General features: G+C 68.6%; 43 protein-coding genes and 1 pseudogene. 17 read left to right on the forward strand and 27 right to left on the reverse strand.

The window, feature by feature from the left end:
• Nucleotides 1–479: pseudogene (locus tag ADL01_RS32105) on the reverse strand (helix-turn-helix domain-containing protein); the annotation flags it as partial.
• 345 nt (nt 480–824) lie between these two features.
• Here ADL01_RS32105 and ADL01_RS32110 point away from each other — a divergent pair.
• The gene (locus ADL01_RS32110) at nt 825–1,124 is read left to right on the forward strand and encodes an NIPSNAP family protein (protein ID WP_053745544.1); all 300 of its coding nucleotides are present in this window, start codon (nt 825–827) and stop codon (nt 1,122–1,124) included.
• 8 nt (nt 1,125–1,132) lie between these two features.
• Here the strand turns inward: ADL01_RS32110 and ADL01_RS32115 are convergent, their stop codons facing one another.
• Both ADL01_RS32115 and ADL01_RS32120 read right to left on the reverse strand, forming a co-directional pair.
• Nucleotides 1,133–4,687 (reverse strand): eIF2A-related protein, encoded by a 3,555-nt coding sequence (locus ADL01_RS32115; protein WP_053745545.1) that lies wholly within the window; start codon nt 4,685–4,687, stop codon nt 1,133–1,135.
• A gap of 237 nt (nt 4,688–4,924) precedes the next feature.
• Nucleotides 4,925–5,386 (reverse strand): ATP-binding protein, encoded by a 462-nt coding sequence (locus ADL01_RS32120; protein ID WP_053745546.1) that lies wholly within the window; start codon nt 5,384–5,386, stop codon nt 4,925–4,927.
• Between the two features lie 156 nt (nt 5,387–5,542).
• Here ADL01_RS32120 and ADL01_RS32125 point away from each other — a divergent pair, with 156 nt between their 5' ends.
• The 3 genes from ADL01_RS32125 to ADL01_RS32135 are packed head-to-tail and all read left to right on the forward strand — an operon-like array spanning nt 5,543 to nt 7,209.
• Complete coding sequence (locus ADL01_RS32125) at nt 5,543–6,418, forward strand: helix-turn-helix domain-containing protein (RefSeq protein WP_053745547.1); 876 nt, start codon at nt 5,543–5,545, stop codon at nt 6,416–6,418.
• Nucleotides 6,415–6,660 (forward strand): DUF397 domain-containing protein, encoded by a 246-nt coding sequence (locus ADL01_RS32130; RefSeq protein ID WP_053745548.1) that lies wholly within the window; start codon nt 6,415–6,417, stop codon nt 6,658–6,660. The genes ADL01_RS32125 and ADL01_RS32130 overlap by 4 nt, the downstream gene beginning before the upstream one ends.
• 60 nt (nt 6,661–6,720) lie before the next feature.
• Entirely contained in the window at nt 6,721–7,209 is a 489-nt protein-coding gene (locus ADL01_RS32135) for a hypothetical protein (RefSeq protein ID WP_159049701.1), read from the forward strand.
• Nucleotides 7,210–7,285: 76 nt separating this feature from the next.
• On the opposite strand, the gene ADL01_RS32140 is transcribed toward ADL01_RS32135, so the two are convergent.
• The 7 genes from ADL01_RS32140 to ADL01_RS47325 all read right to left on the reverse strand — a co-directional run bounded on the left by ADL01_RS32140 (nt 7,286) and on the right by ADL01_RS47325 (nt 12,728).
• Complete coding sequence (locus tag ADL01_RS32140; protein WP_053745550.1) at nt 7,286–8,029, reverse strand: hypothetical protein; 744 nt, start codon at nt 8,027–8,029, stop codon at nt 7,286–7,288.
• Nucleotides 8,030–8,073: 44 nt separating this feature from the next.
• On the reverse strand, nt 8,074–9,048 hold the full coding sequence (locus tag ADL01_RS45540; protein ID WP_234354863.1) for a hypothetical protein: 975 nt from the start codon (nt 9,046–9,048) through the stop codon (nt 8,074–8,076).
• Nucleotides 9,049–9,070: 22 nt separating this feature from the next.
• Nucleotides 9,071–10,345, reverse strand: coding sequence for a WXG100 family type VII secretion target (locus ADL01_RS32150; RefSeq protein WP_053745552.1), 1,275 nt, complete (start codon nt 10,343–10,345; stop codon nt 9,071–9,073).
• A gap of 1 nt (nt 10,346) precedes the next feature.
• Nucleotides 10,347–10,655: a hypothetical protein gene (locus ADL01_RS32155; RefSeq protein ID WP_053745553.1), complete on the reverse strand. Its 309-nt coding sequence runs from the start codon at nt 10,653–10,655 to the stop codon at nt 10,347–10,349.
• Nucleotides 10,656–10,716: 61 nt separating this feature from the next.
• Nucleotides 10,717–11,727, reverse strand: a complete 1,011-nt coding sequence (locus tag ADL01_RS32160) for a hypothetical protein (RefSeq protein ID WP_234354864.1) — start codon at nt 11,725–11,727, stop codon at nt 10,717–10,719.
• A 20-nt stretch (nt 11,728–11,747) separates the two neighbouring features.
• Complete coding sequence (locus ADL01_RS32165; protein WP_053745579.1) at nt 11,748–12,398, reverse strand: hypothetical protein; 651 nt, start codon at nt 12,396–12,398, stop codon at nt 11,748–11,750.
• Nucleotides 12,399–12,593: 195 nt separating this feature from the next.
• Nucleotides 12,594–12,728, reverse strand: a complete 135-nt coding sequence (locus tag ADL01_RS47325; protein WP_267889951.1) for a hypothetical protein — start codon at nt 12,726–12,728, stop codon at nt 12,594–12,596.
• On the opposite strand from ADL01_RS47325, the gene ADL01_RS32170 reads away from it, so the two are divergent.
• A complete protein-coding gene (locus ADL01_RS32170) occupies nt 12,722–12,943 on the forward strand; it encodes a hypothetical protein (protein WP_159049703.1) in 222 nt (73 codons plus the stop codon). The genes ADL01_RS47325 and ADL01_RS32170 overlap by 7 nt on opposite strands.
• 108 nt (nt 12,944–13,051) lie before the next feature.
• Here the strand turns inward: ADL01_RS32170 and ADL01_RS32175 are convergent, their stop codons facing one another.
• Complete coding sequence (locus ADL01_RS32175) at nt 13,052–13,246, reverse strand: hypothetical protein (RefSeq protein WP_053745556.1); 195 nt, start codon at nt 13,244–13,246, stop codon at nt 13,052–13,054.
• 177 nt (nt 13,247–13,423) lie between these two features.
• Here ADL01_RS32175 and ADL01_RS32180 point away from each other — a divergent pair, with 177 nt between their 5' ends.
• The 6 genes from ADL01_RS32180 (at nt 13,424) to ADL01_RS32205 (ending at nt 21,773) form a co-directional block, all read left to right on the forward strand.
• Nucleotides 13,424–15,580 (forward strand): S9 family peptidase, encoded by a 2,157-nt coding sequence (locus tag ADL01_RS32180; protein ID WP_053745557.1) that lies wholly within the window; start codon nt 13,424–13,426, stop codon nt 15,578–15,580.
• Between the two features lie 442 nt (nt 15,581–16,022).
• The gene (locus ADL01_RS32185; protein ID WP_405772852.1) at nt 16,023–17,051 is read left to right on the forward strand and encodes an ABC transporter permease; all 1,029 of its coding nucleotides are present in this window, start codon (nt 16,023–16,025) and stop codon (nt 17,049–17,051) included.
• Nucleotides 17,052–17,146: 95 nt separating this feature from the next.
• Nucleotides 17,147–18,934: an ABC transporter substrate-binding protein gene (locus ADL01_RS32190; protein WP_053745559.1), complete on the forward strand. Its 1,788-nt coding sequence runs from the start codon at nt 17,147–17,149 to the stop codon at nt 18,932–18,934.
• 163 nt (nt 18,935–19,097) lie between these two features.
• Nucleotides 19,098–20,081: an ABC transporter permease gene (locus ADL01_RS32195; protein ID WP_053745560.1), complete on the forward strand. Its 984-nt coding sequence runs from the start codon at nt 19,098–19,100 to the stop codon at nt 20,079–20,081.
• A 9-nt stretch (nt 20,082–20,090) separates the two neighbouring features.
• On the forward strand, nt 20,091–21,158 hold the full coding sequence (locus ADL01_RS32200; RefSeq protein ID WP_234354865.1) for an ABC transporter ATP-binding protein: 1,068 nt from the start codon (nt 20,091–20,093) through the stop codon (nt 21,156–21,158).
• Nucleotides 21,159–21,188: 30 nt separating this feature from the next.
• The gene (locus ADL01_RS32205; protein ID WP_053745561.1) at nt 21,189–21,773 is read left to right on the forward strand and encodes a Uma2 family endonuclease; all 585 of its coding nucleotides are present in this window, start codon (nt 21,189–21,191) and stop codon (nt 21,771–21,773) included.
• Nucleotides 21,774–21,786: 13 nt separating this feature from the next.
• On the opposite strand, the gene ADL01_RS32210 is transcribed toward ADL01_RS32205, so the two are convergent.
• The 8 genes from ADL01_RS32210 to ADL01_RS32245 form a co-directional block, all read right to left on the reverse strand.
• Entirely contained in the window at nt 21,787–22,164 is a 378-nt protein-coding gene (locus ADL01_RS32210) for a VOC family protein (RefSeq protein ID WP_053745562.1), read from the reverse strand.
• A gap of 137 nt (nt 22,165–22,301) precedes the next feature.
• A complete protein-coding gene (locus ADL01_RS32215; protein ID WP_053745563.1) occupies nt 22,302–23,420 on the reverse strand; it encodes an ABC transporter ATP-binding protein in 1,119 nt (372 codons plus the stop codon).
• A gap of 13 nt (nt 23,421–23,433) precedes the next feature.
• Nucleotides 23,434–24,495, reverse strand: coding sequence for an ABC transporter ATP-binding protein (locus tag ADL01_RS32220; protein WP_053745564.1), 1,062 nt, complete (start codon nt 24,493–24,495; stop codon nt 23,434–23,436).
• Between the two features lie 15 nt (nt 24,496–24,510).
• On the reverse strand, nt 24,511–25,488 hold the full coding sequence (locus ADL01_RS32225; protein ID WP_053745565.1) for an ABC transporter permease: 978 nt from the start codon (nt 25,486–25,488) through the stop codon (nt 24,511–24,513).
• A gap of 111 nt (nt 25,489–25,599) precedes the next feature.
• Nucleotides 25,600–27,393 carry an ABC transporter substrate-binding protein gene (locus ADL01_RS32230; protein ID WP_053745566.1) on the reverse strand — a complete coding sequence of 598 codons (1,794 nt, stop codon included), beginning with the start codon at nt 27,391–27,393 and terminating at the stop codon, nt 25,600–25,602.
• 99 nt (nt 27,394–27,492) lie between these two features.
• Complete coding sequence (locus ADL01_RS32235; RefSeq protein ID WP_053745567.1) at nt 27,493–28,539, reverse strand: ABC transporter permease; 1,047 nt, start codon at nt 28,537–28,539, stop codon at nt 27,493–27,495.
• Nucleotides 28,540–28,946: 407 nt separating this feature from the next.
• On the reverse strand, nt 28,947–30,854 hold the full coding sequence (gene typA / locus ADL01_RS32240; protein WP_053745568.1) for a translational GTPase TypA: 1,908 nt from the start codon (nt 30,852–30,854) through the stop codon (nt 28,947–28,949).
• Nucleotides 30,855–31,001: 147 nt separating this feature from the next.
• Nucleotides 31,002–33,218, reverse strand: a complete 2,217-nt coding sequence (locus tag ADL01_RS32245; RefSeq protein WP_053745569.1) for an ABC transporter family substrate-binding protein — start codon at nt 33,216–33,218, stop codon at nt 31,002–31,004.
• 285 nt (nt 33,219–33,503) lie between these two features.
• Between ADL01_RS32245 and ADL01_RS32250 the strand changes: the two genes are divergently transcribed.
• From ADL01_RS32250 to ADL01_RS32265, 4 genes are read left to right on the forward strand one after another with little or no spacing between them, the layout of a single operon-like run.
• The gene (locus ADL01_RS32250) at nt 33,504–33,794 is read left to right on the forward strand and encodes a hypothetical protein (RefSeq protein WP_053745570.1); all 291 of its coding nucleotides are present in this window, start codon (nt 33,504–33,506) and stop codon (nt 33,792–33,794) included.
• A 21-nt stretch (nt 33,795–33,815) separates the two neighbouring features.
• The gene (locus ADL01_RS32255; RefSeq protein WP_053745571.1) at nt 33,816–34,652 is read left to right on the forward strand and encodes a hypothetical protein; all 837 of its coding nucleotides are present in this window, start codon (nt 33,816–33,818) and stop codon (nt 34,650–34,652) included.
• A gap of 20 nt (nt 34,653–34,672) precedes the next feature.
• The gene (locus tag ADL01_RS32260; protein WP_053745572.1) at nt 34,673–36,637 is read left to right on the forward strand and encodes a fumarate reductase/succinate dehydrogenase flavoprotein subunit; all 1,965 of its coding nucleotides are present in this window, start codon (nt 34,673–34,675) and stop codon (nt 36,635–36,637) included.
• Complete coding sequence (locus ADL01_RS32265; RefSeq protein ID WP_199834989.1) at nt 36,634–37,425, forward strand: succinate dehydrogenase/fumarate reductase iron-sulfur subunit; 792 nt, start codon at nt 36,634–36,636, stop codon at nt 37,423–37,425. The genes ADL01_RS32260 and ADL01_RS32265 overlap by 4 nt, the downstream gene beginning before the upstream one ends.
• Here ADL01_RS32265 and ADL01_RS47330 read toward each other — a convergent pair.
• Both ADL01_RS47330 and ADL01_RS32270 read right to left on the reverse strand, forming a co-directional pair.
• Nucleotides 37,400–37,528: a hypothetical protein gene (locus ADL01_RS47330; RefSeq protein WP_267889952.1), complete on the reverse strand. Its 129-nt coding sequence runs from the start codon at nt 37,526–37,528 to the stop codon at nt 37,400–37,402. The two genes, ADL01_RS32265 and ADL01_RS47330, sit on opposite strands and share 26 nt — an antisense overlap.
• Nucleotides 37,525–37,830 (reverse strand): hypothetical protein, encoded by a 306-nt coding sequence (locus tag ADL01_RS32270; protein WP_053745573.1) that lies wholly within the window; start codon nt 37,828–37,830, stop codon nt 37,525–37,527. Before ADL01_RS32270 ends, ADL01_RS47330 begins: the two co-directional genes overlap by 4 nt.
• A gap of 169 nt (nt 37,831–37,999) precedes the next feature.
• Here ADL01_RS32270 and ADL01_RS32275 point away from each other — a divergent pair, with 169 nt between their 5' ends.
• Nucleotides 38,000–39,523 carry a hypothetical protein gene (locus ADL01_RS32275; protein WP_234354866.1) on the forward strand — a complete coding sequence of 508 codons (1,524 nt, stop codon included), beginning with the start codon at nt 38,000–38,002 and terminating at the stop codon, nt 39,521–39,523.
• Nucleotides 39,524–39,593: 70 nt separating this feature from the next.
• On the opposite strand, the gene ADL01_RS32280 is transcribed toward ADL01_RS32275, so the two are convergent.
• The 4 genes from ADL01_RS32280 to ADL01_RS32295 all read right to left on the reverse strand — a co-directional run bounded on the left by ADL01_RS32280 (nt 39,594) and on the right by ADL01_RS32295 (nt 43,975).
• A complete protein-coding gene (locus tag ADL01_RS32280; RefSeq protein ID WP_053745574.1) occupies nt 39,594–42,332 on the reverse strand; it encodes a SpoIIE family protein phosphatase in 2,739 nt (912 codons plus the stop codon).
• Between the two features lie 319 nt (nt 42,333–42,651).
• Nucleotides 42,652–43,095, reverse strand: a complete 444-nt coding sequence (locus tag ADL01_RS32285) for an ATP-binding protein (RefSeq protein WP_199834990.1) — start codon at nt 43,093–43,095, stop codon at nt 42,652–42,654.
• 154 nt (nt 43,096–43,249) lie between these two features.
• Entirely contained in the window at nt 43,250–43,648 is a 399-nt protein-coding gene (locus ADL01_RS32290) for a (deoxy)nucleoside triphosphate pyrophosphohydrolase (protein ID WP_053745584.1), read from the reverse strand.
• Between the two features lie 144 nt (nt 43,649–43,792).
• Nucleotides 43,793–43,975, reverse strand: coding sequence for a hypothetical protein (locus ADL01_RS32295; RefSeq protein ID WP_053745575.1), 183 nt, complete (start codon nt 43,973–43,975; stop codon nt 43,793–43,795).
• 496 nt (nt 43,976–44,471) lie between these two features.
• Here ADL01_RS32295 and ADL01_RS32300 point away from each other — a divergent pair, with 496 nt between their 5' ends.
• Nucleotides 44,472–44,990, forward strand: a complete 519-nt coding sequence (locus tag ADL01_RS32300; protein WP_053745576.1) for a GNAT family N-acetyltransferase — start codon at nt 44,472–44,474, stop codon at nt 44,988–44,990.
• A gap of 64 nt (nt 44,991–45,054) precedes the next feature.
• Here ADL01_RS32300 and ADL01_RS32305 read toward each other — a convergent pair whose 3' ends face one another.
• Both ADL01_RS32305 and ADL01_RS32310 read right to left on the reverse strand, forming a co-directional pair.
• Entirely contained in the window at nt 45,055–45,807 is a 753-nt protein-coding gene (locus ADL01_RS32305) for a GntR family transcriptional regulator (protein WP_053745577.1), read from the reverse strand.
• A 192-nt stretch (nt 45,808–45,999) separates the two neighbouring features.
• Nucleotides 46,000–47,095 (reverse strand): DUF4190 domain-containing protein (locus ADL01_RS32310; RefSeq protein ID WP_053745578.1); only part of this gene is annotated, 1,096 nt, incomplete at its 5' end.

The raw sequence follows: 47,095 nt of genomic DNA on the forward strand, positions 1-47,095 counted from the left end.
GGCTGGGGCTGGGGCTGGGGCTGGGGCTGGGGCTCGGTACGGCGATCAGCGTCGCCCTCGGTGCGGCGATCAGCGTGGCCCTCGGCATGACGTCCGGGCTGGTTGCAGGAGACCGTGCGGGTGACGATGTGGCCGCTGGGGGCGCGTTCGCGGGGACGGCGCAGGTAGCCGTGGGTTTCCAGTTCGCGCAGGGCGGCGGCGATACGGTCCGGGCCCTCCGGGAACTTCCTGGCGAGGGTCTTGATGTCGACGCGGGCACCCGTGGGCAGCGACTGGATGTGCACGGCGAGGCCGATGGCGAGCAGCGACAGCTCGGGGTGCTGGGCGAGGTGGTTGCCGATCACCGTGAAGCGGGTGGTGTGGCGGGTGTTGTCGTGGATGACGCCGGAGACGCCGGAATTGGGGCGCTGGCGGGGGTGATTCTTGCCTGCGATACGGGCTTGGGCGTGCGAGGGCACGCTAAGGTTTTTCGTATCCATCAGGAAGTTGCCTCTTCCTCGGTGGTCAGGCCCTCGCCTTGGGATTGCCTTCCCGGCGAGGGCCGTCGCATGTCTACGGTTGTTTGTGGTGATGGTGCTGCGCTGAGCGTAGGGCAGGCAACCAGTCCCGAATCCAGCCGTGTTGCCGATGTTCACTCGCCCGAGTGAGTTTGCGCGGCGGCGGCAGCGAGGGCCGCGGTGGCCGTCCCAGCGGGCGGGAGGGGTGGGGCTTGGTTGGGTTTCTTTCTCTCCAGATGTTCCTTTGAAAAGAGCGCCGGTCACGCCGGAACCCACGCAGCCAGGATCCGGAGCGGGATCACCTTTCGGTAGGAGACGATGTCTGGCATGCCGAAGACCACACAGTTGCGTACGTACACCGTCCGGGACGGCCGACTCGACGAGTGGGTGGAGCGGTGGCGGAAGGAAATCGTGCCGCTGCGACTGGAGTTGGGATTCACGATCGGAGGGGCCTGGGTGGACCGGGAGCACAACCAGTTCTTCTGGCTGATCTCGTACGAGGGCCCGGAGACCTTCGCTGAGCGCAACGCGCTGTACTGGTCGTCGCCCGAGCGCAAAGCCATGAGCCTGGACCCGGACGACTACCTTGTCCGCACCGAAGAGCGCACGGTCGAACCGTCCTACTGATCACCCGGTCACCCTGGGTCGAGCGGCAGCAGATGATGCCGCCGTTCCTCGCGGGTGAGGGTACGGAAGACCCTTCCACGGGCGACCGCCTCCAGCCGGTCGTAGTCCGGCTCCGCCCGCCACACGCGCGCCGTCCCGTCGGCCGATCCCGTGAGCAGCCTCGTGCCGTCCGGGGACCAGGCCACGGAGGTCACCTTGCCCTGGTGCACACCGACGACAGCGATCTCCTCGAAGGTGGCAGCGGACCAGACCCGTACGGTGCGGTCGTCGCCCCCCGTGGCGATGTGTCGGCCGTCGGGTGACCAGGCAACGGCACGAAGCCGTCCCTCATGTCCCTTCAGCACCTCGATACGCCGCCCGGTGACGACGTCCCACACGGCGGCCGTCCAGTCGCCGGAAGCGGTGGCGATCCTCGTCTCGTCCGGGGACCAGGCCGCGTCCTCAACGTAGTTGTCGTGGCCGCGCAGAACGGTGAACTGCTGCCCCTCCCCGATGTCCCACAGTCGGCACGTACGGTCGTCGGAACAGCTGGCGAGCAGACGTCCGCTCGGCGACCAGGCCACCCGACCCACCCAGTCCTGGTGTTCCGTCAGTTTCAGCAGCTCGGTCCCGTCCTGCGCGGACAGGACACGCACGGCACCGTCGTGGCCCCCTGTGGCGATCCGTCCGCCGTCCGGAGACCAGGCGCACCCCTCGACGACCTCACCGTGTCGTTCGAACAGCGTGCCGCCGCGCCCGTCAGTGATCCGGAACAGGCCATCGTTGGTGCTGAACGCAAGCCGTTCCCCGTGCGGGGCCCAGGCGACGGCCCAGACCCGGTCCTCCAACTCCGTCACCGGTCCGGCCGGAGCACCGGTGGCCGCATCCCACACCCGTACGGTGCCGTCGTCCGAGGCCGTGGCGAAGCGGGCACCGTCCCCGGACCACGCGGCCTGGTTGACCGGGTCGCGGTGCCCGTCGGCCAGTACGGCCTCGGCGCCACGAGGCCGCAGATCCCACACCATGCCGGTGCCGTCGGTGGAGCTGGTGGCGAGCATGGTCCCGCAGGGTGACCAAGTGACGCCCCACACAGTGTCGGCGTGGCCGCGCAGGACGGCCAGGACCTTGGCGTCCTCGGTTCCGACGATGCGCACGGTGCGGTCGGAGGAGGCACTGGCCAGCATCCGCCCGTCCGGCGACCAGGCCAGGTTCCACACGTAGTCGGTGTGTCCTCGCAGCAGAAGGCGCAGGTCGCCGGTCTCGGCGTCCCAGATACGGGCGGTGTGGTCCCCGGAGCCGGTGGCGATCTGCCGCCCGTCCGGCGACCAGGCGATGCCTTCGACGAAGTCGGAGTGCCCGGTGAGTGTGACGGCCGCTCGTCCGGTCGTCAGGTCCCACACGATCGCGGTCTGGTCGTGTGCGGCGGAGGCGAGGCGGTTACCGTCCGGGGACCAGGCCACACCCCATACGTCCTCGCCGTGCCCGTTCAGCTCCTGCACGAGCCGCCCGGTATCGGCCTCCCAGACCCGTACGATCCGGTCCTTGGAGCCCGCAGCGACATGCTGCCCGTTCGGCGACCAGGCCACCTGTCGGTTGATGTCTCGGGCGCCGGTGAGCAGCCGAACGGGCTCCCCCGAGGTGGCGTCCCAGATGCGTACGACACGGTCACGGCCGGCGGTTGCCACTCTCATCGAGTCCGGTGACCAGGTGACGGACTCGACCATGACCCGGTCGCAGGGCAGCACCAGCAAGCTGCGTCCGGACCGCGCGTCGTGAACACGGGCAGTGCCGTCCCTGGATGCCGTGGCCAGCATGCGCCCGTCGGGCGACCACGCGATGTGCCGAACAGTGTCGGTGTGCCCGTCGAGCCGGGAGCGGAGGTGACTCGCCGCCAGCGCCGCCATCAGCCCGCGCCGGGCTGATGGCGTGGGCGTGCACTCGCCGAGCGCGGCGAGCGAGAGCAGCAGGGAGCGCTCCGGCTCGCTCTCCGCGCTGAGAAGGACCTGGCGGCCGATACTTTCGGAGACCCGGCTCACGAAGGTCAGGTCGCGGCGCTGTGAGGACTCGACGAGAGCGCGGGTGGGCGCGGACGCCTGCCCGGACTCCTCCAGTGCTTCGAGCCAGCGCCGGGCCACCGTGAGGCGCTCCCCGGTGAGGAGATAGTCGTCGCTGCGTCCGGCCCGCTCCCAGTCGGCCGCCCACCGCTCCAGTTCGGCACGCTCGCGAAGTCGTTCGGCCCGCGCCTCGACCTCCTGCCGCAGCGGCGCCCACTGGCGGAACAAGGCTTCGTGTGTCACCTGCGCATAGGGCTCCCTAACGGTTGCGGAGCCGTCGCCTGCGACGTCGGTGCGCAGCAGCCGCGCCTCGACGAAGGCATCGACGACATGGCGGTCCCGTTCATCGAGTTCGGACAGCGGCACATGGCGGCGAGCCACGTCCTGGCCCTCGACGGTGACGAATCTGAGCAGGACGCGGAGGACTGAGTCGATACCCACGCCCGCGCCAAGCCCGGTCACGGTGTTGTCCGCCTGGCGCGCCAGCGCGCCAGGTACTCCGCCGAGCCGCCGGTACAACTCCTCGGTGACAGTCCCGCCAGGGCCGGAGGCGAAGTACAACTCCTGGAGGAGGTAGGCGAGCAGCGGTAGTGCGTCGTCCGTCCCGGTCTCACTCACGATGGAGTCGACGACTCCGGGTTCAAAGTTGAGGCCGACGAGGGCGCCAGGTCTCTCCACGACGTCGGCGAGCTGTGTTCTGCCCAATGTGCCGATGGCGACGGGATGTTGGAGGAGTTCCGCGTGTCCGGTGCCAAGGAGCCGACCGAGGAGGTCCACCCGGAGAGTGACCAGTACGCGGACCGCCGAGTCCTGTTCCACGCAGATGCGCAGCGCTTCGAGGAACTGGGCACGTTCACGCTCGCCCGCCAGGGTGACGATTTCCTCGAACTGGTCGACGACGAGGAGTATCCGCCGGAACCGGCCGCCACGCAGCCGCGACAGCTCGGCACGCAGCGCATCCGGCCCCTGGCGCAGCCTGCGCAGTACGGCGCTCGCCGGTTCCTGCCCGTCGGCGACGGCCGCCAGCGCACCCGCGAGGGAACCCAGCGGGTTGGGACCGGGGGCGAAGGCCGGTACGACGGTCCAGCGGCGTTCCCGAAGCCGGGGCATCACCCCGGCCCTGACCAGCGAGGACTTTCCGCTCCCGGACGCCCCGACCAGCACCAGGAACCGCTCCCCGGGGCGGGTCGCGGTGGCGTTCAGCCTTCGTGCCAGCTCGGCGGCCTGCGCCTCCCGGCCGAAGTAGACGGCTGCCTCGTCCTCGTCGAATGCGTCGAGACCCGGGTACGGAACCCGCTGACGCGGCCACTCGGTCCGGGGCGGCGCGGGATTCTCCAGCCGGTAGACGACGACCTGCCCAACCACCAGCGCCACGATCAGCAGCCCGATAGCCGGAACGGAGAACCGCTGAATCGCCTCCAGCGCCCAGGGAACCTCATCGGTGCTGGTCGCGTAGTTGGTAGCGATTCCCAGGAGGCAGGCGATGAGTGCCAGCATGATCTGGAGCGCGACCTGCAAGCGGTTCCTCATCCGGCACCGCTCATGGCCGTGTCGCTACCCGCCAGCACCGCTCAGCCCCCGTTTCACCGACACCGAACCAGCCGGCACCGCGTCAGCGGCCCGCTCACCCTTGGACCGGCAGGGCAGGGCGCTCATGACCATCTTCAGGGGCATCGCAGGTGCGTTCAACAGTGCGTACGGGTTTCGGCCAGGCAGGCTGCGGTGCTCCCGATCCAGCGTGAACCGGGAAACGCCACAGGGCGCGTCCTATGTCAGGGGTTCACTCTTCGGGACCAGTGCATCCGATGGAAGTACAACATCGGCCCACACCGTTTTGCGTGGGCGCAACCCCGGACTCCACCCCCACCGGTCGGCAAGCGCCTCCACCAGGGCGAGGCCTCGCCCGAACTCCGCGTCGGCGGACGGCGGACGAGGGGTGGGCGGACGGTCGCCGCAAGTATCGGTCACCTCGATGCGCAGGGTGTCGGCGATGACGTACACCGTGAGCCGGAAGTCGCGGCCCGGGACGCGTCCGTGAGTGACGGCGTTGGCCGCCAACTCGGCCACGATCTGACGTGCCGGGTCCACCGGCAGTCCCCAGGAGCGGAGTTGCTCGGCGGTGAGCAGCCGGGCCAGGCGGGCACCTCGGGGCGTGGGAGACAACCGCACGCTGAAGTTACGGAAGAAGTGTTCGAGTTGGGCCTCGGGGGCGGAGGTTTCTTGATTCACGTCACTCAGAGTGGCCGCACATGCCTACCGTGAGCAGTGACTCCGCCGTTGCGTACGGTGACTGTCCGGAGCTTGTCCGATCGTGTCCGGGCTGTCGGGACGGGGCGTACGGGTAGGGGCGGGACAGTACAGCGCGGTACGACGGAGGGGCGCGACATGAGCGTGGACAGTGACGCGGGACAGCTCAAGAGCGAGGCGGACGAGCCGGGTTGGGAGGTGGATCCCGACGACGAGTGGGGTGTGGCGGTCGTGGAGACCGTCGGGCGGCAACTGAAACTGCGGCGGGAGGCGGTGGGGATGAGCGCCGCCGACTTCGGCCGGGCCCTCGGGTACGGCGAGGACCTCGTTTACAAGATCGAGGGCGGGAAGCGGATCGCTCGGCCCGAGTACCTGGTGAAGGCGGACAAGGTGCTGAGGGCGGATGGGCTGATCTCCGCCATGAACGAGGACTTGGAGAAGGTCCAGTACCCGAAGAAGGTTCGGGCCATCGCGAATATGGAAGCAAAGGCGGTGGAGGTCGGGGTGTACGAGTGCATCAACATCGTCGGCCTGTTGCAGACGCCCGAGCACGCGCGAGCCTTGTTCGACGTGTGGCAACCGTCGTACTCGAAAGGGGAGATGGAACGTCGCGTGTCGGCTCGCATGGCCCGCCAGTCGATCTTCGACCGTGACCCCGCGCCCGCACTCAGCTTCGTGCAGGAAGAGGCAACGCTCCGACGCCGAGTCGGAGGCACAATGGAGCGGCGACAGCAGTTCGAACGTCTGCTGGAAGTGGGACGATTGCGCAACGTCACACTTCAGGTGATGCCGATGGACAGTGCGCCCCATCCCGGCATGGGTGGCAGGATTGAGCTGCTGAAGTTCGCTGACGGCAGCGCCATCGGGCGCTCCGACGGTGCGTTCAACGGCCGCCCGATTTCCGAACCGAAGCAGCTGAGGGTCCTTGAGCTGCGATTTGGCACAGTCCGGGCACTGGCTCTTCCACCGAGGGAGTCGCTGGCTCTCATCGAACAACTGCTGGGAGAAACATGATCCGCAAGACCTCCGCCGGGGACGCCTCCGAACTGGCCTGGTTCAAGAGCAGCTACAGCAGCGGCCCCGACGGCGACTCCTGCGTCGAGGTCGCCACAACTCCCGGCGCCATCCACGTGCGCGATTCCAAGAACATAGAGACAGGCCCCCGTCTGGCCTTCACCCCCGCCACCTGGGCCGAGTTCGTGCCGTACTCGACCGAACTGGGTGACACGATGGCCGAAACGTTGCACTGGGCGTGAATGATGGCTAGTGAGCCCGACAGAGGCTTCAGGACTTGGGAAGGCTTCGCACTTGCCGGGATGGTGATCACCCTCGGTGGTTCGGTGGTCATGGCGCTCAGCTTGTGGAAGTGGTTCGCCCGGACGACAGCGCCGGTGGCGCTCAACTGGCCCGGTGGATCATGGGCGTTCGGGGTTGCCGCCGGAGTGGTCGTGGCCCTCGGCTTTCTCGGCGCCTCGTGGCTCTCTGGACTGGCCGTCAGGGGGTCGCGGCTGCGGCAGGTAGGCCATGGGGTCGGCACGGCGGTCTGCGGGGGAACGGCATTCGCCATATTGATGTACGTTCTCGCCTCCCTGCCCGGCAAGAACTGCCCGTCATACAGGGACGGTTGCCAATACATCCCCGGAACGGGAAGCGCCCTCATCACCTGCCTGGCCACCTCAGCACTTCTGGGATGGGGCGTGTATCGCATCCAGAAAGCTCGGGCCGAGAAGCGCCAGACTCGTGAGCGTGAGCGAATACGGAAGCTGCGCAAGAAGGGCAAAGGGAAGACCCGCAAGGCCCGGTAGTTCACGCCTTGCGGACCGGCTCGCCGCGTGAACACGACGGTCAGGCGATAGCGGAACCCGGCGGCTGAAGTGCGGTTCAGCCGGCTATCACAGGCAAAGCATCCGTGCCTGCGAGCGGTTCGGCAAAGGAGACGGTCTGGAGGATGGCCGCCATCATGTCGCAGAACTCGGCCCAATACTCCGTGGATGCCGTGTAGAGGGTGAAGATCGCGGTGAACGGGCCAGTGGGGAAAGGGACATGGACCTGGATCTGCCCGGCAAGGAGGTCCGTGGCCTCACCACTCGCCGTCACGTCTGGCGACAACTTGAGCTTGCGCATGGTTACGCAGAACACCGCCGGCCCGCATGGCAGGTCGAGCCAGCGAGCGTCGTTGTACGGATCCCTGGAGAGCGTCGCGAGGATTCCCTGGGCCACGATGTCCGTGTCGGCAGCGGCTTGGTCCGTCGGTATGGCAGCCACGGTGAACGCGCACTGGGCGGCACCGTCGGAAAGGCTGTGCCTGGCAACATCTCCGCTTTCGTCTCCGTCTCCTTCGTCGTCCGCCGTGGAGAACAGGCCCATCGCGGCGTACGAGACTCCGGTGCCGGCCATGAGTTCGGCTATGGCTGCGTAGTAGGGGGCGGCGGGCTCCCAAATGGTGTCGTCGCCGCCGGAGTAGAGCGCTCGTACGAAGGTCTGGGCGCGCTCGGCACGCTCTTCGGGAGTAGCGGCGAGAGGGAGAGCGAAGAATCCCTCCGGGACGTTGAACGAGAGGGGCGGGGGCTCCGCAGCAGCCGGGGTGGGCAGGAGCGCGCTCGTCGAGTCGGTAGGGGCTGTCATGGCGGTGGGGTCGTCCTTGGAGGGTTCAGAGGCAGAGCCGGAGTTCAGAAGTCGTCTGGGTGGTAGTCCGCGATCTCGACCTCAGCCCCTTGTGCATCCATGAGCATGCTGTTTTCGGAAATACCGAAAAATGAATCGACTTTGCTCGGCACCACGACTTCGATCCGGTAATGACCGCAGGGATGGTGACTCACCACCGGAAACGCCGAGTTCGGTACGTCAGATTCTCTAAGGAAGTTCTCGACAGTACTGCGTTGCTCCGGCGTAAGCGCATCCAGGCGGATGAGTTCATGAGGGAGGAGGTACCTGGTGAACTTCCGTCGCGCGGGGGAGCGCAGTCTGCACCACGAGCCGTCACTGAAGACGATCTCGGCGTCGGTCCCGGTTTTGTAGCGCCTTGGCTTTACCTGGCTGATCTTGTCCAGGGGGATCTCCCAGAGGACTACGTCCTCGATGAGCTTGTCGTTCTTCTTGGAGTACGGAAAGCCGACAATAACCAGCCGACGGTCCGTGACGATCGCATGTGTGCGGTAGTGCTTCTCGGGGGAGCGTGCGGGATCCAGCTGCCAGGGCAGGGTGCGGGCGATAGTGCCGGGCGCGGCCCACATGACAGGGAAGTCCAGTACCTCGTTGTCCCGGTCGTCCGGGGTGGCAGAGCCGGACTTCATGTAGTTGTTGCCGCCGCCGCTTGTGACGTTGGCTCCGCCGAAACTGAGCGCGGCCAGGAAACCGAGGCCCAGAGCGATGGCCGCGCCTTTGACGGTGTTGCGTCCGGCCACACCGCCCGTCGAACGTGCCGTGTACACGGGCCCCTCAGGCCAGCCCGGCAGCTCGTGCTGGATGTCGTTGCGCTCTGTGTCGCGGAACCACCGCATGCCGCTGACGCGTGGGGCGGCGCCGGTGGCGAAGGTGACGAGCGCGCGGGCAAGAAGCGTCTCGCCCCGTTCGGGCTGCCAGATGTCCATGGCCGTATGCATCTCCTGGGCGGCGGATCCGGGTACTTTGCTCTGCGCGTTCACTCTGCCATTGCGCACCGTCGGTTCAGTTGCCAGTGGCCGACTTCTCGAACTGGTCTCCTGGGAAGAGCGCCTCTCCCACGTGCTGGTGGATACTCGTGATCTTGGGGAAGATCTTGAGCCCGGCATCCATGGCGATACCGGCTCCCAAGGGGTTGATGTTCACGCCCGGAATGAGATTAGCCCCCTTGGAACCCACCAACTGGCCCGCGTGATAGCCCTGGTTGACTATGCCTCCCATGCGTGACAGCACGCTGCTGGTCCCATGAGCGACCTCGTACACGTCGTCAGCCACCCCGCCGAGCACTACCTTGCCGGGCAACAGTGGAACCCCGCCTTTGACAAACCCGGCCGTATCGCCGGTGGCCAGGAACACCCGCGAGGCGGCAGCCTTCGTTGCCGTAAACCCCTCGCCGAGCGCAGCGGCTTTGGCGAGCCCAGCCGTCCTGGCCAGCGCCGAGGTTTCGCCAACCACCTTGACTCCCTTGCTGAATGCCCCGATCCCCGGCACCAGCCCCACCGCGTCGAGCCCGATCTGCATCCAGCTCACATCCGCGCCGGCCGCCTTGGCAATGCCATGGGCCGCCAGCGCGAGCCCGCTGGTGACGATCGCGGCCGTGGCGAAGATCGCCGACAAGGGCGGGAACGGCAGCGTGACGATGGTCAGCAGGGCCAGGATCGCGGTCAGGTCGCTCAGCAAGTCGCCGATCAGTTTGATCTGGTCGGCATGTTCCTTGATCCAGTCGCCGGTGGCGTCCCAGGCGTCCGCGACTCCCTTGGTCAGCTTGTCCCAAAAGCCGGGCTCGTCGGGCGCGATGTCGGCGGCCTTGTCGAGCTCCTTGCTGATCTTCGCGGCGGCCAGACTGTAGCGGTCCTCAAGGTCATGGAGCTTGCTGATGACCCCGTCCACGTCACCGGAAGCCTTGCCGTACTCCTCGGTGCCTTCCTTCGCCTTCGCCTTGGCGTCGATCTTCTCCCCGGCAGTCCTCTCCAGCCGGGCCGTCTCCTCCTGGAAGTCCTGGAGTTCGCCCGCCCAGCGATGCAACGCGCGCGAGGCCTTGTCGAAGGAGTCGTGGCTCTTGCGTATGAGCGGGGTGACGTCCTCGCCGATGTACTCGGTGAAGGCAATCGCGGTCTTGCCCTTCCACTCCCCGGCCTCGATCTGCTCCAGCTCCCGCAGGGACGTGCCCAGCTCGCCGGCCAGTTTGCCTAGTTGCCTGGCCAGATCGCGGGTGTCCTCGACGCTGCCGGGGGTGGGGTCCCGGCCGATGTTCGGCAAGGACGAAAGACGGTCCTTCACGTCACTTGCCTTTCTTCTTCGCCCTGGCGGACTTGAGCGACTCGGCGAGGTCCAGGTCGAGTTTGCTGAACGTCCCGTCGATGTGGTCGATCATCTTGACCGCACCCTGGGTGTGCTTGCCGAGCTGCTTGATGCCATAGCCCCAGTCGTCGGCGAAGTCCCGCAGGTCCTCGACGAGTTTGCTCTCGCCGAGGACCGAGGCATCGGTGGCCCGCAGGCTGCGGCGAGCCGACTCCATACGATCGCTGATGGTGGAGAAGGTCTTCTTCAGATCCTCGAAGATCGTGTCTTCGAGGCGCAGGTCACTCATGTCGTGTTCCGGTCTCTGCGGGGGCGCTGGCAGGCTAGGACGGGTACGGGATCTTCGCCGGTCAGCGGTTGACGGCTTGGATTTCCTGGACGGTGATCGCCTGTTGACCGCCGAACGTGCCGTCCGGCAGGTCTCCGCCCGCGCCGCCGGTTCCGGTCCAGGCGATGTCCCAGGTGATGGTCGCCCGGAGGTTGAACGTGCCGTTGCCCGAGGAGCAGAGGTACTTGAGTCCGCACGGAGGGGTCAGGTTGGACTTGCCCTGTGCGTAGGGTTCGCCGATGGAGCCGTCGGCGTTGATGACGCACTCCCCTGAGGCCGGGTACGTCTCGGCGTCCTGGGTGCCCGGCTCCAGCTTGAGGGACACCGGCTTCGCGGTGGCCGTCGCCTGGATGTTGAGGCCGGCAACGTTCAGGGCCGCCGTCACGGAAACATCTTTGAACGTGGCCTTATCGAGCCAGGCCCACGTGGAAAGGTTGACCTTGGTTACGTTCTCGGGCGCGAGGGTGACCTTGGTGCCGGGGAGCTGGATCGCGTTGTAGGCGGCCTCGGCCAGCACCTGGGGGGTGACTGCTTGAGGGACACCCGGGTTGGCGTTGTTCTCCACCCAGAAGGGAGCCTTGCTGCACTCCCAGCTGGCGGGGTCGTCCTCACGGTCAGGGTTTTGGACAGCGACCCACCAGTTGCCCTCGTCGGCCTCCTTCTCGTTGTAGTCCTTGTACTCGCCGTCCTTGTAGATGTCCCGGAACTGACCGACCGCAGCCTTGGCGTAGTTGGCTTGGCCAGGAGTGTTGATCGTCTCCTCGTAGAACGCCTCGACATACGTTCTGAACTCGTCGACGGAACGGGGTTCGTACCAACATGCGGGCGGCGTCCAGTCGGTGACTGGTTGGGCAGCGGCGCCTCTGCCCCTCGGCCGTACGGAACCGGAATAGGTCACCCTGGAGACCAGCGTGCCGGCGTTGGAGCTTGCGGTCTGCTCGGTGTTGCCCTGGGTGCCCTTGCTCGGCGGCCAGTCCGCGACCGCTGTTCCCGGCACTGCGACGGCGAGGGCTCCCGCAAGAAGGCCTGCCACGGCGAATCGGCTGCGCGATGTCACGGCGTGCACGACTTGTGGCCCCTCTGCGAAGTCAGCTTGGTTGTCTGCCACACGCCCTGCTTGTTCTTCTCCACGCGCGACGTGTAGAGCACGTACGACTTGTCCGTCACCTCGGTCTTGTAGACCTTCTTGGACGTCCGGTCCTTCGCGTACGCCTTGCCTTGGTCCTCGCAGTAGACGACACCCGCCGACGATGAATCGAAGACATCGATCTTGGCGTTGTAGTACCGGTTCTCGCCGGTGATGGTGTACCCGTCCTTCACGATGGACTCGACCCAGTCCTTGGCATCGGCCAGGGCACTACCGCTGTAGTAGAAGCTGAGCGCCGGCACATCGGTATTGCCCTGCGTGATGGCGTAGTTGGTTGCGTCGATCCGCTGGGCGACGTCCCCGAGAATCGTGTCCTCGGTCGTGACTCCGGTCTTCCAGCTTTCGAACGTGTCGGTGAGGTCGCTCGGCAGTGCGATCTCGGGACGGCCGACCGTGTCGCTCGGGCTCGGTGAAGCTGATGTCTTCGTGTCGCCGACGTCGGCTCCGGCAATCTTGTCGTTGTCGCTGGTCTTCTCGTCCCCGCTGCCGCAGGCCGTCAGCAGAAGAGCTGCGGTCGTGGTGAGCGCGGCAGCAACGGGCAAAGAGCGGCGCTTCAAGATGAGCTCCCCGTGAGACAGATGTTCAGTCAAGACGACCGACGGTATCGGTGAGGTTCCCAGTTTCGCCAGAGCGAACTTCCCTGAGAACATGGCTAATTCAGGACGCATGGGGAGCTTGAAGGAGCGCTCCGTTTCCTGATCGTGTTCAACGGGCGACGGCCCCGGGCTCCCGGTGTGCCAACCGGGGTTCGTTCACCGCAGAGCGACTGCGGCCTTGGCCTGCCGGAAGGCGGCCACCGGAGTGCTCACATCGGCGATGGGCCGCTCGACCTCGCTCATCATGCGGGCCTGCCGAGGGAGGCGCTCGATGGCGACGAGTGTTGCCACTTCTCCAGGAACAGCCGCACTGGCGTGGCGGACACGAGCTGGATGGCCTGGTCGGAGGCCTCACCGAGGTCACGGTCGAACTCGGGAAGCCGGGCGAGCGCGATCTGCCTGGCGGCTTCGCGCAGGGCATCGCGAGGGGTCAGCAGATGCGGGATGAGCGGCGGCCGTGTGTCTACCTCGCGGACGCGGCGAAGAAACGGGACGCATCCGACTGAGCTGAGCCCGGCTCCGGCCACTCACCCTCCGGAGCCCACCCGGACCCGCCAGAGCCCGCCGGCAGCCCACCCACCGGCGCTGCCCAGCGGACCCGGGCGGACCCGGTGTCAGAACTTCAGGTCGCCGATCATGCCCGCGATGCTCGTCGTCAGGTCTTTGATCGTCGGGGCGAAGGTTGATGAGGCCATATAGAACCCCAGGAGCATGCACACCACCGCATGTCCTCCCTTGAGCCCGGACTTCTTGATCAACAAGAAGACGATGATCGCCAGCAGCACGACCGCCGAAATCGAAAGTGCCACGGCGGCTCACCTCCAAGGGGCCCAGGGACGCGGGGGAGTCGGACTATGGGGGCAGTAGATCCATACAGTGGCCAGCAGGTTCATACCCACTTGCCGCCAGTGATCATAACTATTCGCACGCGCGCATCGGTCGGCGCACTGCCGCACAAGGGGGCGCATGGCCAATATGGTCGGGGCATGACCACCGAGCCTGTCTCCTTCCCCCGTCGGCACGCCCGCACCCAGCGCTTCACGCTCGGCGCGCCCCGCGCGTTCACCGTGGCGCCCGACGGTTCACGCGTCGCCTATCTGCGGTCCTCCTCAGGTACCGACCGGGCCAACAAGCTGTGGGTGCTGGACCTCCCGGACGGCGGCGAGCGAAGCGAGATGGGGGTCCCCCCGGCCGAAGGCTGGGGGAGCGTCGTCGCCGACCCGTTCACGCTCCTCGGCGGGGCCGACGAGAAGCTGTCCGCCGAGGAGCGGGCGCGCCGGGAACGCAGCCGTGAGGGCAGCGCCGGGATCGTCGGCTACGCCACCGACTGGGCCGTCGAACTGGCCGCCTTCGCCTTGTCCGGGCGGCTTTTCGTGGCCGAACTGCAGGCCGGGACCGTGCGCGAGATCGCCACCCTGGGGCCCGTCATCGACCCGCGCCCCTCCCCCGACGGTCGGCTCGTCGCGTACGTCGCGGACGGCGCCCTGTGCCTCACCGACCTGGCCGGCGAGCAGTCCCTCGCGATCGCGGAGCCCGAGTCGGGGACGGTGACGTACGGGCTGGCCGAGTTCATCGCGGCCGAGGAGATGTCCCGTTCACGCGGCTTCTGGTGGTCCCCGGACTCCGACCGGCTGCTGGTCGCGCGGGCCGACGACGCGCCAGTGGACCGCTGGTGGATCGCCGATCCGGCGCATCCGGAACGTGAGCCGCAGCGGGTCGCGTATCCGGCGGCGGGCACCCTGAACGCGGAGGTGCGGCTCTTCGTACTCACCCTCGAGGGCGTGCGCACCGAAGTTGTCTGGGATCGGGCGCGGTACCCGTATCTGGCGCGTGTGCACTGGTCAGGGGCGGGTGCGCCGCTGATTCTGGTGCAGTCGCGGGACCAGCGCGGGCAGCTTTTCCTGGCCGTCGACCCGGACACGGGGGCGACTCGGATGGTGCACGCGGAGGAAGATCCACATTGGCTTGATCTTTTCCCCGGCGTGCCCTGCTGGAGCCCCTCCGGACAGCTTGTGCGCATCTCCGACGAGGGCGGCGCCAGGGTACTGGCGGTCGGCGAACGCCCACTGACCGGGGCCCAGTTGCATGTCCGGGCGGTGCTGGACGTCTCTGCCGACGACGTGCTTGTGTCGGCCTCGGCAGGTGAGGCGGCGGACGGCACCGAGATCGGTGAAGTGCACGTCTATCGAGTGAACGAGCTCGGGCTGGAGCGCGTCTCGCAAGAGCCCGGCGTGCACTCGGCAGTTCGCGCCGGGGGCGTGACCGTGCTCATGTCGGCGGTGCCGGACCGGCCGGGGACCCAGGTGCAGGTGCTGCGCGACGGGAAGAGGGCGGCGACCGTCACCTCGTACGCCGAAGACCCCGGTTTGTCCCCGCGCATGACCCTCACCCAGGGGGGCGCACGCCGAATTCCATGCGCCCTGCTTATGCCGACCGACTACGACGGTGTCACTCCCCTCCCTGTCCTCATGGACCCCTACGGCGGTCCGCACGGTCCCCGCGTGGTCGCCGCGCACAACGCGCATCTGACCTCGCAGTGGTTCGCCGACCAGGGTTTCGCGGTGGTCGTCGCGGACGGCCGGGGCACCCCGGGACGCTCGCCGGCCTGGGAGAAGGCGGTCGACGGGGACTTCACGGTCTCCCTCGACGACCAGATCGAGGCTCTGCACGGCCTCGCCGAACACCACCCGCTCGACCTCTCCCGGGTGGCGATCCGGGGCTGGTCCTACGGTGGCTGGCTCGCCGGGCTGGCGGTGCTGCGGCGCCCGGACGTCTTCCACGCGGGCATCGCGGGGGCCCCGGTGACGGACTGGCGGCTGTACGACACGCACTACACGGAGCGGTACCTGGGCGACCCGGCCACCGCACCGGAGGCGTACGCGAACAGCTCATTGGTGACGGAGGCCGGGCTGTCGTCGCCCGCCGAGCCGCACCGACCGCTGATGGTCGTGCACGGCACCGCCGACGACAACGTGGTCTTGGCGCACACCCTGCGACTGTCCTCGGCACTGCTGGCAGCGGGCCGCCCGCACGAGGTGCTTCCCCTGTCCGGCGTCACCCACATGACCCCACAGGAACAGGTCGCGGAGAATTTGCTGCTGCTCCAGGTGGACTTCCTGCGGCGTGCGCTCCATCTCGGCTGAGCAGCGACATTCCACGGAGCACCGCAACCCTCAATTGAGGAACCACGACGAAAGCCCGGCCAGGTCCGCGAGAGCGGCGCCGGCTTAGGCGCAAAAAGCAGCAACGGGCCGGGGCTACATGGCGAGCCCCGGCCCGTTTACGGCACCCGCACGGCCGTACGTTTCTCAGAGTGGACTGTCCGTATATCGAGACCGGGTCGGCCAAGTTGCCTGCGTGTAAACGCGATTCATGTGTGTTTGTACTGTTTTCTCGACCCGTCAGCAAGATCGTCCCGGATTCCGGAATCCCTTGCCCCCGACAGGCCCTCTCTCCCTTTTTGGTCACGTCCGTCCAAAGCTGAACCAAGTAGCGGGCCACCCTTGGGTCAAAGGGCAAAAGTCCAGATCAAAGGCGTCAACAAAACATTGACGGCGGCTGAAGCAGCATTGAAAAGTCGCCAAGGTGACCTCGTCTATACCTTCCGCCACCGCCCCCCAGGTGACGGCCGACCCCGGTACCGCACCGCCGACGCCCACCGCGCCGGCTCGCGGCGGCACCGGCCGCTCGCCGGGGCGGATCGCCTGGCTGCGCTTCAGACGCGACCGGACCGGCGTCGTCTCGGCCGTCGTCGTCGTGGTGTTCTTCGTGGCGGGCATCGCCGCCCCGCTGATCGCCAAGCTCTACGGCAAGGACCCGTACACGACGTACGGCCAGAACGGCACCGGCCTGCTCAACGAGTTCGGTTTCCCGATCCTGCCCAACGGCGGTATCAGCGGCGACTTCTGGTTCGGGATCGAGCCGCAGCTCGGCCGGGACGTCCTGACCCTGCTGCTCTACGGCATCCGCAACTCGCTGCTCATCGCCACCGTGACGACCGTGCTGGTCACCCTGCTCGGCATCGTCGTCGGTCTCACCGCCGGCTATCTGGGCGGGCGGATCGACAGCTTCGTGGGCCGGGTCATCGACATCCTGCTGGCGTTCCCCTCGACCCTGTTCTTCATCGCCCTCTGGCCGGTGATGATCTCCGTCTTCGTGTCGCCGGAGGAGAACACGCCGACCTGGCTGACCGTCGTCAGCCTCGTCTCCGTGATGACCGCGTTCGGCTGGGCGCCCATCGCCCGGCTGCTGCGCGGTGAGGTACTCGCCCTGCGCGAGCGGGAGTTCGTGGAGTCCGCGCGGGTGACCGGTGCTTCCCCGGCCCGGATCATCTTCAAGGAGCTGCTGCCCAACCTGTGGACCCCGATCCTCATCCAGGCGACCCTCGCGCTGCCCATGTACGTCACCACCGAGGCGGCGCTCGCCTTCCTCGGGGTCGGGCTCAGTGACCCCACGCCCGACTGGGGCGTGATGATCCAGCGCGGGGCGCAGGTCTACCAGAACGACATCACGTACATGCTCTTCCCGGGCCTGTCGATGGTCGTCTTCGTGATCGCCTTCAACCTCCTCGGCGACTCCGTGCGCGACGCACTGGACCCGAAGACCAGGCGCTGAACAGCAGCGTCGTACACCGCCACCCCCGCCCGCATCCCCCGCACCACCACCGGAACCACCGGGCCCCCCTTCTCCCTGATTCAGGCAGGCAACCCATGTCTCTCTCCCGCAGAAACTTCGTCATCGCCACCTCGGTAGCCGCCGGCGGCTCCATGGTCCTGTCCGCGTGCAGCAGCGGTGGGGGAGGCGGTGGCGGTACGTCGGGGGGCGGTGGCGCGGCCGGGACCGACAAGTTCGCGTCGGTCAGCATCGGCACCGCGAAGGACTCCACGGGGCCCGCGCCGGAGATCCCGGGGGCGAAGAAGGGCGGCACGATCCGGCCGATCGGCCCGCAGGACTTCTCGCACCTCGACCCGCAGCGCATCTACTACTCGTGGAACTCCGAGCTGGGCAACCTCTACATCCGCTGCCTGACCGGCTACCGGATCGACGGCGGCGCGATGAAGCTCGTCGGCGACCTCGCCACCGACACCGGCACCATGTCGGACGGCGGCAAGACCTGGACCTTCACCCTGAAGGACGGGCTGAAGTGGGAGGACGGCAGCGAGCTGACCGTCGAGGACGTACGGCACGGCATCGAGCGCGGCTTCGCCGGCTTCACCACCGAGGGCGCCACCTACCTCCAGGCCGCGCTGACCGGCACCAACGACTTCCGCTCGGTCTACAAGGGCCCGTACGACGGCAAGCACCTCGACTCGGTCGTCACGGACGCCGCGAAGAAGACGATCACCTTCCACCTCAAGACGGCCCGCCCGGACCTCAACTGGACTCTGGCGATGCAGTCGTACGGAGCGGTGTCCGCCAAGCACGACACCAAGGAGAAGTACGACAAGGACCCGTTCTCCTGCGGCCCGTACCGGCTCAAGGCGCACTCCGTCGACAAGTCGCTGACGATGGTCCGCAACCCCCACTGGGACCCGGCGACCGACCCGATCCGCAACGCGTACCCGGACACGTTCACCTTCGAGTTCGGCCCCGAGGCGCTGCAGAGCACCGACCGGCTGATCGCGGACTCGGGGACCGACCAGTACGCGGTGATGGCGTACAGCGGGGTGCCGGCGGAGCGTATCCAGAAGGTGCTGTCGACGCCCGCGCTGAAGAGCCGGACCATCGACGGACTGCTGACCGGCCTGTACTACTACGCCATCAACTGTCGGCGGATCACCGATGTGAGGGTCCGTCAGGCGCTCAACTACGCCTGGCCGTTGCAGCAGATCCGGACCATCTACGGCGGCCCTTCCGCCGGTGACTACGCGACCACGGTCCTCGGCCCGGACATGGCGGGCCGGGTGAAGTTCGACATCTACGGCAAGCTGACGAAGCCGCAGGGCGACACGGCGAAGGCCAAGGCGCTGCTGAAGGAGGCCGGCAAGCTCGGCCAGAAGATCGTCTACACGTACCCGCAGGGTGGCAACGACGCCTACGAGAAGACGAAGGTCGTCATCGCGGGCGCCCTCAAGGAGGCGGGCTTCGACCCGGTGATCAAGCCGGTGGAGTCGACCAGCTACTACGACCAGGTCCAGCAGATCGACAACTCCTTCGACGTGATGTGGTTCGGCTGGTCCCCCGACTGGCCCACCGGCTACACCATGCTCCAGCCCCTCTTCGACGGCCGGACGATCGCCAACGGCTCCAACAACGTCTCGCAGCTGAAGGCGAGCTGGGTCGACGCCGCGATCGACAAGGCCGCCGCCCTCACCGACCCGACGCGGGCGAACGCGGCGTGGGCGGCCCTGGACAAGGAGCTCATGGAGAAGGAGGCGCCGATCATTCCCGAGACGTATCAGCGGCGCTTCTATCTGTACGGCAGCAAGGTCGGTGGGACCGAGTACGACCCCCTGAACTCGTCGTTCGTTCTCTACAAGCTGTACGCCAAGGCGTAGGCGGTTCTTTGCTGCGGCCCGTGGGGGCTGGTCGCGCAGTTCCCCGCGCCCCTGAGGGGGCGCCCCCAGCGGGGCGCCCCAGTCCGCCCACCCGACCACCCCCGGCGCCGGTCCAGCCCACCACGGACCGGTGCCGGGGGTTCCGCCAGGGAATCCGATCGCCATGTTCCGCTTCATCCTCCGCCGGACGCTCAGCGCGCTGATGATCCTCCTCGTCATCAGCGCCATCACGTTCGTCCTCTTCTACGTCGCCCCGCGCGACCCGGCCCGCAGCGCCTGCGGCAAGCTCTGCACCCCGGAGACGCTCGCGCTCGTCCGGCGCAACCTGGGCATCGACGACCCGCTGCCGGTGCAGTACTGGCACTGGCTGGCGGGGGTGTTCGCGGGCCGCGACTACGCCGGCCTCGGCCACTGCGCGGCGCCCTGCCTCGGCTACTCCTTCACCAACCACGAGCCGGTCCTCGGCCTGATCACCAACCGCTTCCCCACCACCCTGTCCCTCACGCTGGGCAGCACGGTGGTGTTCGTGGTGCTCGGTGTCGGTACGGGCATGCTGGCGGCGGTGAAGCAGGGCCGGGCCCTGGACAAGATCGCGTCGTCGGTCTCGCTGATCGGGTCGTCCCTGCAGATCTACATCGTCGGTGTGGTGGCCATGTACTACCTCTCCGACCAGTGGGGCATCCTCCCCCGCCCCCAGGACAGCGTCGGCTTCAGCCAGGACCCGGTGGCCTGGTTCAAGGGCCTGCTGCTGCCCTGGTTCGTCCTCGCGATCATCTTCACCGCCAACTACACCCGGATGACCCGCTCCCAGCTCGTGGAGACCCTCGCCGAGGACTACGTCCGTACGGCCCGCGCCAAGGGCCTGTCCCGGCGCACGGTGTTCTTCCGGTTCGCCTGGCGGGGCGCGATGGGCCCGATCGTCACGATCCTGGGCCTCGACATCGGCTATCTGCTCGGCGGCGCGATCATCACGGAGGAGACCTTCGGCCTGCACGGCATCGGCGCCCTGTCCATCAAGGCGGTACGGGACAACGACCTGCCGCTGCTGCTGGGGGTGGTCCTGGTGGCCGCGGCGGCGATCGTCGTGGCGAACATCGTGGTGGACGCGGTGTACGCGCTGATTGACCCGCGGATCAGGCTGGCGTAGGAAAACCCGGTGACCTCATTGGCAGAGCCGCCTGAGCCGAGCACCACTGCCCCCTTCCTCCCCTTCCTCTCCGTACGGGACCTGAAGGTGCACTTCGCCACCGACGACGGCGTGGTGAGAGCGGTGGACGGCCTGTCCTTCGACGTGGGGCGCGGCCGGACCCTGGGCATCGTCGGCGAGTCCGGCTCCGGCAAGTCGGTGACGAACCTGGCGATCCTGGGCCTGCACGACCGCGGGCGCACCACGCTGGCCGGGGAAATCGTCCTGGACGGCAAGGAGTTGCTGACGGCGCGGGAACGCGAGCTGGAGCGGCTGCGCGGCAACAGGATGGCGATGATCTTCCAGGACGCGCTGGCGTCCCTGTCGCCGTACCACACGGTGGGCCGCCAGATCGCGGAGACGTACGCCAAGCACACGGGCGCGTCCCGGAGGGAGTCCAGGGCCCGTGCGGTGGAGATGCTCAGGCGCGTGGGCATCCCGCAGCCGGCGCTCCGGGCCGACGACTACCCGCACCAGTTCTCGGGCGGTATGCGCCAACGGGTGATGATCGCCATGGCGTTGGTCTGCGACCCGGAACTCCTCATCGCCGACGAACCGACGACAGCCCTGGACGTCACGGTGCAGGCCCAGATCATGGACCTCCTGAAGGACCTCCAGCAGGAGTGCGGCACGTCGATCGTCTTCATCACGCACGACTTGGGCGTCATCTCCCGTATGGCGGACGACATCCTGGTGATGTACGCGGGCCGGGCGGTGGAGCGCGGCACCCGCGACGAGGTCCTGCGGTCGCCTGAACACCCGTACACCTGGGGCCTGTTGGGCGCGATGCCCACCCTGCGCGCCCCGGTGGAGATCCCCCTCTCCCCGATCCCCGGCACACCCCCGTCACTCCTTGACCCCCTCCCGGGCTGCCGCTTCGAACCACGCTGCGCCTTCACGGAACAAACCCCGGAGGGCCACTGCGCAACCCGCCGCCCCACCCTCCCCCGTACGGCCGCCCATGGCGCGGCCTGCCATCTGACGCGGGCGCAGCGCGGGCAGTACTACCTGGACTATGTGGGTGCGGACACGAGGTGACACGACCTGGCTGATCGCTACCCTCCGGGCATGGACTACGCGAAGATGCGCACGATCGCCGAGAAGCTCACGGCCTTCGCCGACTCGCTCGAAGGGGCCTGGAAGGTCGAGATCGGCCCTTCGGGCCCCTTCCTGGCCATGCTCAGCCCGTCGAAGCGTCACGCGGGTACGGTCCGGCGCATCCGCACCCAGCTCGACGCCCAACTGCCGGACACACACCCTGGCTACATCTGCGCGAACGGCCCCGAGATCGAGCACCCGGCGATAAGCCGCATGCGCCGCCCGGATGCCGTCGTCATCCCCGAGGACATCCTCGACGAGGAGGGACTCGCCGTCGACGCGACCCAGGTGCTGGCGGTCATCGAGATCGTCTCGCCGTCCAACCCCAACAACGACTACGGCGAGAAGCTCACCGAGTACCCGGCCATGGGCATCGCCCACTACCTGATCGTCGATCCCCGCACGGGCACCATCGAGGTGCACTCCGATCCGTGCAAGGGCCGTTACCAGCAAAAGGACCCCTACATCTTCGGCGACTCGGTGCCGGTCGGTCCCTGGACGGTGGAGACACACGCGTTTCGCCGTTACGGGAAGGCCGGGAACGACCCGAGCTGAAGGCCGCCGGCGGTCAGCCCAGGTCCCCGCGCTCCACGCAGAACTCGTTGCCCTCCGGGTCGGCCATCAGGAGCCAGCCGGTGCCGTCGGGCCTGCGGTGGTCCGCGACGAGCCGGGCGCCGAGGGAGACCACGCGCTCGACCTCCTCGTCGCGGGTGCGTCCGTGCGGGCGCAGGTCGAGGTGAACGCGGTTCTTGGCCGTCTTGCCCTCTGGCACCCGGACGAAGAGCAACCTCGGCCCGCCGTCCGGATCCTGGATCAACGCCTCCGGGTCGCCCGGCTTGTCGTCGTCGGCCAGCGGCCGGCCGAGCAACTCGCTCCAGAACAGCCCGAGATCGTAGGGATCGCCGGTGCAGTCGAAGGTGATGCTGTGGATTGTGGAGAAGGACAACGAGGCCTCCAGACCATGTGAGGGACAGCAGCTGTGAGGGTCCCTGACCCGGCATCCGCCTGTCGAACGAATAAAAGAGGCCGGGGGTGAGGAGCTGATGCTCCTCACCCCCGGCCCATGTCACGCGTGTTCCGGGCTCAGCCCTCCGTGGCGTCCGCCTCCAGCGCCTTCAGCGCCGGGTCCAGTATCACGTCCTGGTCGCGGGCCTCCGTCGTCGGGTCCTCCGGGAAGTGGCAGGCCGTCAGGTGGTTCTCACGGTTGCCGGAGATCTGGAGCAGCGGGGGCTCCTCGCTCGCGCACTTGTCCTGTGCCTTCCAGCAGCGCGTACGGAAACGGCAGCCGGACGGCGGGTGGATCGGCGAGGGGACGTCACCGGCGAGACGGATGCGCTCGCGGGACTCCGACTCGTCGTCCATCGCCACCTCGGGGACGGCGGACAGCAGGGCGTGGGTGTACGGGTGACGCGGGCGGTTGTAGATCGAGTCCCGGTCGCCGACCTCGACGATCTTGCCGAGGTACATCACCGCGACCCGCTGCGAGAAGTGCCGCACGATGGCCAGGTCGTGGGCGATGAACAGGAACGCGATGCCCATCTCCTCCTGGACCTTCTTGAGGAGGTTCACCACCTGGGCCTGGATGGAGACGTCCAGCGCGGAGACCGGCTCGTCCGCCACGATCAGCTTCGGCTTCAGGGCGAGCGCGCGGGCCACCCCGATGCGCTGACGCTGGCCGCCGGAGAACTCGTGCGGGAAGCGGTTGTAGTGCTCGGGGTTGAGCCCGACCAGCTCCAGCAGCTCCCGTACCTTCTTCTCCCGGCCGCCCGCCGGATCGATCCCGTTGACCTCCATCGGCGACTTGATGATCGTGCCGACGGTCTGGCGCGGGTTCAGGGAGCTGTACGGGTCCTGGAAGATCATCTGGATCTCGGAGCGGACCGGCGCCAGCTGCTTGCGCGAGGCGTGCGTGATGTCCTGCCCGGAGTACGTGATCTTGCCGCCGGTCGGCTCCAGGAGGCGGGTGATGAGCCGGCCCGCGGTCGACTTGCCGCAGCCGGACTCGCCGACCATGCCGACGCTCTCGGCGACACCGATGGTCAGATCGATGCCGTCGACCGCCTGTACGGCGCCGACCTTCCGCTTGATCGGGAAGCCGCCGTAGATCGGGAAGTGCTTCTTGAGGCCCTCGATCCGGAGCAGTTCCTCGGTCGACGTACCGGTGGAATCCTGCTGTGTGGGGAGGGTGAGGTTCTCGCTCATGTCTCGGTGCTCCCTAGCGCAGCCGGGGCTGGATCTTGTCGATGAAGATGGTCTGCTTCTGCTCCGCCGACAGGTGGCACGCGGAGGCGCGCCCGTCCGCCAACGACGGCCGTGCGTCGGTGCACAGGCTGCCCGACACCTCGCCGGTGAAGGCGCAGCGCGGGTGGAAAGCGCAGCCCGTGGGCGGGTTGAGCAGCGAGGGCGGCGAGCCGGGGATCGGCGTCAGCGCCTCGTCGATGTCACCGTCCAGGCGCGGCATGGAGCTGAGGAGGCCCCAGGCGTACGGGTGCTGCGGCGTGCGGAGGACTTCCTTCACGGTGCCGCGCTCCACGGCCCGGCCCGCGTACATCACCAGCAGGTCGTCGGCCATGTTCGAGATGACGCCGAGGTCGTGCGTGATGAAGATGATCGCGGAGCCGAACTCCTGCTGGAGGTCCTTGAGCAGGTCCAGGATCTGGGCCTGCACCGTCACATCCAGCGCGGTGGTGGGCTCGTCGGCGATCAGCAGGTCGGGGTCGCACATCAGCGCCATGGCGATCATCGCGCGCTGGCGCATACCGCCGGAGAACTGGTGGGGATAGTCGTCGAAGCGCGTCTTGGGCTGCGGGATGCCGACCTTCTCCAGCATCTGCACGGCCCGGTCCCTGGCCTCTTTCTTGGAGGCCCCGGTGTGCTTCATGTAGGGCTCGGACAGCTGGCGGCCCACCGTGTAGTACGGGGAGAGCGCGGTCAGCGGGTCCTGGAAGATCATCGCCATCTTGTTGCCGCGGAGCTGCTCGAGCTCCTTCTCCGTGGCGGTGACGAGCTCCTTGCCGTCGAGGACGATCTCGCCGTCGACGGTGGTGCTCGCCGGGTTGTGCAGACCGAGGATCGTCAGGTTCGTGACGGACTTGCCCGATCCGGACTCGCCCACGATGCCGAGGGTCTTGCCGCGCTCGACGTCGAAGGAGAGCCCGTCGACCGCCTTGACGATGCCGTCCTCGGTGGAGAACTGCACCTTGAGATCGCGGACCGAGAGGAAGCTGTCCGGACCGGTCGGGGCCGGTGCGCCCTCGGGCTTGGTCAGTGTGGTCACGGTGGTTCGTTCTTCCTAGGAGAGCCGGACGCGCGGGTCGATATAGGCGTACACGATGTCGGTAAGAATGTTCAGGATCAGGATGAAGAAGGCCCCGAACAGCATGATGCCCATCGTCAGCGGGAGGTCCTTGGTGACCGCCCCGTCCACGGCGAGACGGCCGATTCCCTGGAGGGAGAAGGTCAGTTCGGTGACGACACCGCCGCCGAGCAGGGCACTGATGTCGATGCCGAGCACGGTGACGATCGGAATCAGCGAACCGCGCCAGGCGTAGCGGAAGAAGACGTACCTCTGTGACATGCCCTTGGCACGCGCGGTGCGGACGTGTTCCTCGGCGAGCTGCTCGATCATCGAGGCACGTGCCATACGCGTGTACTGCGCGGTGAAGATGGTGGCCAGGATGACCATCGGGATGGACAGTCCGACGAGCCAGCCGACCGGGTCCTGGGTGAACGGCACGTACTTGGGGTCTTCCATCCAGCCCGTCTGGTAGACGAGGACCGTCAGCGCGATCGGGCCGAGGAAGTAGATCTGGAACGAGCTGAGCACCATGGACGAACCGGCGGCGATCTTGTCGGTCAGGGTGCCGCGCTTGTAGGCGGCGAGCAGCCCGGTACCGAGGCCCACGAACAGGAAGATGACCAGCGAGCCGACCGTCAGCGACAGGGTCAGCGGGAAACGGTCCATGATCGTGTCCCAGACCATGTCGCCCGAGTAGAACGACTGCCCGAGGCACGGGGCGGAGCAGTGACCGGTGGGGAAGTCACGGCCCATCACGATGCCGGACATGAAGTCCCAGAACTGCTGCGCGATCGGCAGGTTGAGGCCGAGCGCCGTACGGATCTCCTCGAGTCTCGTGGGCGAACAGTCCTTGCCACAGGCCAGCGAGGCGTAGTCGGAGGGCGCGGCGACGAACAGGAAGAAGGTGGCCGCACCGATCAGGAACAGGGTGACGACGGCACCGACCGTGCGCCGGAGGATGAACTGAAACATGGCGGGAGGGCTGCTCTCTGCGGAGACGGTGGAGACGGTGTGGGGCGTGGTTCACGGAACCGCGGGGGTGCGCTCCGCCTGGTGCGCACCCCCGCGGTCAGCCGTACAGAGTTACGACTTCAGGAACAGTCGGGTGACGTCGATGTAGCTCGACTCGGTGCTGTAGCGGGCACCGCCGATGTTCGAACCGTAGAGCTGGAGCTGCTTGGTGTACCAGAGCGGGGCGGCCGGGAGGACCTTCTCCAGGATGTAGTGGTGCGCATCCCGCCAGGTCGCGGCGGCCTCGGTCGGCTCCTGGGTCAGAGCCTTCTTGATGAGCTTCTGGACCTCGGGGTCGTTGATGTGCGAGTAGTTCGGCGCACCGTCGGCGACCTGGTCACCGTCGTAGATCGGGGTGACGACCGTGGCCGCCGACGGCCAGTCCTGGCCCCAGCCCGAGATGTAGATGTCGTACGGGTTCTTGAGCTTGCCGATCTGCTCGTAGTAGCTCGCGGAGTCGACCTCCTTGGCCACGACGGTGATGCCGATCTTGCTCAGCGCGTCCTCGATCGCGACCTTGCGCTTCTGGCCGGCCTCGCTGTTGGAGTACGCGAAGACGAGCTTCTTCTCGGCGGCCGGAACGTCCTTGAGGAGCTCCTTGGCCTTCGCGATGTTGCCCTGCGGCATCTTCAGACGGCCGTACGGGTCGTACGTGGGCTCGTAGCCCGGCAGCGTCGGGGCGAAGAGGTTCGGGGCGACGTCACCGCCGTACACACCACCCTCACCGGCGATGAGCGACTTCGAGTTGATGCCGTAGGCGACGGCCTCGCGGACCGCCTTGTTCTTGACGCGGTCCAGGTTGAAGTTCAGCGACATGACGTAGGGCTGGTAGCCCTTGATCGTGCGCTTGTTGACGGCGGCGTTGCCGACGACGTCCTGGACCTGGGTGGCCTCGACGGAGCCGGTGAGCTGGATCGCGTTCTTGGTCGCGCCCTGGTCGGCGATCAGACGGCTCGTCTGGGTCGACTCGGTGACACCGAAGTCGAAGTTCCAGCCGTCGACGTACTGGTGGCGCACCGAGTCGGTCTTCGGGTCCCAGTTCGTGTTCTTGACGAGCTTCATGGCCTTGCCGGCCTTGTACTCGGCGATCTTGTACGGGCCGGTCGAGACCGGGGCCTTGTCGTACTTCGCCTTCGTGTCGGTCTTCGCCGGCACGACGGAGTAACCCGGCATCGCGAGCGTCTGCGGAAGGTCCGGACGCGGCACGTCGAAGTGGAAGACGACGGTCTTGGGGTCCGGGGTGTCCAGGACGTTGGCCGGCAGGTGCTTGGAGCCGAAGCCGCCGTCCTTCAGCGCGTCGCGGTACTTCGGGCCGCTCAGCCAGGTCTGCAGGTAGGTCGGGCCGTCGAAGATGAACGCCGCGTACTGGCGCTCGATGGTGTGACGGATGTCGGCGGACGTGATCACGTTGCCGTTCTGGTCCTTCACGCCGTCCTTCAGCGTGTACGTCCAGGTCTTGCCGCCGTCCGAGGACTTGCCCGAGTCGGTCGCGAGGTCGCCGACGACCGAGGTGCCGCCCTTGCCGTCCTCAGAGAAGTTGGTCAGGCCGCGGAAGAGCAGGTTAGCGACCTGGCCACCGTCGGAGACGTAGATCTGACCCGGGTCCAGGTGCGAGAGGCCCGCCTCCTGGTAGACCTCGACGGTGCCACCGGGCTTCGCGCCGGGAACCTCCGCGGCCGGGCCGGTCGACGCGGCGGCGTCAGCGTAGACGACCGCCTTCGACTGCTGGGAGGCCTCCGCCTGGTCCTTCTTGGAGTCCTTGCCAGTGCTGCCGCCCTTGTTCTCGGAGCAGCCGGTGAGCACGAGGGAGCCGGTCGCGACGACGACCATGATGGCCCGCGCTCTGCGGGAGTTGAACGACTTCATGAGGCTGAAGCACCTACCTGTCGGTTGTTATCCATGAGTACTGCCTGACGCGGCTGGTAGGCCGACGCGGGGGCGGCAGTCACCCCCCACCAATGGACGTCAGCGTCCGGACTTGGGGTCGAACGCGTCCCGAACGGAGTCTCCGAGGAGGTTGAAGCACAGGACGAAGATCACCAGGGCTGTGCCCGGGAAGAACATGAACGCCGGATCCTGCTTGGCGTAGCCGGAGGCGGCGGCGAACAGCCGCCCCCAGTCCGGGGTCGGCTCGACGAACCCGACACCGGCGAACGAGAGGAACGCGATGGTGAGAATGGTGCTGGGGAGCTGGTACGTGAACTGCACCAGGATCGGTGAGACCACGTTGGGCAGGATCTCCTTGCGGACGATTCGCCACGGTGACGCGCCCGAGACCTTCGCGGCCTCGACGAACTCACGCTCGCGCAGGGACAGCACGGTGGAGCGCACGAGGCGCGCCATGCCCATCCAGCCCAGTACCCACAGCACGATGAGGATCGCCAGCGCCCGGAAATAGGTGGGGGTCGATTCCCGGGGGTCGACGAAGAACGCGGTCACCACCGGCATGAACGCGATGAAGAACAGCTGTGAGGGGAAGGACAGGAAGAAGTCGGTGACCCGACCGATCCAGTAGTCGGTACGACCGCCGGCGTAACCGCCGATCAGACCGATGAGAACACCGGTGGCCACCACCAGGACGGTCACGGCCACCGCCATGAACAGCGAGGTACGCATGCCGTACATCAGCATGGCGAACAGGTCGCGGCCGTACTGCGGCTCCACGCCGAACCAGTGCGTGCCCGAGACACCGCCGAAGTAGCCGAGCGGCAGGCCGAAGTCGTCGAGGACGGGAGTGTCCGCGTACGTCGGGTCCTGGCCGTACAGCGTGTACGGGTTGGTGCCGCTGAGCTTGGTGAGCAGCGGTGCCGCGAGGGAGATGACGAAGTAGAAAATGACTACCACGGCACAGATCACACCGGTACGGTCACGCTTGAAGCGCTGCCACATCAACTGCCCGGGGGAACGACCCTCAAGCTTCTTCGGGCCCTTGACGGGCTCGGTGGTCGTATCGAGCTCGGGGTCCAAGGCGATCGAGGGCCCGGCGCCTTCAGCCTTGGCTGGACTGGTCATGTGTTTCTTCCCCCGGGGGGTTGGAGAGTCGAGCGCAGCACAGATACCGGCGGGTTCTGTGGTTTGGGGGAACTTTCGCCAAGTAAGTCAACGCGCGTCAAGGCCGGAAGGCATAGGGATCTCCCTACCGTCTATATTTTGAGCAAAAATTGCAAAGACTGACACCTGCGCGCGCTTGACACGCCGGACAGCATGTCGACTAAACGGACATATGCGGTTCAGTTTCTGTTTACATGTCCGAAACTTGATCGTTGGTTCACCGGTATCCGAACAGCCTGGCACAGCGCACGGACAGTGTCGTGAGAAGCGGGACGAACCCGCTTGCGGCCTGACATCACGGACACGCCGAGGGCCCGGCGCCCCACAGACGGGGGCCGGGTCCTCGTGACGCGAGGATCAGCGCACGATCAGTTGTGCTTGGCGCGGCTCGCGGTGCGACCGCGCTCCTTCTGGTCCAGCACGACCTTGCGGATGCGAACGGCCTCCGGAGTCACCTCGACGCACTCGTCGTCGCGGCAGAACTCCAGGGACTGCTCCAGGGAGAGCTTGCGCGGCGGGACGATCGCCTCGAACGAGTCGGCGGACGCCGAGCGCATGTTGGTGAGCTTCTTCTCCTTGGTGATGTTCACGTCCATGTCGTCGGAGCGCGAGTTCTCGCCGACGATCATGCCCTCGTACACCTCGGTGCCGGGGTCGGTGAACAGCACACCGCGCTCCTGGAGGTTCGTCATCGCGAAGGCGGTGACGGCGCCCGAGCGGTCGGCGACCAGCGAACCGTTGTTACGGGTCGTCAGAACGCCGAACCACGGCTCGTGGCCCTCGTGGATGGAGTGGGCGATGCCCGTGCCGCGCGTACCGGTGAGGAACTCGGTACGGAAGCCGATGAGGCCGCGGGAGGGGACGACGAACTCCAGCCGGACCCAGCCGGAGCCGTGGTTCGACATGTTGTCCATCCGGCCCTTGCGGACACCCATGAGCTGCGTGACCGCGCCCATGTGCTCCTCGGGCACGTCGATCGTCATGCGCTCGACGGGCTCGTGGACCTTGCCGTCGATCACCTGGGTGACGACCTGCGGCTTGCCGATGGTCAGCTCGAAGCCCTCACGGCGCATCTGCTCGACCAGGATGGCGAGCGCCAGCTCACCACGGCCCTGGACCTCCCAGGCGTCGGGACGCTCGGTGTCGAGGACACGCAGCGAGACGTTACCGATCAGCTCGCGGTCGAGACGGTCCTTGACCTGACGGGCCGTCACCTTGCGGTCCTTGACGGCGGCCTTGTTGTCCGCGCCCTTGCCGGACGCGCCGCGGCCGACCATCGGCGAGGTGTTCGTACCGATGGTCATGGAGATCGCCGGCTCGTCCACCGTGATGAGCGGCAGCGCGATCGGGTTCTCGGTGTCGGCGAGGGTCTCACCGATCATGATGTCCGGGATACCGGCGACGGCACAGATGTCACCGGGGCCGGCCTTCTCGGCGGGCTTGCGGGTGAGCGCCTCGGTCATCAGGAGCTCGGTGATGCGCACGTTGGACATCGTGCCGTCACGCTTGATCCAGGTGACGGTCTGGCCCTTGCGCAGCTCGCCCTGCTCGACGCGGAGCAGCGCGATACGGCCGAGGAAGTTGTCGGCGTCCAGGTTGGTGACGTGCGCCTGGAGCGGGGCCTCCTCGTCGTACGACGGGGCCGGGACGTGCGACAGGATCGTGGAGAAGAACGGCTCCAGGTTCTCGCTGTCGGCCGGGACCGTGCCGTTCTCCGGCTTGGTCAGCGAGGCGACACCGTCACGCGCACACGCGTAGACGATGGGGAACTCGATCTGCTCCTCGTCCGCGTCCAGGTCCAGGAAGAGGTCGTACGTCTCGTTGACGACCTCGTCGATCCGGGAGTCCGGGCGGTCGGTCTTGTTGATGCACAGGATCACCGGCAGACGCTGCTGGAGCGCCTTGCGCAGCACGAACCGGGTCTGCGGCAACGGCCCTTCGGAGGCGTCGACGAGCAGAACGACGGCGTCCACCATCGACAGACCGCGCTCGACCTCGCCACCGAAGTCGGCGTGGCCCGGGGTGTCGATGATGTTGATGGTGATGACGTCGCCGCCATCCTTCGGGTGGTACTTGACGGCCGTGTTCTTGGCCAGGATCGTGATGCCCTTCTCACGCTCCAGGTCGTTCGAGTCCATCATGCGGTCGTCGAGCGACTCGGCGGCGTGCGCGGCGAAGGCACCGGCCTGCTTCAGCATGGCGTCGACCAGGGTGGTCTTGCCATGGTCGACGTGGGCGACGATGGCGACGTTGCGGATGTCGTGGCGCGTGGCCATATTGCGGCGTACTCCCGGCTTGAGTGGATGGCCTGCGCGTACATCTGTGTTACGCGGACCCTGCCGGGCTGAACATGCCACGGCCTTACCCCATCGTACGGGCCCGGCGCGGTAGGGGCTCGCCGGGCCGTACGGGTGAGGCGACCGTCACGGTCGGGGCGACGGCTTGCTGCCCGGGGTCGCGCTCTTCTTCAGGAACCCCATGTCCTCGTAGTGGGGTGTCTGGAAGCCGAAGGCACCCACGTTGGCGACGTTCTTGCGCACGGCCGTGAGCTGGGGGCGTTGGAAGAGGGGAATGGACCCGCCGGCCGCCCAGATCCGGGCGTCGGCCTTGCGCACCAGCTTGGCCGACCGGCCCTCGTCCAGGGTGGCGATGGCCTGGTCGAACAGCTGGTCCACCTGGTCGGTGCCGACGCGGGTGTAGTTCTGCTCGACGTTGAGCGAACCGTCGGCGGCGGGCACCGGCTTGGCGTAGATGGGCCGGGCGTCGGTGGCGGGGAAGGCGGACGCGGGCCATGAGTACAGGGCCAGGTCGTACTCCCCGTTGGCGATGTGGTCCTTGAAGTAGCTGTCGTCGGACACCTTCGTGACGGCGGTACGGATACCGACCTGGTCCAGCATCCGCGCGATCCGCTCACCCACGGCCCGCAGCGTGGCGGAGCCCGGCCCCGACGGCAGCACGAACCGCAGGGTCAGCGGCTTGCCGTCCTTGGCGAGCGCCCCGACTGCGGCCCCGGCGGCAGCGGGGGTGCCCTTCGGCGCGTAGGCACCCCCGGGCACACCGCCCCGCTCCGGGTGCTCGCCGACCCGGGCGACACTCGTCCTCGCGCGCCCGACCTGAGAATCCCGGGGGTCCTGGTGGTCCTCCCGGACGGGCTCGCCGTACGGCTTGTCGTCGTCGCCGACGACATAGGTCCCGTCGTCCTCGCCGCTGGTCCCGCTGCTCTTACCCGCCTTCGTGGAGGCCTTCGGGGATGCCGTCGTGGAGGTCTTCGGAGACGCCTTCGAAGAGGCCTTCGGTGAGGCGGACTGGCCGTCGGCCTTCTTGCCCTCTCCCCCGGCGACCTTCTCACCCTCCTTCTTCTTGGGCTTCCCGAGCGGGCCGCCGTGCACCCAGCCGGCGTCGGCGAGGAGCGCCTCGGCCTCGTGGGTGTCCTTGCCGCCGAGCGCGCCGCTGTTGTCGGCGTAGGCGGCCTGCCCGGAGAGCGCGAGATGACTGCCGACGGGTACGGCGGGCAGCCCCAGGGGCTTGAGCACGAGACGGGCGATCGCCTTGCGGTCCAGCGCACGGGCGACGGCCCGGCGGACGCGCTCGTCGGCGAGGGGGCCGTCGACGCCGTTCAGGGCGAGCTGGGTGTAGGCGGGTTCCAGCGACTTGCGCACCTCGAACGCGCTGAGCGACTGCTGTTGCGCGGCGTATCGGGTGGCCGCGTGGGGCTGCTCGCGTCGGGCGCCGGGGCCCTGGAGGGGGGTGGGCTTGCCGCGCGAGGCGAGAACGATGCGTTCGGCCTCGGCGGGGTCGATCTCGGCGACGTCCACCTTCCCGGCGGCGAGCGCCTCGGTGCGCTTGTCGCGCGGTACGGCGTGCAGCACGATCTTGTCGAGCCGGGCGGGGTGCCCCCACCAGCGCGGGTTGCGGACGAGGACGACGTCGCCGTCCGCCTTGGCGACCTTCTTGAGGTTGAAGGCCCCCGCAGTGACCTTGAGCTTGCGCCGCGCGCCGTCGTTGAAGGAGTCCGGGGTGCCCATGACCTCCTTGGGGTACAGGGGCGAGAACAGCGACTTCCAGTCGGCGTAGGGCCGGCTGAAGGTGACCTTGACCTCGAGGTCGTTCGCGCCGCGCTGCACCTTCTCGATGCGGTCGTACCCGGCGTTGCGGGCGGTCCAGTACGCCGAGTCCTTGCCGGACAGGGCACGCCACTGGGCGGCGAAGTCGGCGGCGCCGATCTCCCGGCCGTCGCTCCAGACGGCCTGCTGGTGCAGCTTGTAGAGGACGACCTGCTTGGGCTCGGTGTCGACGACCTTCGCGGACTCCAGGAAGTCCGCGTTGCGCTTGGCCCGCCCGTTCGCGTCGAGCCGGTACATCGACGGCAGCACGGCCTGCGCGACGCGGGTGGTCGTCGCGTCGGCGTCCGCCTGGAAGGTGTTGAGCGTCTCCGGTACGGAGTCCACCGCCCAGCGCAGGGTGCCGCCGTCGGCGAGCCGGGCGCGGCCGGCGGGGGCGATGTCCTGCCCGGCGAGCGGTTTGCTCTCTTCGTCCTGGTCGCCACCGCACGCGGTGAGCAGGGGCACGGCGAGTACGCCGGCGGTGAGGAAGGCGACCGAGCGCATGACCGCGCGCAGTCCGACGCCGTGGTGGGACATCTCTGCTTACCTCCGGGAGCCGCGAGCGTTATGATCACTTTTGGTGGGATATAGAGTTGATCGCATGTATTCGGCCACTGAAGAGGAAAGGGTTCGGCAACAGACGGCGACACGGCGGCAACGGCCGGGAAGCCCACCCGTGCGGCGCAGCGCACCACGGAACGCACCGACGCGCCTCGGCCAATCGGTGCACATCCCTTCCCACCGAGAGGTGTGACGCGCAACACTCGCAGGCGCATGAACGTTGCCGCCCAGGGCTCCGGCCTACGGAAGTGAGGTCACGTCATGTCCGTGAACGACGAACTGACATCCATCCAGCGCAGCCTCGACGACCTGCTGCGCGCCACAGGCCGCCTGGAACAGCAGATCGGCAAGGGCAGCCTGGAACTGCGCCGCCTGCGCAGCGACGCCAACCACCTGCGCGAAAGCCTCGCGCTGCTCCGCGAGGCCGCCCCGGGGCTCGCGGAACCCCGACGCCCGGACCTCGTGTCCATCTCCGACACCCCGTACGACAACACCCTGTGGACGGACTCGGACGACGAAGGACTCGGCGCCCGCGACCGGCACGCCCCCTGAGAATCCGACCGGAGCTCTCCCTTGGCCACTGGCACCGAACCACCGGACACGGCCCCCCATCCGAAGAGCGGCGGCGTACGGACCCGTACGCGCGCCGCCATCGACGCCCCGCATCTGCGGACCGACCGCTGGTGGCTGGCGCCCGCCGCCACCGCCGCCGGTCTGCTGGCCTTCATCGTGTACTCGACCTGGCGGGCCTTCGCGAACGCCGACTACTACGCGGCCCCGTACGTCTCGCCGTTCTACTCACCCTGTCTGGCGGACAACTGCGCCCCCATGCGGCACGGCCCCAACGCCGACCTGTTCGGCAGCTGGTGGGGCATCTCCCCGGCGATCATCATCCTGATCTTCCCGCTGGGCTTCCGTCTGACCTGCTACTACTACCGCAAGGCGTACTACCGCGGCTTCTGGGCGTCCCCGCCCGCCTGCGCGGTGGCCGAGCCGCACAAGAAGTACACCGGCGAGACCCGCTTCCCCCTCGTCCTGCAGAACCTGCACCGCTACTTCTTCTACGCGGCCCTCGTGGTCGCCGGCATCCTCACCTACGACACCGCCCTGTCCTTCCGCGACGAGCACTACGCGTGGGGCCACATGGGCCTCGGCACCCTCGTCTTCCTGCTCAACATCACGCTGATCTGGGCGTACACGCTCTCCTGCCACTCCTGCCGGCACATCGTCGGCGGCAAGCTGAAGCACTTCTCCAAGCACCCCGTGCGGTACCGCGCCTGGCAGTGGGTCGGGAAACTCAACGCACGCCACATGCTGCTCGCCTGGGCGTCCCTGGTGAGCGTGGCCCTCGCCGACTTCTACGTGTACCTGGTCGCCTCCGGCGCTTTCGATGATCCGACCATCTTCTAGAGAAAAGGGAACAGCTTCTGATGTCCGTGGTCGACCGCCAGGAGTGGGACGTTGTCGTGGTCGGCGCCGGTGGCGCCGGACTGCGCGCCGCCATCGAGGCACGCGAGCGTGGCGCCCGTACGGCGGTGATCTGCAAGTCGCTGTTCGGCAAGGCGCACACGGTGATGGCCGAGGGAGGCATCGCGGCCAGCATGGGCAACGCCAACTCGAACGACAACTGGCAGGTCCACTTCCGCGACACCATGCGCGGCGGCAAGTTCCTCAACCAGTGGCGGATGGCGGAGCTGCACGCGCAGGAGGCCCCCGACCGGGTCTGGGAACTGGAGACCTGGGGCGCCCTCTTCGACCGCACCCTCGACGGCCGGATCTCGCAGCGCAACTTCGGCGGCCACGAGTACCCGCGTCTCGCCCATGTCGGCGACCGCACCGGACTCGAGCTCATCCGCACCCTCCAGCAGAAGATCGTCTCCCTCCAGCAGCAGGACAAGAAGGAGACCGGCGACTACGAGTCCCGGCTGAAGGTCTTCCAGGAGTGCACGGTCACCCGCGTCCTCAAGACTGTGCCCGACAGCGGCTCCGCCGCGGGTGACGTCGTCTCCGGTGTCTTCGCGTACGAGCGGGAGACGGGCCGTTTCTTCGTCCTCGAAGCCCCGTCCGTCGTCATCGCGACCGGCGGTATCGGCAAGTCCTTCAAGGTGACGTCGAACTCGTGGGAGTACACCGGCGACGGCCACGCGCTGGCGCTGCTCGCCGGGGCGCCGCTGCTCAACATGGAGTTCGTGCAGTTCCATCCGACGGGCATGGTCTGGCCGCCGTCCGTGAAGGGCATCCTCGTCACGGAGTCGGTGCGCGGCGACGGCGGGGTGCTGCGCAACTCCGAGGGCAAGCGGTTCATGTTCGACTACATCCCGGACGTCTTCAAGGAGAAGTACGCCCAGTCGGAGGCCGAGGGCGACCGCTGGTACGAGGACCCGGACAACAACCGCCGGCCCCCCGAACTGCTCCCCCGCGACGAGGTGGCCCGCGCCATCAACTCCGAGGTCAAGGCGGGCCGCGGCTCCCCGCACGGCGGTGTCTTCCTGGACGTCTCGACGCGGATGCCGGCGGAGGTGATCCGGCGCCGGCTGCCGTCGATGTACCACCAGTTCAAGGAGCTGGCGGACGTCGACATCACCGCCGAGGCGATGGAGGTCGGGCCCACCTGCCACTACGTGATGGGCGGTGTCGCGGTCGACTCCGACACCGCCGCCGCACGCGGGGTACCCGGTCTGTTCGCCGCCGGTGAGGTCGCGGGCGGGATGCACGGCTCCAACCGCCTCGGCGGCAACTCCCTCTCCGACCTGCTGGTGTTCGGCCGCCGTGCGGGCCTGCACGCCGCCGAGTACGCGAACTCGGCCGCCGCCCGCATCCCCGTGGACGACGACCAGATCGACGCGGCCGCGGCGGAGGCGCTGCGCCCCTTCTCGGCGGAGGAACCGACTCCGGGCGGTGCGCACAGCCGGCCGGCGGAGAACCCGTACACCCTGCACCAGGAGCTCCAGCAGACCATGAACGACCTGGTCGGCATCATCCGCCGCGAGGCCGAGATGGAACAGGCGCTGGAGAAACTGGCCGAGCTGCGGGTACGGGCCCAGCGCGCCGGCGTCGAGGGGCACCGCCAGTTCAACCCGGGCTGGCATCTCGCCCTGGACCTGCGGAACATGCTGATGGTCAGCGAATGCGTGGCGCTGGCGGCGCTGGAGCGCACCGAGTCGCGCGGTGGCCACACCCGTGAGGACCATCCGGTGATGGACCGCAGGTGGCGCAACGTGAACCTGCTGTGCCGACTCTCCGATCCCGCGGGCGGGCCCGCGGCGACCGACCCGGCGAGCGGGCTGATCGACCTCACCCGCGAGACCACCGACCCCGTCCGCCCCGACCTGCTCGCCCTCTTCGAGAAAGAGGAGCTGGTCAAGTACCTCACCGACGAGGAGCTGTACGAGTGAGCAGCAGCGTGAGCAGCAGCTACGAGGCCCGTTTCCGGGTGTGGCGCGGTGATGTGAAGGGCGGCGGGCTGAAGGACTTCGCCGTCGAGGTGAACGACGGCGAGGTCGTCCTCGACATCATCCACCGGCTCCAGGCGACCCAGGCCCCCGACCTCGCGGTCCGCTGGAACTGCAAGGCGGGCAAGTGCGGTTCGTGCTCGGCGGAGGTCAACGGGCGTCCCCGGCTGCTGTGCATGACCCGGATGTCGGTGTTCACCCGCGAGGAGACGATCACCGTGACTCCCCTGCGGGCCTTCCCCGTGGTCCGGGATCTCGTCACCGACGTCGGGTTCAACTACGCCAAGGCCCGCGAGGTGCCGGCCTTCGTGCCGCCGGAGGGCGTGGCCCCCGGTGAGTACCGGATGATGCAGGAGGACGTGGACCGGTCGCAGGAGTTCCGCAAGTGCATCGAGTGCTTCCTGTGCCAGGACACCTGCCATGTGGTCCGCGACCACGAGGAGAACAAGCCCGCGTTCGCCGGCCCGCGCTTCCTGATGCGCGTCGCGGAACTCGACATGCACCCGCTGGACGCGGCGGCGGAATCGGGCCTGGACCGCAAACGCACCGCCCAGGAGGAGCACGGTCTCGGCTACTGCAACATCACCAAGTGCTGCACGGAGGTGTGCCCGGAGGGCATCCGCATCACGGACAACGCGCTGATCCCCTTGAAGGAACGGGCAGTCGACCGCAAGTACGACCCGCTGGTGTGGCTGGGCTCGAAGATCAGGAGGCGTTCAGAGAGCTCATGACCTGTTCGAGGCTGTGCTCGGCGATCTCGCGCATGACGGCGGTGGCGCGGCCGAGGAGCGCGAGGTCGGCGGCGGTGAGTTCCCCGCGGGTCGTTCCGGTCACGTGTCGACGCGTGGGCGTGAGGAACGCATCTGGAGTACGGAGCCCGCCGCCAACATCAGCATTCCGGTGATTCCCGTGGCCCTGTGGAGGACCGGGGTGTCGCCGAACGCGTCCAGCGCCCCCCATGACATGAACAGGAGCAGGCCCATGCCTCCGCACATCGCTCCGTAGCCCCACAGCTCGGGGCGCGTCGTACGGAGCCGCAGCCACGGCAGCAGCCAGCCGGTGGTGACCGCCACCGCACCGATCACCACCATGCCGCTCATCACCAGTGCGGCCGTCCCCAACAGGTACCAGTGCATACCCGCCCCCTTCGAACACGTCTGTGGGGACCTTACTCGCTCGTCCTCTCTCGCCACGCCTGCCCCACCCCGGTCGCGGGACCGCGATCATCCCCATACGCTCGCAAATGTGACGCCCTCCCTTACCCGGGGCCGGCCGCGGCAAGCCGCCTCCCACATACCCGTGCGCGTGGCGCACACCGCGCTGGGCGGGGTGATCGGCGTGCTGTGGCTGGTGCTGCCCGCGGCGACGGCGGCCGACGAGGGACACGAGGTCCACGTCTCGGCGGTCGGCAGCGCACCGGCCGCCTCCGACGCCGGGGCCGTCGCCGCCGCGGAGGAGAAGACGTCCACCGGCGATCTGGTCCTGCCCCTGGTGGCGGCGGGCGCGGCGACAGCGGTGGCCGCGTACAGCTACGCCCGCCGCAGACGCCGTACCAAGGCCCAGGCGGCTCCCGCCGGCCTGGTTCTCGTCGCTCGGGCCACCACCCCCGAACTCGACCGCCAGGCGCGCAGGTCCCTGGTCGCCGCCGACGACTGCCTGCGCACCAGCCGGGAGGAACTCGGCTTCGTGGAGGGGTTGTTCGGGGCCGACGCGGTCGCCCCCTTCGCTCAGGCCGTGCGGTACGCCGCGGCCGAGCTGTCGGCCGCCTTCCAACTGCGCCAGACCTACGACGACAACCCGGCGGAGGCCTCCCGGGACACCCTCGACGAGATCGTCGCCCGCTGTGTGGACGCGGGCCGGCGACTGGACGCGGAGGCCGCCGGCTTCGACCAACTGCGCGCTCTGGAACGGGACATGAGCGGTGCGCTCCGGCACGCCGAGGTACGTTTCCGCGAGCTGACCGCCCGTACGAGTGCGGCGGAGGCCACCCTCGCCGACCTGCGCGAGCGGTACGGGCCGAGCGCGTCGCTCCTCGCCTCCGGCCAGGTCGAACAGGCCAAGGACCGGCTGGTGTTCGCCACGGCCGGGCTCAACCGGGCCCGCCAGTCCGTCGACCTGGGCGCCCCGGACCGGGCTGTGCTGCAACTGCGCTCCGCCGAGGGCGCGATCACCCAGGCGGAGATGTTCGTGGACGGCGTCGACCGCCTGGCGTCCGCACTGGCCGCCGCCGCGCGGGCGGTTCCGGAGGCGCTGGACGAGGCGGAGGCGGCGGTCGTGGAGGCACGGGAGCGGTTGGCCGCGGGTACGGAGCAGGGGGTGCCCGTCGGTGCGCTGGAGGGGCATGTCAGCCGCGCCACGGCCACGCTGGCCGCCGTACGGGAAGAGGCCGCCGCCGGGCCGTACGACCCCCTGGAGGCCCTGCGCCGGGTCGCTGTCGTGTCCGCGCCCCTCGGGACGGTGCCCGGCGCCCTCCGGCTCGTCGCGCGCGAGGCCACCGACGCCGCGGACGGCTTCGTCGGCACGCACCGGGGCGCCGTGGGCGCCGAGGCCAGGACCCGGCTGGCCGAGGCGCGCCGGCTGCTCGACCGGGACCCTGTGGAGGCCGACGCCTTGGCCCGGCAGGCCCGCCAACTGGCCGAGCGGGACGTGCGCGCGCACGGCAATCCGTACGGCGGGCGGCCCGAACACGCGAACGGCGTCGCCGGGGCGGTCCTCGGCGGCATCCTGCTCGGCGATCCGCCGGACGCGGGGGTGGACGCGCTGACCGGCGGTGCGCCGGGTTCGTTCGGCGGGCCCGCCACGCGGGCGCGGCGGGGTGTCGCTTCGTAAGAACTCGCCGGGAATTCCGTATGAGCGCGGGATTCCCGTGGGAGTGCGCGTCCGGCGTCGCTCCAGGGGGTCAGAACAGGCTCAGCAGTGCCTCCGCCGGGTCCGCGAGGACCCTTCCCGCGTCCGGCAGGGGGAGCTCGAACCAGACCGTCTTGCCGCGCGGGGTCCGGCGGGAGCCCCAGGCCGCGCTGAGCAGGCCGACCAGTTGGAGGCCGCGTCCGCCCTCGTCGGTGTCACGGGCGCGGCGGCGGCGCGGCTGGACCAGGCCGGCGTCCCACACCTCGCACACCAGCATGCGGTCGAGGAGGAGACGGAGTCTGATCTCGCCCTCGCCGTAGCGCAGGGCGTTGGTGACGAGCTCGCTGACCAGCAGCTCCGTGGTGTCGATGAGGGCTTCGAGGCCCCAGGCGGTGAGCTGGGTGCGGGTGTACTCGCGGGCGCGGCCCACACTGCGCGGTTCGCGCGGCAGCGTCCAGTCGCCGACGGAATCGGCGGGCAGCCCCTGGACACGTGCCATCAGCAGGGCGATGTCGTCCTCGCCGTGGTGGGTGTCGAGGGTGCTGAGGACGTGGTCGCAGACGTCCTCCAACTGCTGGGAGGGGTCGCGGAGGGCGCCGACGAACGCTTGCAGACCCTCGTCGAGGGGATGGTCGCGGGATTCGACCAGTCCATCCGTGTAGAGCGCCAACAGCGAACCTTCGGGTAGTTCGACCTCCACCTCCTCGAACGGCTCGCCGCCGACGCCGAGCGGCATGCCCGGCGGCACGTCGAGCATCAGCGCGTCCTCGCCCGGTTCGACGAGCACGGGCGGCAGATGGCCGGCGTTGGCGAAGGTGCACCTGCGGGTCACCGAGTCGTACACCGCGTAGATGCAGGTCGCGAGGTACACCTCGGAGAGGTCGGCGTCGCGGGGCTGGCGGGCGGCGCGGGTGGCCTGCTGGACGCCGCCGGGGGTGCCGAGGCCGCGCGCGATCTCGTCCAACGCCGAGAGGACCTCCGCCGGTTCGAGGTCGAGGAGCGCCAGGGTGCGCACGGCGGTACGGAGTTCACCCATGGCGACGGCGGCGCGCAGCCCCCGTCCCATCACGTCGCCGACGACCAACGCGGTGCGGTTGCCGGGGAGTTCGATGACGTCGAACCAGTCGCCGCCGACCTCGGTGGCCGCGTTGCCGGGCAGGTAACGGCAGGCGATGTCGAGGCCGGAGGCCTCCGGGTCGCCCGGGGGCAGCAGGGAGCGCTGGAGGATCAGAGCCCGCTCGTGCTCACGCCGGTACAGCCGGGCGTTGTCGATACAGACCGCGGTCCGCGCGGCCAACTCCCAGGCCAGCGCCCGGTCCCGCTCCCCGAACGGCTCGCTGCCCTTCGTACGGGAGAACTGCGCGAGGCCCACCACCGTGTCGTGGGCGACCATCGGGACGGCCAGCGTGGACTGGATGATGCCGTTGTCCTCGGCCGGGACGAACTGGGGGCGGGCGGTGCGCAGGGCGTCCGCGCAGGGCGAGTTGAACGGGAAGTGGTGCACGGCGCCGAGGGACACGGGTGCCTGGCCGCCGGCGAAGGGCGCGTCGGAGACGGCGCTGGCGAAGGCGACGCGGCGCAGTTCGGCGCTGCCGTCGGCGAGGCCGGGCGGGGTCTCGTCGCCGGCCAGCAGCCCCTGGTACAGGTCTACGGTCGCGAGGTCGCAGAAGCCGGGGACGACGACGTCGAGGAGTTCGCGCGCAGTCGTTTCCAGGTCCAGGGAGTTCCCGATGCGGGAGCCGGCCTCGTTCAGAAGGGCGAGATTGCGCCGTGCGGCGGCGGCCTCGCGGGCGGCGGCACGGCGGGCGGTGATGTCGAGTCCCAGCCAGGCGACCCCGATGGGGCGGCCGGTGCCGCTGTGCACGCGGTACAGGTTGATCGACCAGTGCCGGCGCTCGTCGGAGCCGGGCACGAGGCCGGTGATGTGCATGTCCGTGATCGAGTCGCCGGTCTCCAGCACCCGGCGCAGCGTCGCCGAGACCCGCTCCGCCTCGGGAGAGTGCAGGTAGTCGTACACACCGCGACCCCGGTGCTCGTCGACCGTGCCGCCGTAGATGGAGGCGAAGCGCTCGTTGGCGCGCCGGACCCGGAGGTCGGTGTCGATCAGCAGGAAGCCGAACGGAGATTGGCCGAAAATGGCCTGCGAAGCGGCGAGGTCCGTCTCGATCTGACGCAGCGTCCGGACATCGACGACGATGCACACGGCGGCCTTCTCGCCCTCCTCCGTCCGCGTCGGCATCACATAGACCTCGGCGAGCCCCTCCCGCATACCGCCCTCTCCGAGGGCGGGTTCACGGATCCGGAACGGCACGACGCCGGTCCACTCCCGCCCGTCGAGGATCTCCGCCATCTTGCGCTGACCGCGCTCCCGCAGATCGGGGTCGACGAACGCCTCGATGGGGTCCATGCCGACGGCCCGCGCGGCGGGGATGCCGAAGATCTTCTCGGCGCGCAGGCTCCACTGGTCGACGAGGCCGTCGGGGCCGATGGAGAACGACGCCACCTTGATGTAGTCGTAGATCGAGCCGGGTGGGCTGCTCTGCCACATGGGGTCACCTGTCACGTCACGCGCGTCGTCCTGCACGGTGTCACGTGTCGTATCGCGCACCGGATCGCCCATGGTGTCACGCGTGGTTTCACGTGTCGCATCGCGTATCGCGTCACCGTCGGCGAGGCCCCCCGCGTCCGCCGCAGGGCGTGGCCCACCGCCCGCGGCATCACCCGTGGCCCTCGCCCTCGCGCCGCCCGACGGGTCCTTGGACTCCGTGGCCTTCGCTGGTATCTCGCTCACGCGAACCGTCCCCTCCAGCTCACCGCGTCCGGCACCGGTCACCGGGGGCGGCTGCCCGCAGTATCCAGCACTACGGCGCCCCACAACACGGTGTTCACGATCACAGGACGATCCCGATGCTTTTCGGACCGGCCCGCGACAACACTCCCAGTCTTCTAACCAGGGGACCACCAGTCGAACCCCTCTTGTCGACAACTGCCAGTGGCCTGAACCACATGGTCGACAGAGCGGGGGCGGGCGTACAGCCGCCGTTCACCCCGGTACACGCTCGGTCACCGTCGGTACGCCCCCGCGCTCCGGATTCCCCATCCCGCCCCGCTCACCCCGGCACCGACAGCTCGAACCAGACCGTTTTGCCCGCGTCGGCAGGGCGGGTGCCCCAGCGGCTGGACGAGTGGGCGACCAACTGGAGCCCTCGGCCGCCCTCCTCGTCGAAGCGGGCGGCGCGCTCGCGGGGCAGGTCGGGGAGGGGGTCGGAGACCTCGACCAGGAGCGTGGCGGCGATACCGGCGGGCCGCACGAGCCGAACACCGATGGGCCCGGTGGCATGCCTGAGCGAGTTGGTCACCAGCTCGCTCACCAGCAGCGCGGTGACGTCACCCAGGGCGTCGAGCCCCCAGCTGCACAGTTGACCGCGCACAACCGTGCGAGCCCTGCGGACCGCTCCGGGCTCTGCCGGAAAGCTCCACTCGGCACAGTCGCCTTCGGTGTCGATCACGCCGATCACTTCCCAGGCCAGCAACCCACCCATGTCCCGTTTCATGGGGTTAATGGGCACATACCCGGCATTCGCCGCTCATTACCACCCCCAAAGGCGCGCTGTGGCACGAACGGCGTACGAGGCGCGCGCATCGGGCGCCCCAGGGACCTCACACGCCTCACGGTCCCGCCTGTCGGCCCGCTCATCCGCCCGCGCGTCACCCCAGCCGGGCGACCACTTCCCGCACCGCCGGTACGTCCTGATCCAGCCAGTCGACGTCCCAGATCTCTTCGGGGGTCAGCCAGCGCAACTCGTCGTGGTCCTGGAGGGGCTTCGGCTCGGCGGAGCCGTCCGGGAGGCGCACGGTCCAGACCCACAGGACGTACGGCGCCTTCAGCGGCCACTCCCCCGGGATGCGCGCGACGGGTTCCGCGTCGACGCCCAGTTCCTCGCGGAGCTCACGCACGAGGGCGTCCTCGGGCGCCTCACCCGGTTCGACCTTGCCGCCGGGCAGTTCCCAGCGTCCGGCCAGCTCGGGGGGCGCGCTGCGGCGGGCGGCGAGAAGGTGTCCGTCGCGCAGCAGGGCGGCCGCCACGACCAGTCGCCGGTCGGCGATGATCCGCGCCTCGGCCGCGTGCCCCGGCTCCACTGTCGGGTCCGTCGCGCCCGAAGGGTCCATCGCACCCGTAGGGGCCGTCGGGTCCGTAGAGGCCGTCGGGTCCGTCCGTTCCGTCATGGGCCGGAGCCTACGGGAGCCGGATCACCGGGTTCCGTTCTGCCCGATGCGCTCGACCCAGTAGAGCTGCTTGTGGGCACGGTCCTCGAGACCGTCGGCGATCTTCTGGGCCTCCGCACGGGTCGCGTACCGGCCCACGCGGTAGCGATTGCCGTTGTCGTCCTGCCGTATGACGAGCCAGGGAAGAGTGATCGTCCCGTCGCTCATGGAGCCCCTCCCCTTCCCGCCCCGGGCTTGCGCCGCGCCCCGCTCATCAAGGAAACCGCAATCCGCATATGCCCGACCCTACGCCTAACCTTTACGCAGCGAACACGGCTTTTCACAAAGAGGTACGCCAACCGGCCAGGAACGAGGGGGCGCACAACATCGAACGCGCCGTCGAAAGAGGACGGCGTGTCCGGTCAGCGGCACGCCGCGCTCCTGGGAGCGACCTGCGAGAACGGCCAGAATCCAACCGCCGGGCGGCGGCGGCGATTGGCGGGGCAGGGGTGAAGAGGGGAGCGTTCGGGAAGTCAACCGCCCCGGCGCGTTGGGTAGTTCACGGGATCCGGCGGGATCGGGCCGCATCGGGGCGGATCGGTCTGAATCCGGCCGGATTCAATCGCGGTGGATCGCGGTGGATCGCGGTGCATCGCGTTGGGTCGGCTCGGGCTGATGGGGGGGGTGAGGGCGGATGCGTTCGAGCGGGCCTAGGGTGACCGGGATGAGCGATGATCTCGTGGCGCTCCGGCCGGTGACGGAGGACGACCTGTCGGTGCTCGAGCGGTTCCTGACCGAACCCGAGGCTGCCGGGCCCTTCCAGTGGCTGGGCTGGTCGGATCCGGGGCGCTGGCGGCGCCGCTGGGCAGAGGACGGTCTGCTGGGCGAGGGCGGGGGCCAGTTGATGGTGGTCACCGGCGCCGACCGGCTCGGCTTCGTGGCGTGGCGGAAGGTCGTGGTCTCGCGGAACTCGTTCCACTGGAACATCGGAGCCCAGCTGCTGCCCGAGAGGCGCGGACGCGGTGCGGGGACCCAGGCCCAACGGGCGCTGGTGCGCTACCTGTTCGCACACACGCCGGTGGTGAGGATCGAGGCGGACACCGAGACGGAGAACATCGCCGAGCAGCGCGCACTGGAGAAGTCCGGCTTCGCGCGTGAGGGCGTGCTGCGCAGCACGGTGTTCCGGGACGGGGAGTGGCGCGACGTCGTGCGCTACAGCGTGCTGCGCGCCGACGTCGGCTGAGGGGTTGCCGGACGGGTTGCCCGACGGGCTGCCTGACGGGCTGTCTGACGGGCTGTTTCGGGAGTTACTTCACCGGCAGGTGGTAGGCCACCTGGTAGCGGTCCGCGGGGATCACGACGTCGGCCGTCTCGACCGGGCAGCCCGAGGCGTAGTACGTGCGCTGCACCACGAGCACCACATGCCCGGGGACTCCGCCCAGCGCCTGGAGTTCCTCGGCCAGGCCGGGGCGGGCGCCGACCTCCTCCGTGACGTTGTCCACGATCACGTCGATGGCCGCCATGCGCTCGACGACCCCCATCCCGCCGAGCGGCCCCTCCTCGGGCAGCATCACCGGCGTACGCCCCGTGACGGCCAGGGGCTCCCAGGACGTGGACAGCATCATCACCTCGCCGGCGTCCCGGAAGACGTACTTCGTGCACATCACGCGGTCGGCGGGCCGGAGGCAGAGTCGCTCCGCGATGGCGGCGCTCGCTCCGGTCTGCGCGCTGCTGGACTCCCAGGTGCCGCGCGCCTCCGCGTCGGACTGCTCCTGGCGGAACGGCGTCGCGCCGCCGTCCGGACGGAAGCCGGAGCGGGCGATACGGCGCGGCACGGGCCGCTCACGCACGTACGTGCCCGAGCCGGAGCGGCCCTCGACCAGACCCTCGGCCATGAGTACCTTGCGCGCCTCCAGCGCGACCGTGTCCGAGACGCCGTACTCCTCCCTGATCCTGGCCTGGGAGGGAAGGCGGGTGTGTGGTGGGAGCGAACCGTCGACGATCTTGTTTCGTAGATCACCTGCGACACGCAGGTAGGCCGGCTGCTCACCGAATGTCACGGGCCGCTCCCATCAGGTTGTACAGACAGCGACAGCGTGGCAACCATGGGTTGTGACACGCAAGCAAAGGCCAGAGAACCACTCGATGTGATGACTTGCGTCTACGTCGCGTCTCCGGACGGCATGACGAGGGCAGGACGCAGCCAGGTTCTCCCCGTTCCGGCGTCCATCACACTCACGGCACGTCACACGTCACACGTCACGGCTCGCGCTCCCGGTGTCTCCGCTGGCTCCGCTGTCGCCTTCGTCGGTGCCGTCCCCCTGCTCGTTCGAGGGAGGGGTCGTCGCCAGCCCCAGAGCTTTGCGCGCGGTGACCGTGCGGCCTACGTCGAGCAGCTTCTCGCCGCTGTCGTAGTGGTCGTAGAAGGTGTCGGCGTCGGGGGCCCCAGCCGCCTTCGCCCACTCCACGCGCGCGTTGCGCAGGTCTTTCACAAGGGCGGCGACGCTGGACGCGGAAGCCGCGGCGAACCGGTGTTCGGTGAGCAGGCGGGCCTGCTCGTCGAGCGCGGCCGTCACCCGCTGCGCCCACTTCTTGTGCCCGGGCAGGTCGTCCTCGACGTACTCCTCGTCGGGCGCCGAGTCCATCGCCGCGTTGAGCACGTGGGCCGCCTTCAGGTACGCCAACTGGTCGGCGTCGAGCGTGGTCTCGTCCGCCCGCAGCGAACCGGTGAGGCCGGCGTCCGGGTCGACGTTGCCGAGCACACAGGTGACCTCGCGGTCGCCGAGGCGCCAGCTCTGGCTGGTCGGGGTGAGGTAGTAGACGTCGACGTCGTCGGGTATGGCCCAGGCGTCCATCGCGTAGCGGTCCTCGAGGGCGTAGCACCTTTCGTCGGCGAGGTCGGTGACACGGTCGTCGCCGGGGAAGGAGCCGGCCGGCAGCCGGAAGCTCGCGAAGACCTCGCCGTCGTGCGCACCGGAGCAGGGCACGGTGTCGACGTCGTAGGCGAGGCCTTCGAGGGAGCCGTCCGGGGCGTCGAAGCAGTCGCCCTTGGCGAGGGAGAAGGTGCGGTTGTTGTCGTTGGCGGCGTCCTTGATGCCGTCCCAGGCGTCGGTCAGGCCGCCGGTGCCGAGCAGGAGGGCCCACAGGGCGAGTCCGACGGTCGACAGTACGGCCCCGGTGACGGCCATGCCCTTTCCGCGCTCACCCCTCTTCCGGATCTGCACGAGCGCGACGATGCCGAGAATGAGTCCGAGGGCGGGCACGAAGCAGAGGATGCCGAGGACGAGGGAGGCGATGGCGACGCCGTTGACGGGGGTGGGGCGGTTGTACGGGGAGTAGCCGTGGGGC

This window comes from Streptomyces sp. NRRL WC-3618 (assembly GCF_001280005.1).
Taxonomy (GTDB): domain Bacteria; phylum Actinomycetota; class Actinomycetes; order Streptomycetales; family Streptomycetaceae; genus Streptomyces.

Excerpts from the sequence above, each read along its gene's own strand:
- ADL01_RS32110 (WP_053745544.1), top strand. The coding sequence starts at position 825 with ATGCCGAAGACCACACAGTTGCGTACGTACACCGTCCGGGACGGCCGA.
- ADL01_RS32115 (WP_053745545.1), bottom strand. The coding sequence starts at position 4,687 with ATGAGGAACCGCTTGCAGGTCGCGCTCCAGATCATGCTGGCACTCATC.
- ADL01_RS32125 (WP_053745547.1), top strand. The coding sequence starts at position 5,543 with ATGAGCGTGGACAGTGACGCGGGACAGCTCAAGAGCGAGGCGGACGAG.
- ADL01_RS32130 (WP_053745548.1), top strand. The coding sequence starts at position 6,415 with ATGATCCGCAAGACCTCCGCCGGGGACGCCTCCGAACTGGCCTGGTTC.
- ADL01_RS32135 (WP_159049701.1), top strand. The coding sequence starts at position 6,721 with ATGGTGATCACCCTCGGTGGTTCGGTGGTCATGGCGCTCAGCTTGTGG.
- ADL01_RS32140 (WP_053745550.1), bottom strand. The coding sequence starts at position 8,029 with ATGACAGCCCCTACCGACTCGACGAGCGCGCTCCTGCCCACCCCGGCT.
- ADL01_RS32155 (WP_053745553.1), bottom strand. The coding sequence starts at position 10,655 with ATGAGTGACCTGCGCCTCGAAGACACGATCTTCGAGGATCTGAAGAAG.
- ADL01_RS32180 (WP_053745557.1), top strand. The coding sequence starts at position 13,424 with ATGACCACCGAGCCTGTCTCCTTCCCCCGTCGGCACGCCCGCACCCAG.
- ADL01_RS32190 (WP_053745559.1), top strand. The coding sequence starts at position 17,147 with ATGTCTCTCTCCCGCAGAAACTTCGTCATCGCCACCTCGGTAGCCGCC.
- ADL01_RS32195 (WP_053745560.1), top strand. The coding sequence starts at position 19,098 with ATGTTCCGCTTCATCCTCCGCCGGACGCTCAGCGCGCTGATGATCCTC.
- ADL01_RS32205 (WP_053745561.1), top strand. The coding sequence starts at position 21,189 with ATGGACTACGCGAAGATGCGCACGATCGCCGAGAAGCTCACGGCCTTC.
- ADL01_RS32215 (WP_053745563.1), bottom strand. The coding sequence starts at position 23,420 with ATGAGCGAGAACCTCACCCTCCCCACACAGCAGGATTCCACCGGTACG.
- ADL01_RS32225 (WP_053745565.1), bottom strand. The coding sequence starts at position 25,488 with ATGTTTCAGTTCATCCTCCGGCGCACGGTCGGTGCCGTCGTCACCCTG.
- ADL01_RS32230 (WP_053745566.1), bottom strand. The coding sequence starts at position 27,393 with ATGAAGTCGTTCAACTCCCGCAGAGCGCGGGCCATCATGGTCGTCGTC.
- ADL01_RS32235 (WP_053745567.1), bottom strand. The coding sequence starts at position 28,539 with ATGACCAGTCCAGCCAAGGCTGAAGGCGCCGGGCCCTCGATCGCCTTG.
- typA (WP_053745568.1), bottom strand. The coding sequence starts at position 30,854 with ATGGCCACGCGCCACGACATCCGCAACGTCGCCATCGTCGCCCACGTC.
- ADL01_RS32245 (WP_053745569.1), bottom strand. The coding sequence starts at position 33,218 with ATGTCCCACCACGGCGTCGGACTGCGCGCGGTCATGCGCTCGGTCGCC.
- ADL01_RS32250 (WP_053745570.1), top strand. The coding sequence starts at position 33,504 with ATGTCCGTGAACGACGAACTGACATCCATCCAGCGCAGCCTCGACGAC.
- ADL01_RS32260 (WP_053745572.1), top strand. The coding sequence starts at position 34,673 with ATGTCCGTGGTCGACCGCCAGGAGTGGGACGTTGTCGTGGTCGGCGCC.
- ADL01_RS32270 (WP_053745573.1), bottom strand. The coding sequence starts at position 37,830 with ATGCACTGGTACCTGTTGGGGACGGCCGCACTGGTGATGAGCGGCATG.
- ADL01_RS32285 (WP_199834990.1), bottom strand. The coding sequence starts at position 43,095 with ATGAAACGGGACATGGGTGGGTTGCTGGCCTGGGAAGTGATCGGCGTG.
- ADL01_RS32295 (WP_053745575.1), bottom strand. The coding sequence starts at position 43,975 with ATGAGCGACGGGACGATCACTCTTCCCTGGCTCGTCATACGGCAGGAC.
- ADL01_RS32300 (WP_053745576.1), top strand. The coding sequence starts at position 44,472 with ATGAGCGATGATCTCGTGGCGCTCCGGCCGGTGACGGAGGACGACCTG.